The organism is Mesorhizobium sp. M1406 (genome assembly GCF_040317555.1).
GTDB lineage: Bacteria > Pseudomonadota > Alphaproteobacteria > Rhizobiales > Rhizobiaceae > Mesorhizobium.
This window is the reverse complement of record NZ_JAMYKW010000012.1, coordinates 1-57,671: the sequence shown is the minus strand read 5'-3', so window position 1 is coordinate 57,671 and position 57,671 is coordinate 1. Positions and strand designations below refer to the sequence as shown.

50 protein-coding genes (1 of these 50 running past the window's edge) are annotated in these 57,671 nt (G+C 62.8%); 24 read left to right on the top strand and 26 right to left on the bottom strand.

Features of this window, described 5'->3' with window-relative positions:
• The 6 genes in view from tssF to tssA are tightly spaced (at most 45 nt apart) and all read right to left on the bottom strand, a layout consistent with a single transcriptional unit that may run on beyond the window.
• On the bottom strand, nucleotides 1–1,165 hold the 5' portion of the coding sequence (gene tssF / locus NKH03_RS13105) for a type VI secretion system baseplate subunit TssF (protein WP_352968674.1). It extends 710 nt beyond the left edge of the window; 1,165 of the gene's 1,875 nt are visible here — the first part of the coding sequence; its start codon is at nucleotides 1,163–1,165; the stop codon falls past the left edge of the window.
• Nucleotide 1,166: 1 nt separating this feature from the next.
• The gene (tssE, locus tag NKH03_RS13100) at nucleotides 1,167–1,922 is read right to left on the bottom strand and encodes a type VI secretion system baseplate subunit TssE (RefSeq protein WP_352866899.1); all 756 of its coding nucleotides are present in this window, start codon (nucleotides 1,920–1,922) and stop codon (nucleotides 1,167–1,169) included.
• Nucleotides 1,909–2,370 carry an Hcp family type VI secretion system effector gene (locus NKH03_RS13095; protein ID WP_352866777.1) on the bottom strand — a complete coding sequence of 154 codons (462 nt, stop codon included), beginning with the start codon at nucleotides 2,368–2,370 and terminating at the stop codon, nucleotides 1,909–1,911. The genes tssE and NKH03_RS13095 overlap by 14 nt, the downstream gene beginning before the upstream one ends.
• 45 nt (nucleotides 2,371–2,415) lie before the next feature.
• A complete protein-coding gene (tssC, locus tag NKH03_RS13090) occupies nucleotides 2,416–3,921 on the bottom strand; it encodes a type VI secretion system contractile sheath large subunit (protein WP_027035515.1) in 1,506 nt (501 codons plus the stop codon).
• A 3-nt stretch (nucleotides 3,922–3,924) separates the two neighbouring features.
• Nucleotides 3,925–4,464, bottom strand: coding sequence for a type VI secretion system contractile sheath small subunit (tssB, locus tag NKH03_RS13085; protein WP_352968673.1), 540 nt, complete (start codon nucleotides 4,462–4,464; stop codon nucleotides 3,925–3,927).
• Nucleotides 4,465–4,470: 6 nt separating this feature from the next.
• On the bottom strand, nucleotides 4,471–5,643 hold the full coding sequence (tssA, locus tag NKH03_RS13080; protein WP_352968743.1) for a type VI secretion system protein TssA: 1,173 nt from the start codon (nucleotides 5,641–5,643) through the stop codon (nucleotides 4,471–4,473).
• Between the two features lie 333 nt (nucleotides 5,644–5,976).
• On the opposite strand from tssA, the gene tssH reads away from it, so the two are divergent.
• The 14 genes from tssH to derI all read left to right on the top strand — a co-directional run bounded on the left by tssH (nucleotide 5,977) and on the right by derI (nucleotide 24,603).
• Entirely contained in the window at nucleotides 5,977–8,757 is a 2,781-nt protein-coding gene (gene tssH / locus NKH03_RS13075; RefSeq protein WP_352968672.1) for a type VI secretion system ATPase TssH, read from the top strand.
• Between the two features lie 612 nt (nucleotides 8,758–9,369).
• Entirely contained in the window at nucleotides 9,370–10,905 is a 1,536-nt protein-coding gene (locus NKH03_RS13070; protein ID WP_352968671.1) for an FGGY-family carbohydrate kinase, read from the top strand.
• Nucleotides 10,902–11,678, top strand: coding sequence for a DeoR/GlpR family DNA-binding transcription regulator (locus NKH03_RS13065; RefSeq protein WP_352655930.1), 777 nt, complete (start codon nucleotides 10,902–10,904; stop codon nucleotides 11,676–11,678). Before NKH03_RS13070 ends, NKH03_RS13065 begins: the two co-directional genes overlap by 4 nt.
• Nucleotides 11,675–13,387 (top strand): glycerol-3-phosphate dehydrogenase/oxidase, encoded by a 1,713-nt coding sequence (locus NKH03_RS13060; RefSeq protein ID WP_502913512.1) that lies wholly within the window; start codon nucleotides 11,675–11,677, stop codon nucleotides 13,385–13,387. The genes NKH03_RS13065 and NKH03_RS13060 overlap by 4 nt, the downstream gene beginning before the upstream one ends.
• 437 nt (nucleotides 13,388–13,824) lie before the next feature.
• Nucleotides 13,825–14,835, top strand: coding sequence for a sugar-binding transcriptional regulator (locus NKH03_RS13055; RefSeq protein WP_352875701.1), 1,011 nt, complete (start codon nucleotides 13,825–13,827; stop codon nucleotides 14,833–14,835).
• A gap of 33 nt (nucleotides 14,836–14,868) precedes the next feature.
• Nucleotides 14,869–15,525, top strand: coding sequence for a DUF2291 family protein (locus tag NKH03_RS13050; RefSeq protein ID WP_352968670.1), 657 nt, complete (start codon nucleotides 14,869–14,871; stop codon nucleotides 15,523–15,525).
• Complete coding sequence (locus tag NKH03_RS13045; protein ID WP_352968669.1) at nucleotides 15,522–17,063, top strand: sugar ABC transporter ATP-binding protein; 1,542 nt, start codon at nucleotides 15,522–15,524, stop codon at nucleotides 17,061–17,063. The genes NKH03_RS13050 and NKH03_RS13045 overlap by 4 nt, the downstream gene beginning before the upstream one ends.
• Before the next feature lie 26 nt (nucleotides 17,064–17,089).
• On the top strand, nucleotides 17,090–18,223 hold the full coding sequence (locus NKH03_RS13040) for an ABC transporter permease (protein ID WP_352866796.1): 1,134 nt from the start codon (nucleotides 17,090–17,092) through the stop codon (nucleotides 18,221–18,223).
• Between the two features lie 38 nt (nucleotides 18,224–18,261).
• Complete coding sequence (locus NKH03_RS13035; protein ID WP_013533072.1) at nucleotides 18,262–19,203, top strand: D-ribose ABC transporter substrate-binding protein; 942 nt, start codon at nucleotides 18,262–18,264, stop codon at nucleotides 19,201–19,203.
• Between the two features lie 93 nt (nucleotides 19,204–19,296).
• Nucleotides 19,297–20,856, top strand: a complete 1,560-nt coding sequence (locus NKH03_RS13030) for an FGGY-family carbohydrate kinase (RefSeq protein ID WP_352968668.1) — start codon at nucleotides 19,297–19,299, stop codon at nucleotides 20,854–20,856.
• Nucleotides 20,853–22,370 carry a glycerol-3-phosphate dehydrogenase gene (locus NKH03_RS13025; protein WP_352968667.1) on the top strand — a complete coding sequence of 506 codons (1,518 nt, stop codon included), beginning with the start codon at nucleotides 20,853–20,855 and terminating at the stop codon, nucleotides 22,368–22,370. Before NKH03_RS13030 ends, NKH03_RS13025 begins: the two co-directional genes overlap by 4 nt.
• A complete protein-coding gene (locus NKH03_RS13020) occupies nucleotides 22,370–23,308 on the top strand; it encodes a sugar phosphate isomerase/epimerase family protein (RefSeq protein ID WP_352968666.1) in 939 nt (312 codons plus the stop codon). Before NKH03_RS13025 ends, NKH03_RS13020 begins: the two co-directional genes overlap by 1 nt.
• Before the next feature lie 62 nt (nucleotides 23,309–23,370).
• Nucleotides 23,371–24,138, top strand: coding sequence for a triose-phosphate isomerase (locus tag NKH03_RS13015; RefSeq protein WP_352968665.1), 768 nt, complete (start codon nucleotides 23,371–23,373; stop codon nucleotides 24,136–24,138).
• A 27-nt stretch (nucleotides 24,139–24,165) separates the two neighbouring features.
• On the top strand, nucleotides 24,166–24,603 hold the full coding sequence (gene derI, locus NKH03_RS13010) for a D-erythrulose-4-phosphate isomerase (RefSeq protein WP_352866808.1): 438 nt from the start codon (nucleotides 24,166–24,168) through the stop codon (nucleotides 24,601–24,603).
• Between the two features lie 21 nt (nucleotides 24,604–24,624).
• Here derI and dhaL read toward each other — a convergent pair whose 3' ends face one another.
• The 4 genes from dhaL to oiaX form a co-directional block, all read right to left on the bottom strand.
• Nucleotides 24,625–25,266, bottom strand: a complete 642-nt coding sequence (gene dhaL / locus NKH03_RS13005) for a dihydroxyacetone kinase subunit DhaL (RefSeq protein ID WP_352875691.1) — start codon at nucleotides 25,264–25,266, stop codon at nucleotides 24,625–24,627.
• Nucleotides 25,267–25,292: 26 nt separating this feature from the next.
• Nucleotides 25,293–26,300, bottom strand: a complete 1,008-nt coding sequence (locus NKH03_RS13000) for a dihydroxyacetone kinase subunit DhaK (protein WP_352968664.1) — start codon at nucleotides 26,298–26,300, stop codon at nucleotides 25,293–25,295.
• Nucleotides 26,301–26,426: 126 nt separating this feature from the next.
• Nucleotides 26,427–27,761 (bottom strand): four-carbon acid sugar kinase family protein, encoded by a 1,335-nt coding sequence (locus NKH03_RS12995; RefSeq protein WP_352968663.1) that lies wholly within the window; start codon nucleotides 27,759–27,761, stop codon nucleotides 26,427–26,429.
• A 4-nt stretch (nucleotides 27,762–27,765) separates the two neighbouring features.
• Nucleotides 27,766–29,016, bottom strand: coding sequence for a 3-oxo-isoapionate-4-phosphate decarboxylase OiaX (oiaX, locus tag NKH03_RS12990; RefSeq protein ID WP_352968741.1), 1,251 nt, complete (start codon nucleotides 29,014–29,016; stop codon nucleotides 27,766–27,768).
• 184 nt (nucleotides 29,017–29,200) lie between these two features.
• Here oiaX and NKH03_RS12985 point away from each other — a divergent pair, with 184 nt between their 5' ends.
• The gene (locus tag NKH03_RS12985; protein WP_352866819.1) at nucleotides 29,201–29,914 is read left to right on the top strand and encodes a transcriptional regulator NanR; all 714 of its coding nucleotides are present in this window, start codon (nucleotides 29,201–29,203) and stop codon (nucleotides 29,912–29,914) included.
• Nucleotides 29,915–29,916: 2 nt separating this feature from the next.
• Here the strand turns inward: NKH03_RS12985 and apnL are convergent, their stop codons facing one another.
• From apnL to nanR, 8 genes are all read right to left on the bottom strand, one after another.
• On the bottom strand, nucleotides 29,917–31,755 hold the full coding sequence (gene apnL / locus NKH03_RS12980) for a D-apionate lactonase (protein ID WP_352968662.1): 1,839 nt from the start codon (nucleotides 31,753–31,755) through the stop codon (nucleotides 29,917–29,919).
• Nucleotides 31,752–32,786, bottom strand: a complete 1,035-nt coding sequence (locus NKH03_RS12975) for a Gfo/Idh/MocA family protein (protein WP_352968661.1) — start codon at nucleotides 32,784–32,786, stop codon at nucleotides 31,752–31,754. Before NKH03_RS12975 ends, apnL begins: the two co-directional genes overlap by 4 nt.
• Before the next feature lie 2 nt (nucleotides 32,787–32,788).
• Nucleotides 32,789–33,853, bottom strand: a complete 1,065-nt coding sequence (locus NKH03_RS12970) for an ABC transporter permease (RefSeq protein ID WP_352968660.1) — start codon at nucleotides 33,851–33,853, stop codon at nucleotides 32,789–32,791.
• Complete coding sequence (locus NKH03_RS12965) at nucleotides 33,846–35,402, bottom strand: sugar ABC transporter ATP-binding protein (RefSeq protein WP_352968659.1); 1,557 nt, start codon at nucleotides 35,400–35,402, stop codon at nucleotides 33,846–33,848. The genes NKH03_RS12970 and NKH03_RS12965 overlap by 8 nt, the downstream gene beginning before the upstream one ends.
• Entirely contained in the window at nucleotides 35,399–36,043 is a 645-nt protein-coding gene (locus NKH03_RS12960; protein ID WP_352968658.1) for a DUF2291 family protein, read from the bottom strand. Before NKH03_RS12960 ends, NKH03_RS12965 begins: the two co-directional genes overlap by 4 nt.
• 96 nt (nucleotides 36,044–36,139) lie before the next feature.
• Entirely contained in the window at nucleotides 36,140–37,081 is a 942-nt protein-coding gene (locus tag NKH03_RS12955) for a D-ribose ABC transporter substrate-binding protein (RefSeq protein WP_352866833.1), read from the bottom strand.
• A 283-nt stretch (nucleotides 37,082–37,364) separates the two neighbouring features.
• Nucleotides 37,365–38,192 carry a phosphogluconate dehydrogenase C-terminal domain-containing protein gene (locus NKH03_RS12950; RefSeq protein ID WP_352866836.1) on the bottom strand — a complete coding sequence of 276 codons (828 nt, stop codon included), beginning with the start codon at nucleotides 38,190–38,192 and terminating at the stop codon, nucleotides 37,365–37,367.
• A gap of 345 nt (nucleotides 38,193–38,537) precedes the next feature.
• Complete coding sequence (gene nanR, locus NKH03_RS12945; RefSeq protein WP_352968740.1) at nucleotides 38,538–39,239, bottom strand: transcriptional regulator NanR; 702 nt, start codon at nucleotides 39,237–39,239, stop codon at nucleotides 38,538–38,540.
• A gap of 196 nt (nucleotides 39,240–39,435) precedes the next feature.
• Between nanR and NKH03_RS12940 the strand changes: the two genes are divergently transcribed.
• The 7 genes from NKH03_RS12940 to NKH03_RS12910 all read left to right on the top strand — a co-directional run bounded on the left by NKH03_RS12940 (nucleotide 39,436) and on the right by NKH03_RS12910 (nucleotide 48,266).
• Nucleotides 39,436–41,034 (top strand): ABC transporter substrate-binding protein, encoded by a 1,599-nt coding sequence (locus NKH03_RS12940; protein WP_352968657.1) that lies wholly within the window; start codon nucleotides 39,436–39,438, stop codon nucleotides 41,032–41,034.
• A 94-nt stretch (nucleotides 41,035–41,128) separates the two neighbouring features.
• Nucleotides 41,129–42,085 (top strand): ABC transporter permease, encoded by a 957-nt coding sequence (locus NKH03_RS12935; protein ID WP_352968656.1) that lies wholly within the window; start codon nucleotides 41,129–41,131, stop codon nucleotides 42,083–42,085.
• Nucleotides 42,078–42,986 (top strand): oligopeptide ABC transporter permease, encoded by a 909-nt coding sequence (gene opp4C, locus NKH03_RS12930; RefSeq protein WP_352866846.1) that lies wholly within the window; start codon nucleotides 42,078–42,080, stop codon nucleotides 42,984–42,986. The genes NKH03_RS12935 and opp4C overlap by 8 nt, the downstream gene beginning before the upstream one ends.
• Complete coding sequence (locus tag NKH03_RS12925; protein WP_352968655.1) at nucleotides 42,983–45,058, top strand: dipeptide ABC transporter ATP-binding protein; 2,076 nt, start codon at nucleotides 42,983–42,985, stop codon at nucleotides 45,056–45,058. The genes opp4C and NKH03_RS12925 overlap by 4 nt, the downstream gene beginning before the upstream one ends.
• A 29-nt stretch (nucleotides 45,059–45,087) precedes the next feature.
• A complete protein-coding gene (locus NKH03_RS12920) occupies nucleotides 45,088–45,984 on the top strand; it encodes a dihydrodipicolinate synthase family protein (RefSeq protein ID WP_352968654.1) in 897 nt (298 codons plus the stop codon).
• Nucleotides 45,985–46,188: 204 nt separating this feature from the next.
• Nucleotides 46,189–46,584: a DUF3024 domain-containing protein gene (locus NKH03_RS12915; protein WP_352875674.1), complete on the top strand. Its 396-nt coding sequence runs from the start codon at nucleotides 46,189–46,191 to the stop codon at nucleotides 46,582–46,584.
• Nucleotides 46,581–48,266 (top strand): SWIM zinc finger family protein, encoded by a 1,686-nt coding sequence (locus tag NKH03_RS12910; RefSeq protein WP_352968653.1) that lies wholly within the window; start codon nucleotides 46,581–46,583, stop codon nucleotides 48,264–48,266. Before NKH03_RS12915 ends, NKH03_RS12910 begins: the two co-directional genes overlap by 4 nt.
• 150 nt (nucleotides 48,267–48,416) lie before the next feature.
• On the opposite strand, the gene NKH03_RS12905 is transcribed toward NKH03_RS12910, so the two are convergent.
• From NKH03_RS12905 to NKH03_RS12870, 8 genes are all read right to left on the bottom strand, one after another.
• The gene (locus tag NKH03_RS12905; RefSeq protein ID WP_352866911.1) at nucleotides 48,417–48,872 is read right to left on the bottom strand and encodes a MaoC/PaaZ C-terminal domain-containing protein; all 456 of its coding nucleotides are present in this window, start codon (nucleotides 48,870–48,872) and stop codon (nucleotides 48,417–48,419) included.
• The gene (locus NKH03_RS12900) at nucleotides 48,869–49,942 is read right to left on the bottom strand and encodes a Gfo/Idh/MocA family protein (protein WP_352968652.1); all 1,074 of its coding nucleotides are present in this window, start codon (nucleotides 49,940–49,942) and stop codon (nucleotides 48,869–48,871) included. The genes NKH03_RS12905 and NKH03_RS12900 overlap by 4 nt, the downstream gene beginning before the upstream one ends.
• Complete coding sequence (locus NKH03_RS12895) at nucleotides 49,935–50,264, bottom strand: L-rhamnose mutarotase (RefSeq protein ID WP_352968651.1); 330 nt, start codon at nucleotides 50,262–50,264, stop codon at nucleotides 49,935–49,937. The genes NKH03_RS12900 and NKH03_RS12895 overlap by 8 nt, the downstream gene beginning before the upstream one ends.
• Nucleotides 50,265–50,273: 9 nt before the next feature.
• Nucleotides 50,274–51,386 carry a mandelate racemase/muconate lactonizing enzyme family protein gene (locus NKH03_RS12890; protein ID WP_352968650.1) on the bottom strand — a complete coding sequence of 371 codons (1,113 nt, stop codon included), beginning with the start codon at nucleotides 51,384–51,386 and terminating at the stop codon, nucleotides 50,274–50,276.
• A gap of 5 nt (nucleotides 51,387–51,391) precedes the next feature.
• Nucleotides 51,392–52,489 (bottom strand): ABC transporter ATP-binding protein, encoded by a 1,098-nt coding sequence (locus NKH03_RS12885; RefSeq protein WP_352968649.1) that lies wholly within the window; start codon nucleotides 52,487–52,489, stop codon nucleotides 51,392–51,394.
• Between the two features lie 4 nt (nucleotides 52,490–52,493).
• On the bottom strand, nucleotides 52,494–53,360 hold the full coding sequence (locus NKH03_RS12880) for a carbohydrate ABC transporter permease (RefSeq protein ID WP_352968648.1): 867 nt from the start codon (nucleotides 53,358–53,360) through the stop codon (nucleotides 52,494–52,496).
• Nucleotides 53,361–53,362: 2 nt separating this feature from the next.
• Nucleotides 53,363–54,259, bottom strand: coding sequence for a carbohydrate ABC transporter permease (locus NKH03_RS12875; protein ID WP_352968647.1), 897 nt, complete (start codon nucleotides 54,257–54,259; stop codon nucleotides 53,363–53,365).
• 150 nt (nucleotides 54,260–54,409) lie between these two features.
• A complete protein-coding gene (locus tag NKH03_RS12870) occupies nucleotides 54,410–55,729 on the bottom strand; it encodes an ABC transporter substrate-binding protein (RefSeq protein WP_352968646.1) in 1,320 nt (439 codons plus the stop codon).
• 169 nt (nucleotides 55,730–55,898) lie between these two features.
• Here NKH03_RS12870 and NKH03_RS12865 point away from each other — a divergent pair, with 169 nt between their 5' ends.
• Complete coding sequence (locus tag NKH03_RS12865) at nucleotides 55,899–56,684, top strand: IclR family transcriptional regulator (RefSeq protein ID WP_352875665.1); 786 nt, start codon at nucleotides 55,899–55,901, stop codon at nucleotides 56,682–56,684.
• A gap of 66 nt (nucleotides 56,685–56,750) precedes the next feature.
• Complete coding sequence (locus NKH03_RS12860; protein WP_352968645.1) at nucleotides 56,751–57,590, top strand: amidohydrolase family protein; 840 nt, start codon at nucleotides 56,751–56,753, stop codon at nucleotides 57,588–57,590.
• The last annotated feature ends 81 nt before the right edge of the window (nucleotides 57,591–57,671 follow it).

The window sequence follows — 57,671 nt, the reverse complement described above, 5'->3', positions numbered from 1 at the left end:
GGCGCCGCTCGGTGGAATAGACCCAGCCGCCGCCGCGATTCTGACCCAGGCTGAAGAGCTCTGGAATTTCGGCATCGCCGCCCCCGGTGTCGGCGTCCTCGACGCGGATGACCCGGTAGATTTCAAAGTCGCGCGCCCGTGTTCGGTCGGCATGCAGCACCTGGCGCGTCTTGCGCGGATCGAGCTCGATGACGTTGCACTCACGTTCGAAGAGATTGATGATCGGCGTCGCGAAAAGTTCAAAATCAGCCGGCGTCAGGTCGGCAAGTTCAGGTACTGGACGCCTGAACATGAAAATGATCTCCAGCCCCGTCGCGCATCGGCGCACGACGGGCCGCAGCCCGGAAACCCGCGCATAGTGAAAGCGCTCGGGCATCATGAAATATTCGCGCAGCAGACGGTACCCCTCGAATGTCGGACGGGTACGAGGCATCAGTGACTCGTCGTCGCTGATGCCGATCATTTCGGGTTCCGGCAAGGGCGATAGGGGATTGGTCTTGCCTTCCGCACGTGCGCCAACGGCAGAGCAGGCGCCGAAAATCGCGTCGAACAGCAGGGGTGCCTTGGCGCGCCCGGCAAAGTAGAGATCAAGCCGGTCGAGCGACAGCTCGTCGAGCCTGCCTTTTCCGGTCCGAGCCAGCACGATGCGGAGTGCCGCCTCGCCACCAACACCGCCGATCGGCGCTATGCCGGCCGCCGCCAGCGCGCTGCGATCTTGAAAATAGCTTACCGAATTGACCGCTATCGGCCACAGCGTGATGTCCTGGGCGGTGGTGAAGGTGCAGCGCGTCGACAGGCCGGGCTGCAGGCCGGAAACCAGCCGGGTATTGCGCTTGACGACATGGCCGGCAACCATCGTCTGGACCTGCTGGCCGGGTTTCAGTACCACCATCGCCGTTGCCGGCGCCGGCGTGACCAGATCGGGATAGAGGACGTCCAGCACGCTGCGTGAAAACCGCGAGCGTTCCGCATCAACCTTCAGCCGGGTGCGCGCGGCGAGGAAAGCGACGCCGTCAAGCAGCCGCTCGACATACGGATCCGGACACGGGACCGTGTCGAGCGACAGGTTGCGCGCCACCGCCGGATGCATGTCGGCGAATTCCGCAGCAAGCGCACGGATATGGGTCAGTTCCTCCTCGTAGTATTCCACGAAGACCCGATCCATCTCAGGCCTCCCTAAATTCGGTCCGCGCCAAGCCGTTATCGAGATTGATCGTGGTCCGCAGGCGCATGCGCTCCGGCGTCGGCGTCATGATCAGCACCGCGTCAATCTCGATCTTCAAACCCACGCTCTTGTCGCCAAGCGTCACCGTGACCTTCGTCGAGCTTTCCTTGAGGCGTGGCTCGAACGTTGCAAGCACCGAGCGGATCTCACGCGCCAGGGCTTCGCGATCAAAGTCGCGGGAGGAACGGCCGGAGAAGGAAGGCACGCCATAGTTCAGCACGCTTCGTCGCACCTCCGGAAAATCGGCCAGCGACGGCGGGTTGTCCCCTGCCTGCTCGCTTTCCAGATCGGAAAGAAGCGGGACAGCCTCGAAGCGCTCGGTGTTGAAGAGAGCCTCGATATCGCGCCGCACGGCCTCCCTGAGCACGCGGGCCGACACGACCACCCCGCGATTTTCCATCTCTACGCGGTGCTGGGTCTGAAAGGCCAGGCGGTGCAGACGCCGCTTCTGATCGGCCGTCAGCTCCGCATCGGCATCGATGAGCCGCGCGCTGCCCGCAACCAGTGTCTCCAGCCGGTCGAGGCCGAGTTCTTCCTGCAACGCCTGGCGCAGCCCGTCTATCTCGGAGGTCATGCCCGGCAGGTCGTTTACGAGGCGGTCCCAGAGTGAGGGCTGGACCGCTTCGCGTTTTGCTCGCGAACTACCGGCCACCTGCAGTTTGTCCGCGTCGGGCCGCCGGCCCTCACTTGCCGACATAGACATCCATTTCGATTTCGTCATTGTCGTCATAGACGAACTTGATCTTCTTGTAGGCGAAGCTGACCTCTTCCTCGATCAGGTCCTCCTCATCCTCGGCCTGCGACATGTCGTATTCCATGATCGAGGCGTCGGTGAGCGTAACGACTAGGTAATCCTTGGTCTCGCCATCGATGGTGCGGCGTGCCGAAAACACCACCTCGTCCAGCGCCTTGTTCTCGAACAGTGCTTTTTTCAGATAGGGTGAAGACTTGTCATAATGCTTGGTGAACTTGATCATTCCCAAGGAGACGCGGCCGCGGCGCGAGAGCGAATTTGGATCGTAAGGCGCGACTATTTTGTAGTCGACCCCATGGATTTCGATTTCGTCCTCATGTCCGTCTCGAATGCTTGGGCCTTTGATATCCGGAACTTTCAGAAAGCCATCAATTTTGGTACCTGTGGGCATTGTCTTTCTCCACCGCTTTCAAAACCAAGATGTTGTTGCTGCAGGTCAAGTCTTCACGGACGGTAGTTCCGACACCAGTCGGAGCGAGGCATTGATGCCCTCCAGCTGGTAATGCGGGCGCAGATAGAAGCGGGCGTTGTAATAGCCCGGCCGCCCCTCCACGCTGTCCACCTGGACCTCGGCCGCGGCAAGCGGGCGCTTGGCGCGCGCCTTGTCGTCGGCAAAGGCGGGGTTGGCCAGCACGTAGCGGTTGATCCACTCGGTCAACCAGATCTGCATGTCGGAGCGCTCCTTGAACGAGCCGACCTTGTCGCGCGCAATGGCCTTGAGGTAGTGCGCAAAGCGCGAGACCGGAAAGAGATAGGGTAGGTTGGCGCTCAGCCGCTCATTGGACTGCGCGTCGGGATCGACCAGCCGTCCCGCCCGTGTCTCGTCGTCCTGCAGTGAGTGTGCCCCAATGAAGGCCGCGAGATCGGTATTCTTTCGATGCAGGATCGGCATCAGGCCGAGCTTGGCCAGTTCCGCCTCACGGCGGTCGTCGATGGCGACTTCCGTCGGACATTTCATCGCGATCGACCCGTCATCGGTGGGGAAGCTGTGCACCGGCAGATTGAGAACCGTGCCGCCATTCTCGACGCCGCGGATCTGCGTGCCCCAGCCATAGAGCTTGTGGCTGCGGTTTATGTTCACGCCCATCGGGAAGGCGGCGTTCATCCAGACATACTTGTTGTGATCGCCCTGCACCTCTTCCTCGAAGGTGAAGCCCTTCACCGGAACGGTATCCGTGCCATATGGCAGCCGCGCCAGAACACGGGGCATGGTCAGGCCGATGTAGCGAGCGTCCTCACTCTCGCGCAGCGACTGCCACGAGGCATAGGCCGGGTTGGAGACGATCTGCTGCAGGTCTTGCGGATTCGGCAATTCCTGCCAGCTGTCCATGCGGAACAGGCGCGGCGAGGCGGCTGCGATAAACGGCGTGTGCGCGGAAGCACAGATGCCGGAGATATTGCGCAGCAGGCCGACGTCGCGCGGATGGTTCGAGAATTCGTAGGCGCCGATGACGCAGCCGATCGGCTCGCCGCCAAGCATGGAATACTCGTCCGTATAGACTTTCTTGAAGATCGGGCTCTGGTCCCACATCTGGCCTTCATAGTCTTCGAGCGTGTCGGCCAGTTGCTCCTTGGAGATATTCATCACCCGGATCTTCAGCTTCTGATCCGTCTCGGTGTTGTTGATGAGATACCAGAGACCCCGCCATGTGCCTTCCATTTCGCGCACTTCCGGCGCATGCAGGATTTCGTTGACCTGTGTCGTCAGCATCTTGTCGATGCCCGCGATCAGCGACTTGATCGACTTGATCGCATTGGACGAGATGGTCGTGGTATCGGAACGGGACTGTGCCGCGAGCGCGAGATTGCGGACGAGTTGCTGCAGCTTCTCGCTGTCGTCCTTCTTGACCTTGAAATCCTTCTCGAGGAGCCCGCTGAATTCTCCGAGGTCGATGGCTTCGGCCTCTGCGGCGACTGCGGCGGTCTTTTGCTGTTCGGCCATGATTTACTCCCCTGTCTTGTCGTCGTCGGCGAGTGCCTGGCTGGCGATCTTGCCAAGCAGCGGCTCGTTGTTCAGAAGCTGCGCAATGCGTTTTTCGGCGTCGACGCGGCCATCCATGAAGCCGAGCAACTCCTCGAGCTGACGACGCATCTTGAGGATTTCGGCCAGTTGCGGCACCTGCTCGGCGATCTTGTCCGGAGCGAAATCGCCCATTTTGGAAAATGTAAGATCGAGCGCCAGCTCCTCGTCGCGCTCCTGGCCTTCGGCCTGCGGCAGCATGTTCTTCACCCGGGCTTTGACGCGAGGCCCGAGCGCCTCCATGAACTTGGGGAAGCGGTTCGCGTCGGTCTCGACAAAGGAACGGTCCAGCACCGACTTTGACGCTTCCTTGGTTTGCGAAGCACCGGAAAGGTCGGCCATCACACCCATGACGAATGGCAGTTCGATCGTCGTCGGGCTACCGTAGGTTTCCACGTCGTAGGCGATCTGCACCCGCGGCGCGCGATTTCGTTCGATAACCTTCGCTTTGCTTTCGGCTGGCATGTGCTCTTACCTTTCATCCTTCTGAGCCGTCTTCTTGGCATCGGGAACGCCGGCAAGGAGCCGGAATTCCTTCAGCCCCGACGGCGCGAGATCTTCCATCAGTTCAACGAAATCCATGTGCACCATCCGGCGCACACGCCGCGCCAGATGCGGAATCGGGCTCGACGGTTCGGTGCGGTCATAGAAGGCGACGACGAGGTCGAGGCATTTCACCACGTCGTCGCGCGAGGAGATGCGGTCGGGAAGCCCCGTGCTCGAGTCCGCGTAGCTTGCCACACTTGCCATAGTATCGGCTCCATGACCGTTTCGAGCAGTCGCTGCCGGCTCCGCCGGCGCGGGCGGCCTGGCCGTGCCATTCGCCACGGCGCCGGCTGCCGAATTCCGCTCGAGGGTCGTCAGCAAACGCTGCAGAAACCGCTTTAATTCCGGAACAGGAGCGCCGCCGCCGTCGAGGCGAGCGTTGAGGGCGGTTTCGACCGCATCAAGAGCCGCGATCGCTGCCCGGGCGTCGGCGACGAGTGAGACCATCTCCGCGTTGGCTTGATCCATCTGTGCCACACATCCGGCACGCACCCTGTTCAAGAGTTGCCCGTGCGCACTGACCAGTGTGGCTTTTTCCGCCGCATTCAATCCCGAGGCGGCTTCCTGGAGCATGACACGGTCGTCGAGCGCGCCCTGTTCCAGATCGCGTCCGCTGATCGGCCCGATCGAGCGTGGCGCAAAGAACGTCATCTGCCGCAGGTTCGCCAACAACCCGTCCTGACCATTCTGGAGGTCGAGCAGCGCGTTGATACGGCGCAAGGCGGCATCGCGTGGCGAAGCGTTGGGCCGCAGTGCCGGATGCATGGTCGCCCAATGTTGGTCGAAGGTCCGCGCAATGAGGGTCAGGCCCTGCGCGAGCCCGGCCAGTCCTTCTTCATTGGCCAGCGCGCGCGTGACGATGACGAGCAGGCGCAGGTCCCGGCCATGCGGTCGCAGTTCCTCTGCCTTTGCGAGCACTGCAGGCCAGTCGACCGGAATGGTGCTTTGCGAGTTGGGCTTGTTATGGCCGTCGTGGACGACCTTGACCTGGGGTTCCGTCAGGCGCTCCAGCTCATGAAAAGTCGGGTCGTTGCGCAAATCCTCCCCTGACGGATTTTCACCGTCGAGTGAAGCAAGCCAGAGTGCGACATCAATCACACCAACCCCCAGCGCCCGGCCCTCAAACCGTATGTGACCCAACGTTATCACACCGTCGCACTTTACCACAATTGAACGACTGCTCAAAAATTAACAGAAGCTAAATGCAGCCGGCTCTTGAGGCTGAAATCCGTGGCGTGATTGCAAAACCCCGCTGCGAAATGCATCGCATAGAGCGCCCAATTCCGTGGTTGCTTGCAACCAGTGGCGCAGGATTTTCCACAAGCGGAAGAAGCCGGCTGAGCCGGGCATCGAGCCCCCTCCGTCACGCGCTTTGTCAAGTGACGGCTTATGTGGCAGTTTATCGGCTGGCAGATTGCAGGAGCACGTTCGATGGAACAGCGCCGGTCATCGCAGACCTTCAAACGCAAGGAACTGGTCGGCAAGCTCAATCCTGTGGGTGTCCGCGCCTTCAAGGCTGCTGCCGACACCGCCAAACTGCGCGGCAATCCTTACGTCGAACTCGTCCACTTCATCGAGCAACTGGTGCTTTCCGACCGCTCGGATGTGCAAATGATAATCGCCGATGCGGGACTGGATGCGAGCCGGCTGACCGCCGATATGACCCGCGCCGTCGATAAGCTGCCTTACGGCGCCACGTCGATCGAGGAATTTTCCGACCATATCTTCCATGCCATCCAGGAAGCCTGGAACCTGGCAACGCTTGAGTTCGGCGTCGAGGAAGTCCGCAGCGCCCATATTCTGCTTGCCTGCCTGAAGACGCCGGTGCTGGAAGGCCTGCTGTCGAAGATCAGCGGCGAGTTTGACAAGATCGACGCCGCCGCGGTCATCGCACGGTTCGCCGACGTAATGGAGGGCTCGCTCGAAGCCGGCGCAGGCATGGCGGTTCCCGCGGCCGAAACGCCGAAGCGGCCTCCGGGCGCCGATTCGGCGCTGGCGAAATACGCCACCGACCTGACCCAGCGTGCCCGCGACGGCAAGATCGATCCGGTCGTCGGCCGCGATCCGGAGATCAGGCAGATCGTCGATATCCTGATGCGACGCCGGCAAAACAATCCGATCCTGACCGGCGAGGCCGGGGTCGGCAAGACCGCCGTCGTCGAGGGCTTTGCATTGCGTATCGCCGAGGGCGACGTGCCGCCCAGCCTGCGGAACGTCAGTGTGCGCATGCTCGATGTCGGACTGATGCAGGCGGGAGCAAGCGTAAAGGGTGAGTTCGAAAAACGGCTCAAGGCCGTCATCGATGAGGTTCAATCGTCCGAAACGCCGGTCATCCTGTTCATCGATGAGGCCCACACCTTGATCGGCGCCGGCGGCGCGGCTGGAACCGGCGACGCGGCCAATCTCCTGAAGCCGGCGCTGGCGCGGGGCGAATTGCGCACCATCGCGGCAACGACCTGGGCGGAATACAAGCAGCACATCGAGAAGGACCCGGCCCTGACCCGCCGTTTCCAGGTGGTAAAAATCGACGAGCCTTCGGAGGTGGTGGCCGTTCTCATGTTGCGCGGTGTGGCCGGCGTTCTGGAGCAGCACCACAAGGTACAGATACTCGATGAGGCGATCGAGGCGGCGGTCGGCCTGTCGCATCGCTACATCCCGGCGCGGCAATTGCCGGATAAAGCGGTGAGCCTTCTCGACACCGCTTGCGCCCGTGTCGCCATATCGCAGCATGCCACGCCGGCGGAGGTCGAGGATATCATGCGCCGACGCCAGGCGCTGGAGGTCGAGCGCGGCATTATCGGCCGCGAGGCTGCGATCGGCATCGAGGTGACTGAGCGGCAGGCTCGGGTCGACACCGGGCTTGCCGAAAGCGAGGTCACGCTGGCGGCCGCGCAGCAACGTTGGGATCGGGAAAAGGCACTTGTTGCCGAGATACTCGAATTGCGCGCCAGGCTGCGCGGCGAAGGTGTGCCGCTCGATGCGGTGGAGACACCGGAGACCAATGGCGAAACAGCAGACGCGGACGCGGTTGAGCAACAGCCACCCAAGGCCGAAACGCCCAAAACCCAAACGGCCAAAACCGACGTGAAGACACCGGCGGCCGCCGATGCCCCTCCACCCGATCCGGCCGCCGATCTCGCCCGGTTGCGCGAACTGATGGCCGAACTGGCCGAGGCGCAAGGCGAGACGCCGTTGATCCTGCCCTCGGTCGACCGCAACGCCGTGGCGGCGGTGGTCCAGGACTGGACGGGAATCCCGACGGGGCGGATGCTGTCGAGCCAGACCGAGAAGGCGCTGCGGCTTGCCGTCACCCTGTCCGAACGCGTCGTCGGCCAGGACCACGCCATGGAGATGATCGCCAAGCGCGTACAGACCAGCCGCGCCGGGCTCGGCGCGCCGGAAAAGCCGGTGGGTGTGTTCCTGCTCTGCGGCCCCTCGGGCGTCGGCAAGACTGAAACCGCCTTGGCACTGGCCGAAACGCTTTATGGCGGCGAGCAGAACCTAATCTCGATCAACATGTCCGAGTTCCAGGAGGCGCATACGGTTTCCACCTTGAAGGGGGCGCCGCCCGGTTATGTCGGCTACGGGAAGGGCGGCATCCTGACGGAGGCGGTCCGCCGCAAGCCTTATTCGGTGATCCTGCTCGACGAGGTCGAGAAGGCGCATCCTGACGTGCACGAGATCTTCTTCCAGGTCTTCGACAAGGGGATGATGGACGACAGCGAGGGCCGGCGCATCGATTTCAAGAACACGCTGATTCTGCTCACCTCGAATGTCGGTTCCGAAGTCATCATGGATCGGACCAGGAATGGCACGCTGCGGGCAGGGCTCGACGATCTGGACACCGCGCTGCGCAGCCCGTTGCTGAAGGTCTTCCCCGCGGCCTTTCTGGGCCGGGTGGTGACCATTCCTTACTATCCGCTGTCGGATTCGATGATCGAAGCGATCACCCGCCACCAGTTCGCCAAAATCGCTCGTCGGCTGCGTGCGACCAACGACGCGGAATTGGTGATCGGCGACGGCGTCATGGACCTAGTCAAGGCTCGCTGCACCGAGATCGAATCCGGTGGGCGGATGATCGACGCCATTTTGACCAATACGCTTCTGCCTGAATTGAGCCGCGGCGTGCTGAACCGCTCGCTCGATGGCGAAAAGATGACAAAGGTGACCGTTGGTGCCTCCAAGGAGGGCTTCACCTATTCCTTCGAGTAGCTTCGGGCGAATGTTGATGACGCATCAGGAACCGAGGCTTGCCGGGGTGTGGTAGAAGGAATCATCGCGGCAATATTGCCGCCCTGAATTCAACGGGTTGGCGCAAACCAAGCGTGATTAAGGTGAGGTCGATCTCGTCACGAAGCACGACCAAAAGGGCGTTTGCACCGGCTTCGCCATTCACGGCGAGGCCCAACGAGGCCGACGCCCGGTCATGAGCGTGTTGGCGCCAAGGCCGATATATTTCGAATATGGCTTCCAATACGGGCCCGAAGGCCTGCCTGACGCCAAACATCGCGGTGCCTTTCGGCTCTATGATGTCGCGGGCTGAATGAACGGTCCGGTTGGGATATTTTCATGACAAAAAAATACAACAAAATCAGGGAGATTTTCAATCTTGCATCGTTTGAAATGTTAGGATTTCATGGATACATGGGGAATTATCTCAGCCATTGACGTTAAATTAACATCACGGTATGGTTCGTTCGATCCATTGGATGTCATCGCTTGTATCACCGTGCGCGTTGATCGTCGCTATGTCTGTCACCCTTGCCCCAGCCTGCAGGATTGCCTTGCAGTGCGCATCGCCAGTCGCTGAAAGAGGCGGTGACCATGCCCTGTCTGCTCGGAATCGATAACGGTCTCACGGTTACCAAGGCGGTGATCTTCGATGCCGATGGCACGCAATTGTCGGTGGCGCGTCGGCGGATTCCGCAATCGATGCCCCATGCACGCTGGGTGGAGCGCGACATGATCGGCCTCTGGCAAGCGACCGCCGACGCAATCAAGGAGGCGATCGCATTGTGCGGCCGGCCGGCAGACGACATCAAGGCGGTGGCGGCGACCGCGCATGGCGACGGTCTTTACCTGCTCGACAAGGATCGTCGGCCGCTGGGGCCCGGGATCCTGTCGCTCGACAGCCGTGCAGGCGAGATTGTCGAAAGATGGTCGGCGGATCGGGTCTTCGAAGACGCGTTGGCGCGCACCGGCCAGGCGCCGCACGTCTCGGCGCCATCGGCGCTGCTGGCCTGGATCAGGAAGAACGAACCCGACCGCTATGGGCGCATCGGGCATATACTGGCCTGCAAGGACTGGCTGCGCTTTTGCTTGTCGGGCACGATCGGTACCGACCGCACGGAGGCCAGCACCTCATTCACGGATTTCCGAACGCAAGCCTTCGCGCCTGAAGCATTGCGTATTTTCGGACTGGACGATCTTTTCGATGCGCTGCCGCCGATGGCGCATTCGGCCGACATCGTCGGCCACGTCACCGCCGATGCCGCCCAAATGACCGGCCTTACCAAGGGAACACCCGTCGCTTGCGGACTGCATGACGTGACTGCCTCGGCGCTCGGCATGGGCGGCCATGAGGAGGGCGTGCTTGCCATCGTCGCCGGGACTTATTCGATCAACGAAGTCGTCTCATTGGAACCGCGTGTCGACCCGCGCTGGTTCTGTCGTAACGCCATCGACGCGGGCCGTTGGAACAACATGGCGATCTCACCGGCCTCGACCGCAAACTACGACTGGTTTCTCGACACGTTCTGCCGCTCGGAGCAGGAAAAGGCATCGCTAGAGGGTGGCTCGATCCATGAGTTGCTGGCAGCAGAGATCGCCGCGGCGCTGAAGAACCGGTCGTCCATCCTGTTTCACCCCTATCTGTTCGGCTCCCCCTTTGGCGATGTCGCCAGCGGCAGCTTTGTCGGCCTTCACGGCTGGCACAATCGCGGCGATATGCTGAAGGCGGTTCTGGAAGGCATTGTCTTCAATCATCGCACCCATGTCGAAGCTCTGCGCGAAGGTTTTGTCGTTCGCGAAATCCGCCTGACCGGCGGCGGTTCGCGCAATCCAGCCTTCGTCCAGATGTTCGCCGATGTGCTGAATGCCCCGGTCACCATCACCTCGACCGACGAGGCCGCCGCCTTTGGCGCTGCCCTTTGCGCGGGTGCCGCGGTCGGCATCTTCGCGACGCCGCAACAAGGTGCCAGGCAGGTCGGCATGACGGCGCGCCAATACGAGCCAGTGCCTGCCTCCAGTGCTGTGTTCAACGAGCGCTTTTCCCTCTATGGCCGCATAGCAGGTGCGCTCGAACCGCACTGGCCGGAGATCGAGAAGCTGGCGCGGCAAGACACCGGGGGAACCACATGATCAAGGCCGACGAACGACGCGAAGAGATCGCCGACTATGTGATCAAGCTCGGCCAGGTTCGCATCGACGATCTGGTCGAGCATTTCGGCGTATCGCGCATGACCATCCACCGGCACATCGACCGGCTGGCGCAGCAGGGCGTGCTGCGCAAGCTGCACGGTGCGGTGACGGTTCAGCCGTCCGGCCTTTACGAAAGCGCCTTCCGCTACCGGGTGACGGTCAACCGGGCCGAGAAGGATGCGCTGGCGCGGGCAGCACTGGATTATGTCGAAGCCGGCCAGGTGGTCATGCTGGACGATTCCTCGACGGCAAACGCCGTCGCCACGCTGCTTCTCGACGTCAAGCCGCTGACCGTCATCACCAACTCCGTCGCGACGGCGTCGCTGCTGACCAATGTCGACGATATCGACTTCATCTGCCTCGGCGGCCAGTACCACGCCACCTACAATGCCTATATCGGCATCGTCTGCGAGAACGCCGTGGCGCAGCTGCGCGCCAATGTGCTGATCTGTTCGGCTTCGGCCATCACCGGAACCACCGCCTTCATTCAGGATCCCAATGTCGTGCGGGTCAAGCAGGCGATGATGGCCGCATCGGTCAAGCGTATCCTTTTGATCGACCATGCCAAGTTCGACAGGATCGCGCTGCATGTCTTCGACGATCTGACCAGCTTCGACGTCGTGCTGGTAACCGAAGGCCTGGGCGATGCGCGGGCGCAAGCCCTCGAACGGGCCGGCGTCAAGCTGCGCGTCGTCAAGACGAAAGCACCATGAGCCCAGCTGAAGGAACACGTACGGAAAAACCTGCCGGGCGTCTGGTCGCCATGGCGGGGATCGGCCAGGTCGACGTCGTCATTCTCGGCGCCGGCATCAACGGGGCAGGCCTGTTTCGCGACCTGTGCGCGCAGGGCGTCAGCTGCCTGATTGTCGACAAGGCGGACTTCGGTTCGGGCACCAGTGCTGCGCCATCGCGGCTCATTCACGGCGGCCTGAAATATCTCGAGACCGGCGAATTCGGTCTCGTGGCGCAGTCGACGCTCGAACGCAATTTGCTTTTGAAAAACGCGCCGCACTATGTCAGCCCGCTGCCGACCGTCATCCCGATCTTTTCCTGGAGCAAGGGCATGCTGGCGGCGCTGCGAACGCTGTTCGGCTCGACCAGCGCGCCGCGCAGCCGCGGCGCCATCCTGATCAAGATCGGCCTGATGATCTATGATTTCTATGGCTCGCGAAACCAGGTCATGCCGCGCCACCGCATGGTCGGGCGGCGCCAGGCGCTCAGCGGGATGCCGGCGCTCAATCCTTCGATCGTCGCCACCGGCACCTACTACGACGCCAAGATAAGCCACCCTGAAAGGCTGGTGCTCGAACTGATCCTCGATGGACTGCGGGCAAATGCGGCCTCGGCCAGCGCGAACTACACGGCGCTGGTGGCTTCGGCCGATGGCGTGCTCACCTTCCAGCCGGAAAACGGCGCGGCATTTTCGGTGCGGCCCAAGCTGGTGGTCAATGCCGCCGGTCCCTGGATCGATGACGTCAACGATTTGCTTGGTGCGCCGTCGAAGATGATCGGCGGCACCAAGGGCTCGCACATCCTGTTGAAGCATGACGAACTGGTCAAAAGCCTGGCCGGGCGCATGCTCTATTTCGAGGCCGACGACGGCCGTATCTGCCTTGTCTATGACTATCTCGGCCTGGCGCTGGTCGGGTCCACCGACATCAAGGCCGACAATCCCGACGCGGTGCGCTGCGAGCCTGACGAAGTCGAGTACCTGCTCGACAGCGTGCGGATGCTGCTGCCGGGAATGGCGTTCGAGCGCGACCAGATCGTCTATGCCTATAGCGGCATCAGGCCGCTGCCGGCCTCGGATGCATCGTTGCCCGGACTGATCAGCCGCGATCACTCGGCGCCGGTGGCCGAGCCGGATCGAAACAGACCTTTCGCGGTCATCTCGCTGGTCGGCGGCAAATGGACGACATTCCGTGGCTTCGCCCAGGAAGTCGCCGACACCGTGCTCGATCGTCTGCAGTGCAGCCGCAAGGTGACGACGCAAGCCATGCCGATTGGCGGTGGCAGGGATTTTCCGCCCGATGCTTTGGCACGTATAGACTGGCTGGCCCGGGCGCGATCGGAAACGGGCATCGAGGAACGGCGCCTCGATCAACTGCTGTCGCGATACGGCACCAGAGCCACGCAGATCGCCAAGCATGGGGCGGATGATGAGGGTCGACTGCCGGATTCAGAAAGCTACAGCCGGTCGGAAATTGACTACATCGTCCGCAACGAATTCGTCGAACATCTGGCTGATATCGTCATGCGCCGCAGCACCTTGGCGATTGCCGGTTCCCTGACAGGCCGGGACTTGCGGGAGATCGCGTCGATCGCCGCGCGGGCGCTTGACTGGAGTGCTGAGCGCATTGCGCAGGAAATCGAGGCCGCGGTTGTGGAACTCGAGGGCCGGAACCTGATGCGGTTGGACTGACCGCGTCATTGGACAATGCCGATACTCTTTCTTGAGGCAATCCTATCGGTTTGCCCATGGCTTCGCACGTACAAACGCCGCAACTCACAGCCGGGTTGGGATTTTTTTCCAATCGGATATACATGATTAAAAACAAGTGATTAACTGAAATCTCGGCAGCAATGACCTCTGCAACCCCGTTGTTCGTATCGGTAGGTAACATCAGTTGACGTTAAATTAACACAACAGTATGATCGCCTAATATGCCGACCTCCTAATAGGCCGACGCTGACCGCCGATACGCCGGCGAGCCGGCGAGCCGGCGTGTCGGCGAGGGGCAAGGCCTGTGAATTCCCACCGAGGATATGCGCCAAATCCGGCGAGGGATTGACAGCGATGCAAGGATGTGAAAATTTTTGCACACAAAGATAATAATATCATCTCAGGGAGGAGATGGCTTGAAATCCGGCGGGACCGCTAACCGCGACCATGAATCCAGCCTCGCCACGCGCGCGGCCTGGCTTCACTATGCCGGGGGTCTCACGCAGGCCCAGGTGGCCAAGCGGCTTGGCCTGACCAGCCTCAAGGCGCACCGGCTCATCACCAAGGCCAACCAGGAGGGCCTGGTCAGGGTCTTTATCGACGGCGACGTCGCCGAGTGTGTGGAGCTGGAGCAGCGCCTGACCGCCGCATACGGGCTCGACTATTGCGAGGTGGTTCCCGATCTCGACCAGGAAGACCTGCCGCTGAAGGGGCTGGGCATCGCCGGCGCCCAGTTTCTCAAGCGCGAGATCGATCGTGGCGAAGACATGCTGATCGGCGTCGGCCATGGCCGCACCCTTGCCGCAAGCGTCGAGTATCTGACACGCACCGCCGCCGCCCATATCCGCTTCGTCTCGCTGCTTGGCGGCGTGACGCGCAAATTTGCCGCCAACCCGCACGATGTCATGCATCGCCTGGCCGAGCGGACCGGCGCGCAGGCCTATGTGATGCCGGTGCCTTTCGTCGCCAACACCGCCGAGGACCGTGAGGTGCTGCTTGGCCAGCGCGGCATCAGCGATGTCTTCGCTCTCGCAAGCCGGTCCGACCTGATGTTCGTCGGAATAGGGACCGCCGAGCGGGAAGCCTCGCTCGTCGCTACCGGCATGATCGAACATTCCGAAATCGATGAGGTCAAACGCGATGGCGGCGTCGGCGAGTTGCTCGCCCATTTCTTCGACGACAAGGGGCGCCCGGTGGAAACGGCGCTGTCGGAAAGAATCCTGGCGCTGCCGCGTGACCAGTTGAAAGGCCGCAGGATCGTCGCCGTCGCCGGCGGCAAGGTGAAGGTGCGGGCGATCAAGGCGGTGCTCGAAAGCCGTTATCTGAGCGGCTTGATCACCGACGAATCCACCGCCCGTGCCCTTGTCGAACAGAACCAATCCAATGGTGCCAAGCGCCATGTGAACGGAGGATCGTCAAATGCGTGACAAGCGCGGATCTGCTTTGCTGGCGGTTGCGTCATGAGCGCGAAGGCTGCCACCGCATCGACCCGGCAGACCTCGCCCGGCCTGCGTCGGGCACTTGCCGGCGCCGCGGTTCTCGTCCTGCTCGGCGCCATGGCGCTCGACACCAAGGTGGTCAGGATCGGTTCCGCGGGCGACGTTCGCAGCGTCGTCTTTTCCGCGATCGACTACGGCAAGTCGGAATTTCCCAAGGTGCAGGCCGATGTCGAGGCTCGTGCCGCCGACGCGGTGACGGTGGCGACGGCGATCGCCAAGGACAGGGCAACGGCCGAAAAGGAATACGGCGTGCCCGCGGGTGTCGGGCCGGTCATCTCGGTCAAGTTCAGCGGCGTCGTCGGCGAAGGAAAATCGGGCATCTACAAGGTCGCAGTCGACGGTTTGCCCGACACGTTGATGGTCCGCGTGCAGACGGGACCGGCGATCAACGGCACCGAGCTGCGCGATGCCACCGGCAAGATCACATTCGGCCAATTCACCAACCAGATCGAATACCAGGACGCCGGCTCGGCGCTGAACAACGAGATGAAGAAGGAAGTCCTGGCAAAAATCGACACCAGCGCCTTGACCGGCAAGACCATATCGGTGGTTGGCGCCTTCAAGCTGGTCAATCCGAAGAGCTGGCTGGTCACTCCCGTGAGGCTGGAGGTCAAATGAACTTGGCTGCCGGCACCGGATCCGCGAATGGCGACGCCGTGCTTTCGGCGCGCAACATTGTCATGTCGTATGGCGGCGTCCATGCGCTCAAAGGCGTCAATTTTGACATCCATCGCGGCAAGGTCACGACGCTGTTTGGGGAAAATGGCGCCGGCAAGTCGACGCTGATGAAGATCCTGTCTGGAGTGGTCACGCCGACATCCGGCGACATCGTGCTCGACGGCAATCTCGTCAGTTTTTCCTCGTCCTCGGACGCGCGCGATCGCGGCATCTCGATCATCCACCAGGAACTCAGCCTGGCGCCGAACCTCAGCGTTCGCGACAACATCTTCATGGGCCGCGAACTGCGCACCAGGACTGGCCTCGACTTCGCCGAGGAATCGCGTCAGGCGCGCGCGCTGATGGCCGATCTCGAGGAGGACATCGATCCGATGACCTTGGTCGAGGATCTGCGCCTCGGGCAGCAGCAGATCGTCGAGATCGCACGGGCGCTGTCGGTCGATTCCCGCATCCTGATCATGGACGAGCCGACCTCGGCGCTCAGCGCCACAGAGGTGGAGGTGCTGTTCAAGGTGATCCGCGATTTGACCAGCCGCGGCGTTTCCATCGTCTACATATCGCATCATCTCGAAGAGGCGCTGCAGATCACCGACTACGCCGTCGTCCTGCGCGACGGCGCGATCACGGCGACAGCCGAAGCCAGGGATATCGATCTTGAGTGGATCGTGCGCAACATGGTCGGCGAGAATTTCGATCTCGGCTCGCCACCGACCGGTCATGAGTTCGGCGAGGTCGCCCTGTCGATCGAGGATGTCAGCGTCATCGACACTTCGGGCTCAGGCTATTCCGTCGTCGACCACCTGTCGCTGGACGTCAAAGCGGGCGAGATCGTCTGCATCTATGGGCTGATGGGCGCCGGGCGCACCGAATTGCTGGAAGCTGTCGCCGGACGGGTGCCGATGGCGGGCGGCCGCGCGCTTCTGGAGGGCGAGGACGTCTCGGGGCTGAGCATTGCCCAGCGCATCGCCAAGGGTCTCGTGTTGGTCCCCGAGGATCGCCAGCGCGACGGACTGGTGCAGACCATGACCGTCGGTCGTAATCTTTCGCTTGCCAGCATCGAGGCGTTCGCCAAGGGGCTGTTTCTATCCCGCTCCAGGGAGCGCGGGCTGGTCGAGGATTCGATCCGCAAGGTGACCATCAAGACCGCGGGCGGCAGCGCCATGATCGGATCGCTTTCGGGCGGCAATCAGCAGAAGGTGGTCATCGGCAAGATGCTGACGACCAACCCCAAGGTCATCCTTCTCGACGAGCCGAGCCGCGGCATCGATGTCGGCGCCAAGGCCGAGGTCTTCCGCTTGCTCAGCGAACGCGCCGCGCAGGGCCTTGCGGTGATCTTCTCGACCTCGGAGGTCAACGAGTGCCTCAGCATCGCGCACCGGATCGTCGTTATGCGCCGGGGCAGGATTTCAGCCGAGTTCGGCGCCAACGCCACCAAAGAGCAGATCATGGCCGCCTCCGGCGAAGCCGTGATCGCCTGATCACCAGGAATTTCGGAGCCCAGACCATGACCGACGTCAGCCAGGCCAGAAAACAGTCCAGTCCGAGCGCGGGCGGCGAAGGCTTCGATCTCGCCAAGCTGCTGCTCGAAGGCCGCGCTTTCTTTGCCCTGATCGTCATCATCGTCGTCTTCTCGTTCCTGTCGCCCTACTACCTCTCGGTGGCGAATTTCCTGACCATGGCTTCGCATGTCGCCATCTTCGGAATCCTCGCCGTCGGCATGCTGCTCGTCATCCTCAATGGCGGCATCGACCTGTCGGTGGGATCGACGCTCGGGCTCGCCGGCGTCGTTGCCGGATTCCTGATGCAGGGCGTGACGCTGACCTGGCTGGGCATCGTTCTCTATCCGCCGGTCTGGGTGGTCGCCGTGCTTGCCTGCATGCTGGGCGCCGTTGTCGGGCTGATCAACGGCGTGCTTATCGCGCGCTTCAAGGTTCCGGCCTTCGTCGCGACGCTCGGCGTCATGTACATGGCGCGAGGCCTGGCGCTGCTGATGACCAGCGGCCTGACCTACAACAATCTCGGCGGCAAGCCGGAGTTGGGAAACACCGGCTTCGATGCGCTTGGCTTCAACCGCCTGTTCGGCGTGCCGACCGGCGTGGTGGTTCTCGTGGTGATCGCGCTCATCGGCAGCATCGTCCTGAACCGCACCGCCTTCGGGCGCTGGCTCTATGCCTCGGGCGGCAATGAGCGCGCGGCCGAACTGTCCGGCGTTCCGGTCAAGACCGTGCAGATTTCCGTCTATGTGCTGTCAGGCATCTGTGCCGCCATTGCCGGCCTGATCCTGTCCTCGCAGCTGACGTCGGCGGGACCGACCGCGGGCACCACCTACGAACTGACGGCCATCGCGGCCGTCGTCATCGGCGGCGCGGCACTGACCGGCGGGCGCGGCAATATCCGCGGAACCCTGCTCGGGGCTTTCGTCATCGGCTTCCTGTCCGATGGTCTGGTGATCATCGGCATCTCATCCTACTGGCAGACAGTGTTCACGGGCGCCGTCATCGTACTCGCCGTGCTGCTCAATGCCGTTCAGTATCGCCGCCGTAGCAAGCTCCCGGCTTCGACAGGTGGCCAACCGACTTCTCAGAAACGGGGGAAGGCCGAAGCGGCCAATCCTGCCCAAGGGAAGACTGCCAGATGAACTGGCAGCAACACCGCGTAGTCATTGGAGGAATGTACATGAAAACCATGCTTAAGAGCTTGCTCGCCGCCGCGATGGTCGTCGGGTTTACGGCGGCCGCGTCGGCCGCGGGCCTGATCTCGATCATCGTCAACGATCCGGCCAACCCCTATTGGCTGACGGAAGGTAACGTCGCCAAGGCCGAAGCCGAGAAGCTCGGCTATACGGCCAATGTCGGCGCCCACAAGGGCGACACCAACACGGAAAGCAACTTGATCGACACCGCCATCACCAACAAGTCGGTGGCCATCATCCTCGATCCGGCCAATGCCGACGGCTCTGTCGGCGCGGTGAAGAAGGCGATTGCCGCCAACATCCCGGTTTTCCTCGTCAATGCCGAGATCAACCAGGAAGGCCTCGCCAAGGGGCAGCTCGTTTCCAACAACGCGCAGGGCGCTGCTCTGGGTGCCCAGCAATGGGTGCAGGCCGTCGGTGAAAAGGGCAAATATGTCGAACTGCTCGGCGCCCCGTCGGACAACAATGCCGCCACGCGCTCGAATGGCTACGCAACTGTGCTGAGCCAGTATCCGGATCTCGAAAAGGCTGCTTCGCAGGTCGCCAACTGGGATCGCACCCAGGGCCACGACAAGATGCAGAGCATGCTGCAGGCCAATCCCGACATCATCGCCGTGATCAGCGGCAATGACGAAATGGCGCTCGGTGCGGTTGCGGCGCTGAAGGAGGCCGGCAAGCTGGCTGGCATCAAGGTCGGCGGCTTCGACGGCTCCCCGGATGCGGTTGCGGCCATCAAGTCCGGTGAACTGCAGTACACCGTGCTTCAGCCGGTCGCCATCTTCTCGGCCAAGGCCGTGCAGCAGGCGGACTCGTTCATCAAGACGGGCGCCACCGGTGCGGCGACCGAGAAGCAGCTGTTCGATTGCCTTCTCATCACCAAGGACAATGTCGACAAGTACACGGCACCCTTCGTGCTGTCTGAGTAAAACCTGCACAGGGGGTGTCCTTGCGGACACTCCCTGCCTCTTCTACGAGATTGCCCTCGTGAACTGCCTTCATCACCAACCGGAATTTGCGTCATGAAAGACCTGCTGATCGGCATCGACGCGGGAACGTCGGTGATCAAATCGGTCGCTTTCGATCTGTCCGGGCGGCAGCTCGCCATGACGTCGGTGCCCAACAGCTTCGTGATGCTGGAAGGCGGCGGCGCCGAGCAGGACCTCGATCAGACCTGGCGCGACATGGCGCGGACCGTTCGCGATCTCGCGGCCAAAATCCCCGACCTCGCGCAACGAACCGCGGCGGTTGCGATTACCGGGCAGGGCGACGGAACCTGGCTGATCGATGGCGAAGGCTTGCCGGTCTCGCGCGCATGGTTGTGGCTCGACGCGCGCGCCGGACATTTGGTGGATGAGATGCGCGCCGATCCCCGGGATCGCAGGCGGTTCGAGCTGACCGGCACGGGGCTCAATTCCTGCCAGCAGGGTGCCCAGTTGGCCTTCATGAAAAAGAACAATCCGGAGATGCTGGAGCGGGCGGCGACCGCACTGCATTGCAAGGATTGGCTCTACTTCAAGATGACGGGCGAACGCGCCACCGACCCGTCCGAAGGAACCTTCACCTTCGGCGATTTTCGGTCGCGCACCTATTCCGACGAAGCCCTCGACATACTGGATCTGACGACGCATCGCCGCCTGTTGCCTCCCATGCTCGAAGGCACGACCGACCATCATCCGCTGTCACGGCCGGCGGCAGCCGAGACCGGCCTGCTCGAGGGCACGCCGGTTGTGCTGGGGTACGTGGATATGGTCATGACGGCTCTCGGAGCCGGCCTCTATGATCCCTCAGGCAATGTCGGCTGCACGGTCATCGGCTCGACCGGCATACACACGCGCTTCGCGGCCACTCCCGACGATGTCATTCTGAACGACGATGGGTCCGGCTACACGATCGCCATGCCTGTCCCGGGCGGCTATGCGCAACTGCAGTCCAACATGGCGGCGACGCTCAACATCGACTGGCTGCTTGGCCTTGCGCGCGACGTGCTCGCCACGGCTGGCGGGAAGCCTTCTCATGACGAGTTGCTGAAGGCACTCGATGTGTGGGTGGAAGCATCGGAGGCGGGATCGCTGATTTACCAGCCTTACATCTCGTTGGCCGGCGAAAGAGGGCCGTTCGTCGACCCCGACGCCCGCGCCGGCTTCATCGGCCTTTCGGTCAAGCACGGCTTCGGCGACCTGGCGCGCGCCGTGCTTGAAGGGTTGGCCTTCGCCGCACGCGATTGCTACCAGGCGATGGGCACCGTGCCGGGCGAGATACGGCTGTCGGGCGGCGCCGCGCGCAGCCCGTCCCTACGCCGCATCATCGCGGCGGCGACAAGGGCGCAAGTACGCACCAGCAGCCGCCAGGAAGCCGGCGCGGCAGGCGCCGCGATGATGGCCGCGGTCGGCCTCGGCGTCTATGGCTCGATGGAAGACTGCGCCGCCGAGTGGGTGACGCCGCTTCTCGGCGACTGCGATGCCTATGACGAGGCGCTTTCGCAAACTTACGATGCGCTCTTCCCTTCCTTCGTTGCGGCGCACCGGGCGCTTCGGCCGGTGTGGAAGGGCATGGCGCACCGCACAGGAGCAAGATCTTGAGCAATACAACAAATGTCGTCGATCTCTTCGTGATCGGCGGCGGCGTCAATGGGGCCGGCATAGCGCGTGACGCGGCAGGTCGCGGGCTGTCCGTCATCCTGTGCGAGAAGGACGATCTCGCTCAAGGCACCAGCTCGCGCTCCGGCAAGCTGGTGCATGGCGGCCTGCGCTACCTGGAGTATTATGAATTCAGGCTGGTTCGCGAAGCGTTGATCGAACGCGAGGTGCTGCTCGAGGCGGCGCCGCACATCATCTGGCCCATGCGCTTCGTTCTTCCGCACAGCCCGCAAGACAGGCCGGCCTGGCTGGTCCGGCTCGGGCTTTTTCTTTACGACCACCTCGGCGGCCGCAAGCGGCTGCCGGGAACCAGGACGCTTGATCTGAGAACGTCGCCGGAAGGCGCGCCGATCAAGGACGAATTCAAGCGCGGCTTCGAATATTCAGACTGCTGGGTCGACGATGCGCGCCTGGTGCTGCTCAACGCCCTGGACGCCAGGCAGCGCGGCGCAAGGGTGCTCACGCGCACAGCCTGTATCGCGGCGCGCCGTGAAGACGGATTGTGGTCGATCGACATGCAGGATGGCCGTACGGGTGCGGTCACGAAAGTCCGGGCGCGGGCACTGATCAACGCGGCGGGGCCATGGGTCAACGACATTGTCAGCCGCGTCGCCGGCCAGAATTCCACGCGCAATGTTCGCCTGGTGAAAGGCAGCCATATCGTCGTGCCCAAGTTCTGGGAGGGACGGCAGGCCTATCTCATTCAAAACAGCGACAAGCGGGTGATCTTCGTCAACCCCTATGAGAACGATCTGGCGCTGATCGGCACGACCGACATTCCCTACGAAGGCAGGCCCGAGGAAGTGGCGGCCGAGGCCAGCGAAGTCGATTACCTGATCAAGGTGGTCAATCGCTATTTCAAGCGGCAGCTCACACCCCACGACGTGGTCCATAGTTTCTCCGGCGTGCGTCCGCTCTATGACGACAATGCCGACAACCCAAGCGCGGTGACGCGCGACTATATTTTCGAACTCGACGCCTCCAATGGTAACGCGCCGCTGCTTTCGGTATTCGGCGGCAAGATCACCACCTTCCGCAAGCTGTCCGAACATGCGCTGGAAAAGATCCGGCCGTTCTTTCCGGCGATGAAGCAAGCCTGGACGGCCAATAGTCCCTTGCCGGGCGGCGACCTGCCGAACGCGGACTTCGAACAGTTCCTGAGCGACTTGCATTCCGAGTTTTTGTGGCTCAGTCCATCGCTGGTGAAGCACTACGCTCGAAGCTATGGAACCCGTGCCAGGCAATTGCTCGCCGGCGCACGAAGCGCGACGGATCTCGGCCGCCGCTTCGGCCCCGATTTTTATGAACGGGAGGCGAAGTTCCTGGTCGAGACCGAATGGGCCGGCACATCAGCCGATATACTGGAACGCCGCACCAAACACGGCCTGCATATCAATGCAGCCGAGCGGAAGGCGTTCGAAGACTGGTTTGGTAACATCATGGCAACGGCAGACTGATGGCCTTCACGCTTTCCCTCAACACCAATCCCTTGGTCAACCGCTTCGCCGATCCAGACGATTTGATCGACGCGATTGCATACGGCATCGGCATCCGCGACGTGCAACTGACGCACGAATTCGTCAATCCGGGCTGGCCGGCGCCAACGATTGCCAAATTCCTGCGCATGTTCAACAGCGCCTTGGCGCGGACCGGTGTCAGGATCACCTCCGGCATGACCGGGCCTTATGGCCGGCTCAACCATTTCGGCCACCCGGACGCGGATGTCCGGCGCTACTATGTCGATTGGTTCAAGACGTTCGCCGACATTTCCGCCGAACTCGGCGCATCAGGCATGGGCACGCAGTTCGCCATCTTCACCTATAAGGATTTTGACGATCCGCAACGGCGGGCGGCGCTATTCGACATCGCGCTCGAATGCTGGCGCGAGGTGGCCGAACACGCCAGGGCGGCGGGTCTGACATACCTGTTCTGGGAGCCGATGTCGGTGGGCCGCGAGTTCGGCCACACGATCGAAAGCTGCGCCACGCTGCAAAGCGCCATCGACGCGGCGAACCTGCCTATACCGATGAAGATGATGGTGGATATCGACCATGGCGACGTGACCTCGCCCGATCCTGCCGACACCGATCCCTACGCCTGGGCGAAGGCGTTTCCATTGCGGTCACCGATCATCCATATCAAGCAGTCTTCCATGAACAAGGGCGGGCACTGGCCGTTCACTGCCGCCTACAACAAGGACGGCCGCATAGTTCCGCAAAAGCTGCTGGATGCGGTTCGGCAGGGCGGCGGAACCGACAACGAAATTTGCCTTGAACTTTCCTTCAGGGAGAGGGAACCAGTCGACCATCAGGTTATCGATATGATCCGCGAGTCGGTGGATTTCTGGGCGCCCTACATCGATAGTGGCCGCGACAGTCTAAAGCCTCGGGCTTGAGTGAAATGCCGGCTCGACGCCGGCACTGGTGGCCAGGAAAACACGCGTTGAAGGAGAAAGGAATGACCCCATATTGGGTCGGCACGAGCTGGAAGATGAAAAAGACGCTGTCGGAGGCGCTGCAGTTCGCCGATACGCTTGCGGCCTTCGTGCCGGGTTTCGATCAGGCGATACAGCCCTTTGTCATTCCGCCGTTCACCGCCGCGCGGCAAGTCAAGGCAGCGCTTGCCAACACCCGCGTGAAGGTCGGCGCCCAGAACATGCATTGGGCCGACGCCGGCGCCTGGACGGGGGAGATCTCGCCGGTGATGTTGAAAGATTGCGGGCTGGATCTGATCGAACTCGGCCATAGCGAACGCCGCGAGCATTTCGGCGAAACGGATGCGACCGTGGGATTGAAAACGGCGGCTGCGGTCAGGCACGGTTTCGTGCCGCTGATTTGCGTCGGCGAGACGCTGGGCGAGCGTGAATCCGGCCGCGCCGAGGCGGTGTTGACGGCACAGGTTCTCGGCGCGCTGCAGGAGCTGAGCGGCGATCAGCTGAAGGCAGAAATCCTCTTTGCCTACGAGCCGGTCTGGGCGATCGGCGAGAAGGGCATTCCCGCCAGCGCCGACTATGCCGACAAGCAGCAGGCGCTGATCAAGAAGGTTGCCGCCGACCGGTTGCCGATTGCCCCGCCTGTGCTTTACGGCGGCAGCGTCAATCCCGGCAACGCGGCCGACCTGATCGGCCAGCCGCATATCGACGGCCTGTTCATCGGCCGCTCGGCGTGGCAAGCGGAAGGCTATATCGACATTCTGAAAAAGGCGTCGGCCGCAATAGCGCGCTGACCTCGAAGCAAGAAGGAGTTCATCACCATGAAGATCGCACTTGGAGCCGACAGCGCCGGCAAGCCACTGCTCGATGTCATCGCCAAGCATCTCGCCACCAAGCCGGAGTTGCAGGTCGTTGATCTCAGCCAAACCGGATTCTACGCCGATATCGCCGCCGCGGTCGGCCACGAAATTGTGGACGGCAACTACGACCGGGCCATCCTGTTTTGCGGCACCGGCATTGGCGTCAGCATCTCCGCCAACAAAGTGCCGGGCATTCGCGCCGCGTTGACCCACGACACCTATTCCGCCGAGCGCGCCGCCAAGTCCAACAATGCCCAGATCATCACCATGGGCGCCCGCGTCATCGGCCCGGAACTGGCGAAATCGATCGCCGACGCGTGGCTGGCCTCGGAGTTCGATCCGAACGGCCCCTCCGCCGCAAACGTGGAGGCCGTCGACAAGCTCGACGCCAAGCGCTGACGCGAGGGACCTGCTGCTGAGTTATCTGGTCAAGGCGACCCGCATCGCCTCGATCACGGTCACGGCGGACGCGGCGCCTGGGTCCATATGGCCAATGGAGCGCTCGCCTAGGCGGGAAGCCCGGCCCTTGGTGGCGACCATCCCCTTGGTCGCTTCCGCGCCTGTCTTTGCCGCCTGCGCGGCGGCCTCGAGACTGCCCGCCAGATCCTTGCCGGAAGTCAGCGCTTCGCCCGCCGCTTGCGCTGCCGGCTCCCATGCATCGATCATCGTCTTTTCACCTGATACGGCCTTGCCGCGATCCTGAATGCCCTTGGCCATGGCCTGGAACAGGGCGATCACGTCCGCGTCGTCAAGCGTCGTCTTGCCCTTGACGGCTGCCGCACCGCGCATGAACGCGGTGGCATAGAGTGGACCGGAGGAGGCACCGACGGCGTTCAGGAACGACTTTGCCGCCGTGTTGAGCAAGGTGGTCGGATCGGTCGCCCCGATATCAAGTATGGCTACAGCATCGCGTGCCGCGGAAAATCCAAGCTCCATCGCGATGCCGTGGTCGGCGTCGCCGATAACCCCGTCAAGCGCGCACAGCCTGTCCTTATCCGCTGACATGGCGGTTGCGATCGTTGCGAACATGCCTGCAAGGCGGGCGGTGTCGATTGTCGTCATGTCTTTGTCCTTGCCGCAGAGCAGGTTTAGCCGGCGCGAAACATGGCGCAGTCGCATGGGTGGTCCAGCATCGTCTGCAACTCGCCGTCCAGCCGATGCAAGGTGATAGAGGCACCCGCCATTTCAAGCGAGGTGCAGTAATTGCCGACCCAGCTTGCGTGGATGGACACACCGACATCATCGAGCCTCTGCTTCACGCGCCGGTTCATGATGTAGAGTTCCATCAGCGGTGTCGAACCGAGCGAGTTGACGAGTACCGCGACCTTGTCGCCGCGCGCCGGCGCCATCTCGTCGAGGATCCTGTCCAGCATCTCGTCGGTGATCTCGTCGGCTGTCTTCAGCTTTCCGCGCGCGATGCCGGGCTCGCCATGGATGCCCATGCCGATTTCCATCTCGTCCGGCCCGATCTCGAAATTCGGCCGGCGGGTCTGCGGCAGAGAGCAGGGCGACAGCGCCACGCCCATGGTGAAAGTGTGGTCGTTGGCCTTCCCGGCGATACGCTCGCATTCGTCGAACGACAGCATCCGGTCGCAGGCGGCGCCGGCCGCCTTGAAGATAAAGAAATTGCCGGCGACTCCGCGCCTCTTGTGCCGCTGGTCGCGCGGTGCGGAGGCAACGTCGTCGGTGCTCAGCACCGTGCGCACCTCGATGTCGTCCATGGCAGCCATCTCGGCGGCCATGTCGAAATTCATCACGTCGCCGGCATAGTTGCCGTACATGAAGAGCACTCCGGCGCCGCCGCTGACTGCCTTGGCGCATTCGAGGATCGGGTCGGGGGGCGGCGAGGCGAAGACGTTGCCGATGGCCGCCGCGTCAGCCAGCCCCTTGCCGACGAAGCCGAGAAAGCTCGGCTCATGGCCCGAACCGCCGCCGATCACGAGGCCGACCTTGCCTTGGCGCGGTCCGTCGCGGGCGATGATGGAGCGTGGACTGCGGTCCACGCTTTTGAGATGGCGAGGATGCGCGGCGAGAATGCCTTCCAGCATCTCGTCGACGGCGCGGTTGCCGTCATTGATGATCTTCTTGGTCTGCACGGCATCCTCCCGATTTCGGCATTTTCGCAGATGATACCGGGTGTTACCGGGATTTCCACCCGGCAAGGAGTATTTCACGCGTAGAGGTGTTCCCGCCGGCCACACCTGGACGCAGTATTGGCTGTTTCAATCGCCGAGGCCATCGCGGATGGCTGAGAAATAGCGATCGGTTCCGACCTGGCCGCCCTTGAGCGCAACCTCCAGCCCGTCGATCACCTTGATGCGCGAATGGGCAACGCAAAGCGGGGAACCCGGCGAAGCGGGCAGCGGCATGCGAATTGTCAGGGCATCGATGCCCATCTCGCCGAGGGCGTGGCTCGACGTGTCACCGCCCGCAATGACCACGCGCCGCAGGCTCTGTTCGATCGTCAGATTGCGAAGGATTTCTCCGAGGCCGCGGCCAAGTCCGTGGCGGGCGCCTTCCTGCCGGTCGATTTCGGCGCCCCTGTCGGCAGTAGGGCCAAGCGCGGTGTAGAGAATGACGCTGCGCCCGGCTTGCAGACTGGCACGGCCGCTTGCCGTAGCGCGCGCGATCGCCTGCTCCGAAGCCAGCGAAACCAGTTCGACCGGATCGACTTCGATGCCGTCGAAACCATCGGTCAGGGCATGCCGGATCTGCCGTTCGGTGGTCGGCGAGCAGCTTCCCGACACGACGGCGATCCGGTCGGCGGCGCCCGGGGGCGCGAAGCCTTGTCCAGCGGTGACGATACCATTCGACGCCCATTCGGCCAGCAAAGCATACTCGACCCCGGACGAGCCGACGACAAAGGAACCACCGGGCTTGCGAACGCGCCACAGCTCGTCGCCGGCCAGGGCTTGCGTTTCCAGATTGTCGACATCGACAAGCACGATGGCGGTGCCGTTTCCGGTCAGGCGATCGAATGCCGCCGACCGCGACGCGGACTGCAGCGTCGCAAGGTCGACCAGCCCGGAGCTCAGCGCCGTCTGCCGCGATAGATGGATCAGCAGATCGGACTCATCCATCGGCGTCGTCGGGTGACGGCTCATCACCGGGTGGCGGTCGATGCGGAAATATTCGTCGCGATAGGCCGCGAACAGATGGCCGAAGGCGGTGTAACGCCTGAGCTGCGGCGCGCCGACCAGCAGCGGCACGCTGTCTTGCGTGAACACCGAGCGGCCGATTTCGATGGCCCGGCCGATGCTGCCGATCGTCGGGCTGGAATCGAAAGTCGAGCATACCTTGTAATGGCAGATCTCGGCTTTCAACGTCTTCAGCCAGGCGAAGGCTTCGCGCAGATGCGTGTCCATCCAATGCGGCGTCTCGCTGCGGCTGGTGCCGGCCAGCCCGATCGCCCGGCAATGCGCGAAGCGCGACAGCAAGGCCTCGTCCGGCTGGCGCATGAACAGCACGGTCGGCACACCACCAAGCTCAAGCGCTTCCATGACATCGGTCGAGCCGGTCAGGTCATCGCCATAATAGCTGAGAAGCAGGTCTTGCATGGCTTCAGACCGCCTTGCCGTCGCCGAATTTCTCGATCGACCGCGCCAGTTCGGGATGGCTCAAGGCGAAGTCCGCCAGCGGAATGCCGTCCACCGCCGCTTGCCAGGCTTGCTGCACGGCGCGCACGCCGGCGCCCGGCCCGTCCGGATGGCTGACGATACCGCCGCCGCAGAGATAGAGGAGGTCGACCGTCCGGCCGGTTCGTTCGTACGTTTCGGGGGCCTGGCCGCCCCACTGGCCGGAGCCCGCCACCGGCAATGCGCAGTCCTCGGGCGAGAAGATCGGCGTGGTCACCGCCTTGAAGGATTCGACGAAAGAGTCATCCGGTTCCCAGTATTTCGAGGCGATGCCGTTGATCTGGAACTGGTCGACGCCGAGCAGCCGCCAGAATTGCTGCCAGACCTTGAAGTCCATGCCGAGGCCGGGGTGGCGGGTGAGGATGTCCCAGCCGTTGCGATGGGCGTGCAGCACCAGGCTGGACCGTTTTCTCAGGAAGGCAATGCCACCGAAGCCGATTGAATTGATGTTGACAACAGCGCAATTTCCGCCGGCCTTCACAACCAGATCATGATTGCGCATCAACTCGTCGGGGTCGGCATGCGAGATGCCGAATGCATACATCACCTTCTTGCCGGCCTTCTGCTCATGGTCGAGGATGAGCGGCATGATCGCCTTCACCCGTTCCGACAGCGGCGAATAGGCCGGGCTCATCAGCTTCTCATCGTCCTTGATGAAATCGACGCCGGCGGCGATCAGGTCCGCCACCATTGCAGCCGTCTCGTGCGGCCGCAGGCCAAGCGCCGGCTTGACGATGGTACCGATGATCGGGCGGTCTGCGACGCCGGTCAGCCGGCGGCTGCCGGCGACACCGAACTGTGGGCCAGGATGCGCGCCCCGAAAATCCTCCGGCAGCTTCATGTCGACGACGCGAATTCCGGTCAGGCCCTTGATCGAATAGGTGCCGCCGATGGCAATTGTCATCAGTGCCGAAAGGTCGGTGCCGATGGCACCGAACGGAAAGGCGATATCGATATCCGCACGCTTGAACGGCCCGTTGCCGTCATCGGGAAGCGACGGCCGCTCGGCATCGGGTAGAGGCCGTATCGCCAGCACGCGCGCCGCCACCCGGGCCTTCAACTCCTCGGTCTCGCCAGGCAGCGCGACGAAGGTTCCGGTCGACTGGTCGCTGGCGATCTTGGCGGCCAGCGCTTCGATGCTGCCAGGCGTTTCGATGCGATAGGTGAGGGTGATCATGGTCTGCTGTCTCAGGCCGAGCGTTCGAAAAAGGTTCACCGGTGTTCGAAATCTGGTATAATGAGTACATAAGTATTGCAAGACATATCCGCCTGGAAGCCTTGGGCGGATCGACAGACGGCAATTTCCGGGAATTGTGGCGGCAGTGTTAGATAGGGCCGGGTCAAGGGAGTGATTCGCGACGATGAACCGTTCGGAACCGATTGTCCGGCGCAAGCTTTCCGACGAGGTCTTCTTGCGGCTGAAGCGCCTGATCACCAGCGGCGAATTGATGCCGGGCGATGACATGCCGTCGGAGCGAGAGCTGATGGAGCGCTTCGAGGTCGGCAGGCCGGCGATCCGCGAGGCGATGCAGGCGCTGAGCAATATGGGGCTCGTCGCGATCTCGCATGGCGAGCGCGCCAAAGTGCTGCAACTGACCGCCAAGTCGATCATCAAGCAGGTCGATGGCGCCGCCAAGATCATCCTGTCGTCATCGAAGGACACGCTCGAGCACCTGAAGACCGCACGCATCTTCTTCGAGCGCGGCATGGTCAGGGAAGCCGCCGAAAAGGCCACCGCCGAGGATGTGCAGCGGCTGCGGGCCACCATTGCCGAACAGCGCGGCTTTCGCGGTGATTCCGAAGCCTTCATCTCCGCCGACATGAAATTCCATACCCAGATCGCCGCGATTTCCGGCAACCCGATCTATGTCGCCGTCAGCGAAGCGATGCTCGGCTGGTTGAAGGAATACCACACCGAAATGCTGATCTGGACCGGCAAGGAAAACTTCACGCTCACCGAGCACGAAGAGATCATCGGCCGCATCGAAAAGAAGGATGCCGACGGCGCCGAGAAGGCGATGATCAAGCACCTTGAGCGCTCGCGCGCGCTCTATGTGATGAACTCCGAAAAGTAACTTCAGCCGATCCGGGTGATCGCGTAAGGCGTCATCACGAGGTGACCTCGGCCAAAAGCCGAAATGTCGATTCTCACGTCATCCGCCGTCAGGTTTGCCAGCCACACGACAGTCTCGCCCGAGGCGGAGCGACCGGCCAGCGCCAGCACCCTGGTCTCATCGCTCGTCCTTGCCACCACATGCGCAAGGCCAGCCATCTCGCAAAGCCCCTTGATAGCCGTGAAGATCGGACGGGGTGAGCCTTCCGCGACGGGTTCTCCGGATGACGCCAGCACGCCGAACGGCCCGGTGAAGCTGGATAGCGTCAGCATCTCCAGTCCGGCCGGTGCGACGCGCGCGGCATAGCCGATCGTCCACGCGGCTCCGAAAAGGCCGGCATGGCGAGGATCGCTGTCGGCCATGGCGATGCGCTGTCCCCAGGGATTGGGTTTGGTCGCTCCGCCATAGGGGTTCTGGCGCATGGCAATCGTCGACGGTCCGATCCGGTAGGGTTTTGCCCCGAAGATCGCCCGTGCCGTTTGGGTGATGAAAGGCAGCGCCTCCAGCGACTGCATGATACTGAGATCATCGGCGGCGTGCACGATCGGGCAGGTGCAATGGGTGACGAAATCGAGCCGGTCCGCCGGCACGCGCTTGCGGTTGAGTTCGGTGAAATAGCTGAACATGCCGCCGCCGAGGCGGATGTCCGGGAAGGCGCGCCGCGCCGCGGCATAGACCTCTTCGAGCGGCGGGCAGTCCGGCCAAGCGCTGCCCGGCGGCGTCGACTGCCGGTCGACCGAAGGCGAAACGGCAATGGCCGAGAGTTTTAGTCCGGCCTGGCGCACCAGATCGGCGACGCCCGACAGCTCGGCGTCAAGATCGCCTGTGCGGGCAGCGACGCATTCGAGGGTCGTTTCAGCTGGGTAAGCAATTGCGAGCCTGGCGAAAGCGCGCAAAGCGTCGAGCCCGTGGCCGCGCGTCGGGTCGTAGTGAAACAGCAGCTGTTGTGGACCCAGTGTCGACAGCGTGGAGAGGTTCGCCAGTGCCGTCTCGACATCCTCGGGATAGATGACCACGCCGACATCGGGCAGCCTTGGTCCGGTATCGCCGAGTTCAACGCGGACCGGTTCGCTGGCCACGGCGGCAGACGGCGCTTTGCCTTCGCCGGTGACGCGCAGGCTGATCGTCTGGCTTACTGGCTGGCCGGCGGGCAGCACATAGGGCCATGGCAGTGCCAGCGGCCGCACATAGGTCTTGTAGGAGGCGTCCGACCAATTGCGCTGGTCTTCCATCTCGAAAGTATCGCCTTCCATCCGGCATTCGGCGGTGACACCAGGCCGAACCTGATGGGTGATGGCGCGGATATCCATGAAAGGCTGCCAGGGGTCGATCGGTTCGGGAAGCTTTGTCGCCACCACGTGGCCGTCCGTATGCTCTACCGTGACCGGGCTGCCGGCGAGGCCGGCGATCGGGTGCAGGATGCAGAAACCGCAGCGATTGGTCTCGAAATCGCTCTCGGGGAGGGCGCTGACGTCGAAGATCAGACCGCCATCGGCGGAGCCTTTGATGGTGGCGCGGAAGCCGAGGCGGCTTCCGTCGGGTCCAATGCAGCTTGCGGAGTAGCTGACGGAGAACGCCTCTTCGTTCTGGTCGACGACAAGGTCCGTCAGCGCGGGCTCATAGGTGCCCCAGTCGCGATCCCTCACGATATAGGCGATGGCGCGCAGCACTTCGGTCCCACCATGGCGGATGGTGCGCAGATTACCGTTGACGAAGTCCGCGCTGAGCGCGCCGGCGCAGAGCCTGACCGGCTCGGCTTCGACCTCGCGCGTGCCATAGAGCATGAAGGCGTCGGCGGTCATTTCAGCAAGGCGTCGAGCTGCACCGGTTGCCGGCTCGCGGCACCGGCATAGGCGGCCTCGACCAGCGCAAACGTCTTGAGATTGTCGGCGCCAGAGGTCGCCGGCACGGTTCCCTTTGCCAGGCAGTCTACCCAATGCTGCTGGATGGCGACGACGCTTTCCTGGATGTTGTGCCAAGGCCGCGACGCCCACGGCAGCAGCGGCGGCGAAACATCGGTGACGGCCGTGCCGCTCTTGCCGGTGACGGTGAGCCGGTATCCCTGCGCCAGCCGGATCGTACCGTCGCTACCGTCGATCTCGACCAGCGTTTCGGGAAACGGCTCGGTGGCAAGCTTCGTGGCGTAACTGCAATCGACCACGGACGTCGCCCCGCTCTTATGGTCCATCAGCATGGTCGCGACATCCTCGCCTGATATGGCGGGGTTGATGCGCACTGTTCGCGTGGTGATGACAGACACGTCGCCCAGCAGGAAGCGGGCGATATCGAGGATGTGGATGCCGAGGTCCTCAATGATGAAGCGCTTTCCCGTCGCTAGATAAGGCTGGCCGGAAAACACATCATAGGCCGAGCGGAAGGAGATGCGCCCGAAAAAGGGCGTGCCGATCTCGCCACTGTCGAGCACGGAGCGTACCGCCTGGATCGGCGACTGCCAGCGAAAATTCTCATGCACCATCAGCGGAACGCCGGCTTCCGCGCAGGCCCTGACCATCGCCTTGGCGTCGGCAAGCGTCGGCGCGAACGGCTTTTGGCAGATCACCGGAACGCGATGGGCGGCCGCCATCTCGACAAGCGGACGATGGCTGGGCGCGGTGGTGGCGATATCGACGAAGTCGAGGCTTTCGACGGCAAACATCTCCGCCGCGTCGGTATAGCGCCGGGCGATACCGAACTGGTCGCCGACGATCCGCAACCGTTCCGGATCACGGTCGCAGATGGCGACGATCGAGGCGCCGGCTATATCGCGCCAGGCATGCATCTGGTTGACGGCAAAGAAGCCGCAGCCGATCAGCGCTCCACGCAACTCCGCCATGCTCAGCCCGCCTTTGCCATCTGCATCAGCGTTACCCGGCTCTGCAGCCGTCGCTGCGCCTGGTCGACGACGACGGCGATGATGATGACGAGACCCTTGATCACCATCTGCCAGAACGAACTCACACCCATCATCACCAATCCGTCCGAAAGAATGCCGATGACGAAGGCGCCGACGATGGTGCCGCCGATCGTGCCGCGGCCGCCCGACATCGAGGTGCCGCCGAGCACCGCCGCCGCGATGGCGTTGAGCTCGAAGCTTTCGCCTGTCGCCGGATGCGAGGCCATCAGCTCGGACGAGATGATGAGGCCGACGATCGCCGCGCAGAAACCCGAGAACATGTAGACGAACATCTTCACCATGTTGACACGGACGCCCGAAATCCGCGACGCCCGCTCGTTGCCGCCGACGGCGAAGATATGGCGGCCGAGCGGCGTGTACTTGGCGAGATAAGCGGCTCCCAGTGCAACGACGATCAGGATCCAGATCGCCACCGGCAGGCCAAGCAACCGGCCGGCACCGAGGAAACCGAAGCCGGTGGTGCCCAGTTCCGGCTTGCCGATGAGGTTTGGGAAGGTGCGGCCGTCGGACGACAAGAGCGCCAGGCCGCGCGCGACATAGAGAACGCCCAGCGTGGCGATGAATGGCGCGACGTTCAGCCTGGTGATCAGCAGCCCGTTGACGGCGCCGATCAATATGCCGACGGCAAGCGTGATCAGCGCGATCTCGAAGACGTTGAAATAGATGGTGTAGCCGATCTGCAAGTCGATGCCGTTGAGCACGAGATAGCCGGCCACCATACCGCACAGGCCGACGATCGAGCCGACCGAAAGGTCGATGCCGCCGGTGATGATGACGAAGGTCATGCCCATCGCCAGGAACGCGTTCAGCGCCACGTGTTTCGACATCAGGATCAAATTGGCGGTCGACAGGAAATTCGGCGCCGCGATCGAGAAGAAGATCAGGACGGCGATGAGCGCGATGAAGGTCCTGAGCTTCATCAACGTCAACAGCACGGAGCCGCTGGAAGCGGAGGGAGCGGCCACCTTGGCTGGTATGTCAGTCATGGGCGGTGCTCTCCGTGTGTGGGGCCGGTCCATGGCCAAGCGCCGACGCGGCGACGAGTACCGCCTCCGTCGCCTCGGCGCGATCGAACATGCCGGTCAGTTTTCCGTTGCTCATCACCGCGATGCGGTCGGACAGCGCCATCACCTCATCGAGATCCGAAGTGGCGAACAAAATCCCCAATCCGTCGCGGGACAGTTTGCGCATGGTGCGGAAGACGTCTGCCTTGGCGCCGACATCGATGCCTCGGCTGGGCTCGTCCATCAAGAGCACCTTGGGTCCGGTGAGCAGCGCCTTGCCGATCACCACTTTCTGCTGGTTGCCGCCAGACAGCGACGAAACTTCCTGCGCCGGGTCGGCGACCTTGATCGCCAGTTCCCGCACCATCTGTGTCACCGCCTGCCTTTCGTCGGCGCCACGGATATGGAACAGGCGGGCAAATCGCGACAGGCTGGCCAGCGTCAGGTTGCTTGCGACCGAGAGGATCGACACCAGCCCTTCGCGCTGGCGATCCTCGGGGATCAGCGCAAGCCCGCGCCGGATGCGCCGCGTCGTGTCGCGCTCCCTGACCTGTTTGCCGCCAATGAAGATCTCGCCCGTCGAATGGCCGTGGCGGCCCATGATGCAGTCGAACAGTTCGCTGCGGCCGGCGCCCATCAGCCCGTAGATGCCGAGGATCTCGCCGGCACGCAGTGATAGCGAGACATGGTCGACGGCAAGCCCGCCCGTCGCGCGCGGCAGGCAGATCTCCTCGGCGCGGAAGATCTCCTCGCCCGGAAGATGGCCGTCGGCCTTGGCGAAGTCCTTGGCGTCGGAGCCGATCATCTGGCGAACGATCCACTGTGTGTCGACGTTCTTCATCTCTTCCTGGCCGGTGATGCGGCCGTCGCGCAGCACGGTGATGTAGTCGCCGATGTGGATCAGCTCCTCGAGCCGGTGCGAGATGTAGACGATGGCGACACCGCGCGCCTTGAGGTCGGCGATCACCTTGAACAGGATCTCGACCTCCGCAGCACTCAGCGCCGAGGTCGGTTCGTCCATGATCAGGATGCGTGCATCGAGAGAAACCGCCTTGGCGATCTCGACCAACTGCTGCTGGCCGATGCGCAGATCCTCGACCAGCATGTCGGGCCGTATACCGGCTTGCAGGCGTTCTAGAAATTCCGCCGCGCGGTTTTCTTGTTCCTTGCGGTCGATCTTGCCGAACCGGTTGGTGATTTCGCGGGTGGCGAAAATGTTCTCGGCGACGCTCATATTGCCGAACAAGTTGAGTTCCTGGAACACCATGCCGATGCCGCGGTTCACCGCATCGCCGGACGACGAGAAGGACACCTCTTCGCCCTCCAGCAGAATACGGCCGACTGTCGGTCGTTCGACACCGGCGATGATCTTCATCAACGTCGATTTGCCGGCACCGTTTTCGCCGACCAGCACGTTGACCGCTCCCCTGCGCACCTCGAAATTGGCGCGCTTGACCGCAACGGTGCCGGAATAGACCTTGGAGACGTCCTCCAGCTTCAGGATGATGTCGCGCTCCGAGGCCGCGCTCATGGCTTCGGCCCGATCTCTGCCTCCGCCGGCGTCACCAGCGGCAGGTCCTGGCCACTGCCCGGCGTATAGGCGCCCAGCACCTTGGCGCCGCGGCCCTCCAGCGCTTCGCGCGGCAGCTTGGATAGCACCGTCTTGTCGGCGTAGCTGTTGAACGCCTTGCCGAACTGGGCGAAGTCGATCTGGTTGGTGAAGTCGTTGAACTGGATGAAGTCCAGGCTGTCGCGTAACGCGGTACCGCGCACCGCCGGTCCGATCTGCATCCGCGCGTCGGCTTTGCCGTCGCCGTCGACATCGATGTCGACCGTCGCCGCACGCGACTGCGTGTTCGCCGCGACGATCTTGCCTTCCAGGCGAACCGCGAACGTCCACGGCGCGTTCGCCTGTTTGTTCGGATTGCCGTATTTGGCGCCGGCCGCCGCGGCATCGGTAGTCGCCAGGGTGTGAACCTCTGGAAATGGTCCGGCTTTCTGCCGGAGGTAGGGCACGACCTTTGCCGCCCATATCTCTTCGACCGTCTTGTCCGGATTGAAGCCGGGGGCATTGCCGCCGTCTGCCGATTTCGTCGGCAGGATCTTGCAGGCGGTCAGGCTGATGCCGACCATCACGGCAAGGGTCGGCCAGTTCGGCTTGGTGTTCAGCATGGTGGCCTGTTGTTCAGCATGGTGGTGGTTGGCCCACGGAAAATGGCGGCGAGGGGCGAACCGAAATTCGCCCCTCGCTATTCAAATCACGCTGGCTCAGTTGGTCAGCGCGAAGGTTTCCAGCTTGGCGGCATTGTCGCCATTGACCAGAACGCAGTCCATCAGCTGCTTTTCCTTTGCCGGCGACTTCTTGTTCTTGATGAAGTCGTTGGCCTGCTCGACCGCCATCTGCGCCTGCGCGAAGGCCGGCTGCAGCACGGTTGCCTTGATGCCGCCGGAGGTGATGGAGTCACGCACGTCGTTCGATCCGTCGAAGCCGACGACGATGACATCCTTGCGGTTCGCCGCGGCAAGTGCCGCATAGGCGCCCATCGCCATCGTATCGTTGCCGGAGATGACGCCCTTGATGTCGGGGTTGGCCTGAAGGATCGATTCCATCTTGGAATAGGCTTCCGTCTGGCTCCAGTTGGCCGACTGCTGGGCGACCATCTTCAGGTCCGGATAGTCGTCGATGACGTCGTGATAACCTTTGGAGCGAATGCCGGCATTGGTGTCCGATTCCTTGCCGACCAGTTCGACGAAATTGCCCTTCTCGCCCATCAGCTTGACGAACTCCTGCGCGCCGAGTTGGGCGCCCTGGTAGTTGTTGGAGACGATCTGCGCCACGGCGACGCCGGTGGCGTTGATCTCGCGGTCGATCAGGAAGGACGGGATCCCGGCGTCCTTGGCCTTCTGCACGGCGGCGACCGTGGCGTCGGCGCCGGCATTGTCGAGGATGATCGCCTTGGCGCCGCGGCCGATCGCGGTGTCGATCAGCTGGGACTGCTTGTTGGCGTCATCGTCATGGACCAGCACGAGGGCCTCGTAGCCGAGTTCCTTGGCCTTGGCTTCGGCACCGACGGCTTCCGCCTTGAAGAACGGATTGTCGTGCGAGGGCGTGATGATGGCGATGAGATCCGCCGCGTAGGCGGGAACTGCCGTGCCAAGCGCCAGCATGCCGGCGAAAGCCGCAAGCGTCATTCTGCGTGTGAGTTTCATGAAGTCCTCCCGTTTGAAAAATTATCTTGGTCAACCAAGGCCTCTGTCGGCATCCGAATTCGTCAGGCAGCGCGGGCGGCGGATCGCTTTCGGGCTAAAGAGCCGTTTGCCGGCTTCCCCTCCACGGATCGTTGCTCCCTAGCCATCCTCCACTCGCCAGGCTTCGTACTCCCTGCGAAACCTTGTCGATCTAAGCCATTAACAGCTAAGCTAACTGGTATGATGAGTCAATCACTAATTCAGGTGATATGTACCTGATGAGCGGCAAAAACTGAACGCTCTTTCAGGTGATGCGCTGAATGCTGGCGGCGATCTCTTCCGGCTCGAACACGCGTTTCCAGTCGTCACGCATCAGCACCGGCTTGCCGAATTCGATCGCCTTGTTGCAGGCGTCCGAGAAAACGCCCTTGGTCTCGCCGAAGATGACGGCACCGAGCACGTTCATATGGCCGAGCAGGAAGTCGAGCGCCGCCTGCTTGTCGACGCCGCGTGCCACGACCTCGTCGACGGCCTCCTTCATGACCACCAGCAGCGAGGCGCACACGGTCTCCGAGAGGCCGGGCTCCAGCAGCGCCATCTGTTCGACGGTGACGCGATGCGAGCGCATGACCGGCGCCCAGATGATTTTCGCGATCGCCTCGCCCTTGGCGTAATCCTCTTCCGGTCCCTGCATCAAGGCGCTGACCATATGCTGCTTGGCCTTGACGCCGCCGAAATAATCCTTCTTGGCCGCCATGTCGGTCTCGTCATTGAAGATCGGCGGATGGCAGGGGTGGGTGACGAAATAGGTGAGGTCCGGCCGGTTCGGCAGGTGACCGGCGAAAGGTGCCGCCGCGTCGAGCACCACCACCATCGTGCCCGGCGCCAGCTTGCTCTCGATGCTGGCCGCCACTTTGCCGATATGCGTGTCCGGAACGGCCAGGATCACGACATCGGCGCCCTTGAGCGCCTCGTCGGTGCTGACCGTATCGAAACCCAGTCCGGTTTTCAGCCGTTCGCGGCCGGCATCGCTGACCTCGACATGGCGTATCGTGTAGGGCGATCCGCGAAAATTGGTCGAAAGGCGGTAGCCCATTTTTCCGCCGGCACCGAACAGCGCAATCGTTGTCATCTGGTCACTACTCCTGATCTCGGCCGACGGTATCGCCCGTCGTCAACTTATCAACTGGTATAATCACACTACCATGTCTTGGCAATCCGATAACGGTGAATGGCGCAGGTATGACTGCCGATCTCTCGTGACTGCCGCATCCGCGGCGCGCTTGTGGCTCGGTCGGCTCTCACCTGTGCGGATCGTGTACCCACGGCGAGCAATCGCTGGGTCTCTTGCGCGCAGCCCTGACGCGGTTACGGGAGGAAGGATTGAGCCAGCGGCCGAAGTTGGTCGATCAGGGCAACGGGCTCGTTGGCCCAGCGGTCAAGTACGGACGCTAGCCGAGGGTGAAGGCGGCCGAGCCTAATCCAGTTTCGCCTGGCCCGAGTTGAACTTGCGGCGGGCGTTTTCCAGATGTTCGCGCATCGCTCGGCCGGCCGCTTCCGGATCGTGCCGCTCGATGGCTTCAAACACGTTTTTGTGACCGGCAAAGCTCCGGCGGTTTTCCACCTCGGTGTTGGCCATGTGGATGCGCTGGTTGATCAGCCATTCCACCAGCGCTTCATGCGCGGCCAGGAAGATCGGGTTGCCGGGAATTGCGGTCAGCACCCGGTGAAACGCCACATCGGTGACGGCGAAGGCGCGGGCGCGCGGGATGGCGCGCTCGTTCTCGGCAAGTGCCGCCGCAAGCGCATCGACCTGTTCGCGCGTCGCCACCTCGGCGGCATGGCGCGCGGTCGAGACTTCGAGGAACAGTCGCAATTGCTCGAAATGGCCGATGCCGTCGGGCTGGTCCATCAACAGATGCGCCGTCCCGGTCAACTGCTCCAGCATGTTCTTCGGCGTCGGCCGCGTCACCTTTGGCCGCTCGCCGCTGTTGATGCGCACTAGCCCCATCTTCTCCAGCGCAAACAGCGCTTCGCGCACCGAGGGACGGCCGACATCGAACATCGACATCAGGTCGCGCTCGGACGGCAGCGAGGCGCCGACCGGATAGACCTCGTCGCGGATCATCTCCTCCAGGCGGAAGCGGACTTCATCGGATAATTTTTTTCGAATCGGCATATTGTGCATGGTCTACCTTTTAAGCTATTAGACCAGTCGCCGCAAGCGAGGACTTGCGGAACCGAAGGGTTGGAGGGTGCCGCCGCCGGCCGATGGCGCGGCGGTCGGCGCGACAGGCGAGGCTTGGCGCGCAAATTGGCCTGGAGCAGGGTATGGCCCGATTTCGGCCGGCGAAAAACAACGGGAGGAAAATTCCATGAGACGACTGCTGATGAGCCTTGTGCCGGCGCTGGCGCTGATGTTTGCCGCGGTGATCGCCAAGGCCGAGGGCGGCACGTTCCGTTCCGCCATGCGCACCGGCTGCATCGAGATGGGAACGCTGCATACCACGTGCGGCCACCGGCTCGACGAGACCGTGCTGCAGGGACTGGTCCACATCAAATGGACGGGCGATGGCGTGCAGCCGATGCTGGCCGAAAGCTGGAAGACGCCCGATGGCGGCAAGACCTATATCCTCAGCCTGCGCCACGGCGTCAAATGGCATGACGGAACGCCCTTCACCGCCAAGGACGTGGTGTTCAGCCTCAACCTCTATGCCAATCCCAAGGTTGGCTCGCCTTGGGCGCAGAAGCTCGGCGCGGTGGCCGGGTACAAGGCTTTCCAGGATAGCTCGGCCTCCTCGCTTGCCGGGGTCAAGGCGCTTGACGACACGACCGTCCAGATCGAACTCGACAGCGCCAAGCCGCTCTGGGTCGAGTTGCAGCTTATCGCCATCAGCATCTTTCCCGAACACATCCTCGGCAAGGTCGCGCCCGGCGACATCAAGGGCAACGCTTTCTGGGTCAACCGCGTCGGCACCGGCCCGTTCGTCTGGAAGAAATACGAGAGCGACCAGTATGTCGAGGTCGACCGCAATCCCGACTATTTCCTCGGCGCGCCGAAACTCGAGCGCATCATCTACCAGATATACAAGGACGTGCCGCCAATCATCGCCGCGCTCGAGACGCAGGAGGTTGACGCCATGTCCTTTGAGGGCGGTGGCGTGCCGATCTCCGAGCTCGCCCGGCTGCAGAAGCTCGACTATCTGACGGTACTGCCGAAATTCTCCGCCGGCCTGCCGACCTACCTGCAGTTCAACCTGGAGAACAAGCGCCTCGCCGATGTCAGGGTGCGCCAGGCAATGCTTTATGCCATCGACCGCAAGGCCATCATCGAGACGGTCAAGCAGGGCGCCGGCGAACTTTCGAACACGCTCTTTCCGCAAGACTGGGCGCGCGCCAAGGACCTTGAGCCCTACGACTACAATCCCGACAAGGCCAAGCAATTGCTCACCGAAGCGGGCTGGGACGGCAGCCAGCCGGTCGATTTCATCTACTACTATTCCGACCAGATGAACGTCGACACCGTCACCGCCATCCAGAGCTATCTGGCCGCGGTCGGCGTCAGCATCCAGCCGCGCCTGCTCGATCCGGCGGCGATCAACCAGACCTATGCCGACGGCAGCTTCCAGATGGGCTTTTTCGCCAATGGCATGGGGCTTGACCCCTCGCTCGGTTCGCCGGTGGTCGTCTGCGGCGCCAAGCCACTCAGCTTGGGTTACTGCAATCCCAAGGTCGACGAACTGTTCAACAAGGGGCTGGAATCGGCCGACCGAGCCGTGCGTGCCGAAAGTTACCAGGAAGCCTCACGCATCCTCAACAAGGAACTGCCCAAGGCCTGGCTGTGGAACGAGGTGCGGCCGCTGGCTTTCAACAACCGCATCGTCGGCCTTGCCCGGCATTTCAAGGAGCAGCCGCTCGTGATCTTCAACCACCCGGTCTACAACGAAGTCGAGAAGTGGGAAATGGCCAAATAGGCTGCTGCGTAGACGCCCTCATCAGTTGGTCATCAGGCACTGGAACCTCATGACCAACCGCCTCAACAGCCGCCTTCAGCAATAGGAGAGGCCGGTGCTCAGCTATCTCCTGCGCAAATTGCTGCTCAGCATCCCGGTGCTGTTCGGCGTCACGGTGATCGTCTTCGCTATCGCGCACGCAATGCCGGGCGATGCCGTGCTGGCGATGATCACGGCGGAGGCGCCATCGAGCGAGGCGCTGATCGCGATGCGACGCGGCGAGCTCGGCCTTGACCAGCCGCTTTACGTCCAATACCTCAACTGGATTGGACAGATCCTGCACGGCAATCTCGGCCGCTCCTTCGTCAACGGTCGCGGCGTCGGCGAGATCATCGGCGAGCGCCTGCCGATGACGCTGGAACTGATGGCTGTGGCACTGCTCGTCGCCTTCCTCATCGGCACCACGCTGGGTGTGATCTCGGCGCTCAGGCAATACAAACTGACCGACTATTCGCTGACGCTGGGCGGCTTTGTCGGCGTCTCGATTCCGGATTTCTTCATGGGGCTGCTGCTCGTCTACGTCTTTGCGCTTGAATTGCGCTGGCTGCCGTCGTCGGGCATTTCGACGGCGGGCGACAGCTTCTCGCTCCTCGACAATCTCAGGCACCTGGTCCTGCCGGCGGCAGCACTCGCCTTGTTCCGCGCCGCAATCTTCATGCGCTACGCCCGCGCCGGCATGCTCGAAGTGCTGAACCGGGACTATATGCGCACCGCCAAGGCCAAGGGCCTGCGGCCAAGCACGATCACGCTGCGCCACGGTCTGCGCAACGCGTTGATCCCGCTGGTCACTGTCTTCGGCCTCACTTTGCCGACGCTGTTCGGCGGCTCGGTGGTGATCGAGACCATCTTCCAATGGCCGGGCATCGGCCTGATGTTTATCGATGCGGTGGTCAACAGGGATAGCCCGGTCATCATGGGCTATGTGCTTATCACCGCCGTCATCGTCATGCTCGCCAACCTTGCGACCGACCTTGCCTACAGCGTGCTCGACCCCAGGGTGAGCTATGACTGAAGTCACCGCCGCCGACATGACGATTGCCTCCGGCACCTCGCGCGGGCTGTGGGCCGAGGCGGCGCGCCGTTTCCTCAACCACCGTCTGGCGACGCTCGGACTGATCATGCTTGCCGTCATCGTGCTCGCCTGCGTGCTGGCACCGCTGATCGCGCACTACGGCCCCAACGACATCGACCTGCGCGGCCGCAACCAGCCGCCGGGCGGCATCCATTGGATGGGCACCGACGGTACCGGCCGCGATATCTTTGCTCGCATCCTCTATGGCGGCCGCATCTCGCTGACGGTCGGCTTCGTCGCCGTCGCGATCTCAGCGGCAATAGGCATCTTCATCGGCTGCGTTGCCGGCTATTTCGGCGGCAAGGTCGACCTGTTGCTGATGGGCCTGATCGACATGGTGCTGACCTTCCCCCGCCTCGTCATCATCATCGCCTTCGTCGCAGTGGTCGGCCCCAGTATCTTCAATACGATGGTGGTGATCGGCCTGCTCAGCTGGCCGTCCATCGCCCGGCTGACGCGCGGCGAAATCCTGGCGCTGCGCAACCAGGAATTCGTCCTCGCCGCGCGCTCGCTCGGCACCTCGCCGTCGGTCATCATCCTCGAACACATCCTGCCCAATGTGCTCGGCCCCATCCTGGTGGCGATCACGCTCGACGTCGCCACCGTCATCCTGCTCGAAGCCTCGCTGTCCTTCCTCGGCCTCGGTGCGCAAGCGCCGGCGGCCAGCTGGGGCAACATGCTGCGCGATGCCCGCACACTGTCGATCCTGGAGAGCCAGCCCTGGATGTGGATCCCGCCCGGCGCGATGATCGCGATGGCCGTGCTCAGCATCAACTTCGTCGGCGACGGTCTGCGTGACGCGCTCGACCCGCAGCACATCATGGGCGGGGGCGCCAAATGACGGGCACCGACACACTTGACGTTGGCAGGGCAGCAAAGGGGATCGGACAGCAAGCCGTGCTTTCCGTGCAAGGGCTTAGCGTCGAGTTCGGTCCCAAAGGCAATTCCGTCTATGCCGTCAACGACGTCTCCTTCGAGCTTGCCGAAGGCGAGTCGCTGGCGATCGTCGGCGAGAGCGGCTCCGGCAAGTCGGTCACCGTGCAGACCCTGATGGGGCTGATCCGCAAGCCGCCCGGCCGCGTCACCCAAGGTCGCGCGCTGTTTCGTGGCCGCGATCTTCTGGCCATGCCCGACAGCGAGCTGCGCCAGATCCGCGGCCGCGACATCGCGATGATCTTCCAGGACCCGATGTCGTCTCTGAACCCGGTGCTGACCATCGGCCTGCAACTGACCGAGGCGTTGCGCGAACATCAGGGGTTGAATGAGGCCGAGGCGGAGCGCCAGGCGCTCGACATGCTGGCGCTGGTCGGCATCGCCAACGGGCCGCAACGCATGCGCGCCTTTCCGCACCAGTTCTCCGGCGGGCAATTGCAGCGCATCGGCATCGCCATGGCGCTGGTCTGCAAGCCGTCGATCCTGATCGCCGACGAGCCGACCACGGCCCTCGATGTCACCATCCAGGCACAGATCGTCGAGCTGGTCGTGCGCCTGCAAAAACAGCTCGGCATGGCGATCATCTGGATCAGCCATGACCTCAGCCTGGTCGCCGGTTTCGTCGACCGCGTCGCGGTGATGTATGCGGGCTCGATCGTCGAATGCGCGCCGGTCGATGAGCTGTTTTCGGCGACGACGCATCCCTACACGATCGGCCTGTTGAATTCGATTCCGTCGCTGACGGCGGCAAACACCAGGCTGGTGCCGATCAAGGGCGCGCCACCCAACGTCACGCTGCCGCCGACCTTCTGTGCCTTCGCGCCGCGCTGCGATCATGCCGAGGCGCGCTGCCGTGAACAGAAGCCGCCGCTGGAAGCGGTTAGCGCCGGCCATGCCACGGCTTGCTGGCGCTGGCGGCAGGTGGCGCGATTGCAGCGTGCGCCGGCAGCCGCACCAGGCGCGGCTCCGGCAGCGGCGCCCAGGCAAGAACCGCTGCTTGTCGTTTCCGATCTCAAGGTGCATTTCCCCATCCGGCGCGGTTTTCTCAGGCGGCAGGTCGGCGCGGTGCATGCGGTCGATGGCGTCAGCTTCGAGGTGCTGCGCGGCGAAACGCTGGCGCTGGTCGGTGAAAGCGGCTGCGGCAAGTCGACGACCGGCCGCGCCGTGCTGGGTCTCGAGCGTCCGAGCGCCGGCAGCATCGTCTTCGAGGGCAGGGACTATGCCGGCGCGACAGGCGAACAGCTCAAGCAGCGCCGCTGCGATATGCAGATGATTTTCCAGAACCCTTTCGGCTCGCTCAATCCACGCATGACCGTCGGGCGCATCATCGGCGAGGGGCTGCGCGCGCAGAAGATCGGCACCCGGGTGACGCGCGACGCCCGCGTCAGTGAATTGCTGGCGCTGGTTGGCTTGCGGGAAATACTGCGCAACCGCTACCCGTTCGAGCTCTCCGGCGGCCAGCGCCAGCGCGTCGGCATTGCCCGCGCGCTGGCGGCTAATCCGAAGTTCATCATCGCCGACGAGCCGATCTCGGCCCTCGACGTCTCCATCCAGGCGCAGATCGTCAATCTGCTCGATGACCTCAAGGCGCGCCTCGGCCTGACCTATCTGTTCATCGGCCATGACCTGTCGATGATCCGCTATCTCAGCGACCGCGTCGCGGTGATGTATCTGGGCCGGATCGTCGAGATCGGCACCACGGCAGTGGTGTTCGGCAGCCCGCTGCATCCCTATACAAGAGCGCTGCTGTCCGCGATCCCGGTGCCGGACCCCAAAGCCGGCGGCACACGCCGGCGTATCGTGCTGGGCGGCGGCGTGCCCGATCCGTCAAAGCCGCCGGCCGGCTGCCATTTCCATCCGCGCTGTCCCCTGGCGAGCGACATCTGCACCAAGATGGAGCCGCAGGTGCGCGATTTCGGCTCGCCCATCTCCGGGCAGCATCTCGTCGCCTGCCATCATGCAGGCGAGGCCACCCAATGACTCTCCTGGAAAGACCGAGGATCCCCCAAATGACCAAGGAATTGGCGGGCATGTATGCCGCCTTGATGACCGGACTGAGCGATGCCGGCGAGTTCGATCCGCAGCGCCAGCGCAACATCACCGACTATGTCCTGCGCCAAGGCCTGACCGGGCTTTATGTCGGCGGCAGCAGCGGCGAATCCGGCCTGCTGACCGTGGATGAATTGCTGGCCCAGCAAGAAGTGGTCTTCGCCGGTGCCGCAAGCGCCGGCACCAGGCTGATCGCCCATGTAGGCATGCCGAACCTGCGCGATTCCATCCGCCTGGCGCGGCGGGCGCAAAAGCTTGGCTATCACGCACTGTCGGCGCTGCCGCCGCATTCCTATCCATTCTCCGACGAGGAGATCTTTGGCTACTACCAGGCGCTGGCGGCGGCGACGGACCTGCCGCTGATCGTCTACGAAATTCCTTTGCGCACCGGCCGGCCGCTGCCGCTCAACCTGCTGGTCCGGCTGCTCGATCTACGCAATGTCATCGGCATCAAATACACCTCCACCGACCTGTTCAAATATTCGCTGCTGCGCAAGCGGCAGCCGCAAAAGCTGTTCTACTACGGCTTCGACGAGATCTATGCCGCCGCCGGCATGCTCGGCACCGATGGCGGCATCGGCACCACCTACAATCTGCTCGGCCGGCTGTACGTAGCAGTAGATCAGGCGATCCGCGTCGGCGATTTGGCACGGGCGAAAGTGCTGCAGATGGTGTCGCAGGACTTCGTCGAGGTGCTGCTGGAAACCGGCGTCCTGCCGGGCATGAAAGCGGCCTTCCGCGTCATTGGCGTCGATTGCGGAGCGACCCGCGCGCCGATGGCACTGGCCGTCGCCGATGCCGAGGACCGGATGCGCGCGGTTCTCGCCCGCCCGGCGGTGAAAGAGTGGCTGGCGTGAGCGGTCGCGGCTGAAAGACCCGCGGCCGCCGAATGGCAGAAGCCATATTGCGCTTGCCATCGGGCGGTTCCCGCAAATCCGGAGGCGTTTTGCGTTCGAAAGGATTGCCTCACCGCATCGGTCGATTATCATGAACGGCGATAGCCAAATGGCTAAGGGCTGCTCCGCAGCGCTCTTGGCGTCAGAGGGCGCGGAAAGATTGCGATGGCGAAGCTGGATACGCGACGGGTGTGGGTCAAAGAGCTTTCATCTGGCGAGAAGCTGGCCATCGCCGCCGACTGCGAGCGTTTCATCGCCGATGTTCTGAAGCCACGGTTCATCCACGGCCGGCCGAATCGGCTCGACCATCCGCTAGACATTTTCGGCAAGTGGCGAGGAAGCAAATACGGTTTCTCCGCGCGCTATCGTTCGGATGACGGTGAAGAATTCAACGCTCCCTTCGCCCGGCTCGACCATGTGGAGGAGCATCTCGCCGAGACCCGGTTCGACCTCATGTGGCACAGGCACACCGGAGCATGGTGGCGGCTGCATGCGACCGTTGCGTTGGACGAGGCCCTGCGTCTCATCTCGGCTGACTCGAGGCTCCAGCCGCCACTATGAACCGCAAGAACAGTCGACCCCGTTTTGATGTCGACGCCCTGCGCGACCTTGTCGGCAGCAAGGTATTCTCGCGCGGCGAGGCCTACTGGCGTGACGGGCTGGTGCAACTGCTGACCGTCGAGCCGAAGCGCGTGCTGGCGCAGGTTGCCGGCACGGAGGACTATCGCGTTGAGCTGATGGGGCGTGCAGAGTCGGTCGACGGCACGTGTTCCTGCCGCGCCTTCGGGGATTGGGGCTATTGCAAGCATTTGGTGGCAACAGCGCTGGCGGCAAATGCGATGGGCGGCGACACGGAAGCGCAAAGCATCGATGTGTTCGCGCGTATACGCGAACATCTGGAAGGCAAGGACAAGGTGGAGCTTGTCGATATGATCATGGATGTCGTCGAGCGCGATCCTATCCTGTTGCGTAGGCTGGAAATGACCACGCTGGCTACACAAGATGGCGACGAGGCGACCATCGAGGCGCGCCTCGGCAAAATGATCGACGAAGCAACCGCCACGAAGGGTTTCATAGGTTACCGCGAGGCGCCCGACTGGGCCCAAGGCGTGGACGAGGCGCTCGATGTGATCGCCTCGGTCTCGAGCAAGCATGCGGGCGTCGTTATGCGGCTCGCTATGCGAGCTATCGATCGGATCGAGGGCGCCATTGAGGACATGGACGATTCCGACGGCCGTTGCGCCCCACTTCTCGACCGGGCATGCGAAATTCACTGCAACGCTGCCTTGGAGGCGACTTGCGAACCCTTGTCCCTGGCGCGTGACCTGTTCGCACGCGAGATGAACGGTGACTACGACACCTTTGCTGGCGCGGCTGGGCGCTATGGCGATATCCTCGGCGAGGAAGGATTGGCCGAATACCGCCGCCTTGCCACCGAGGCCTGGAATGAACTGCCCGCGACCGCCGGCAAGAATCGGATAAGTCACGTACTGTCCGGCGACCATTTCAGGCTGCGGGAAATCCTCGACTTCTTTGCTGAACGCGACGGTGACGTCGAGTCGCGCATCGCGCTTCGCGCCAAACACCTGTCCTCTCAGCAAGCCTATCTGCAAATCGCCAAATTCTGCCTCTCGCAAGGTCGCGTGGAGGAGGCTCTGCGCTGGGCCGAGGATGGCCTGTGGATGTTCGAGGACGATCGGCCCGACGAGCGGCTCGTTTTCTTTGCAGTCGACCTGCTGACCGCAGCCGGTCGCGATGCGGACGCTGAAGCGCATCTGTGGCGCGCATTCGAGAAGGCGCCGGGCCTGGACCTGTATCAACGGCTGTGCAAGTCGGGTGGCAAGGAGGCGCGCGATCTCGCAATCGAGCGCCTCCAATCCAGACTGGCGAGCGAGAAGCCATCCGCTTGGCATTATCCGGCCGATCTGCTCATCAGCATCCTGATTGAGGAGAAGCAGTTTGATTTGGCGTTGGCGAACGCGCGCGCGCATGGCGCTTCCGAGGGGCTGAAGGAAAAGCTCGCCAAGGCCAGTGAAGCCACGCATCCGCGCGAGGCGCTGGAGATCTATGCGGAACGCGTCAACCAACTGGCCCAGTTTGGCGGTAACGGCGCCTATGCCGAAGCGGCGGCCCTGATCGGCCGTATGGCCGGTCTGCGCGGCGCGTCCGAACATGCCGCGTATCTGGCGGATGTGAAGGCCCGCTTCGGCCGCAAGCGCAATTTCATGAAACTGTTGGCCTGACATGCGGCGCGCGGTGGCCGTTATCGGCTCCGTTGCGAAGCCGCTTTGGAACGAGGTGCCGCGCGCTTCAGCGAGTTCCGGCGCGCTCGGATCGAGGTCTGGCACGAATGCAGCGATCTGGATCTGGCGCTCTGGCTTGATTCGAGAGTCTCAGTCCCGCGCGGGCCTGCGTTCGACGATGTAGATGTGGTCGGCGGCGAGCACCACTTCGCCGCGCTGGTTGATCACCTCGCAGCGCTCGATCACCCGTCCTGAATCTGGCCGCTTCGGATCATCTTCCTTGGCCGCGATGGTGGTGCGCGTGCGGATCGTGTCGCCGATGAACACCGGCTTGATGAAGCGCAGCCGGTCATAGCCGTATGAAAAGGCGACAGGGTTGACGATGGTTGCCGTCAGCCCGATGCCGACCGAGAACACGAGCGTGCCGTGGGCGATGCGCTGGCCGAACGGCGTCGTCTTCATGAACTCCGCGTCCATGTGGTGCGGGAAGAAATCGCCGGTGTGGCCGGCATGCACGACAAAGTCAGTCTCGGTGATGGTGCGGCCGCTGGTAAGGCGGGACGAGCCGATCTCATAGTCCTCGAAATACTGGATCTGTTCCATCAGGGCCTTTCCGCGATCGGCGTCGCCGGTGCCGCATTCGACTGATACGCGGCCTCGACCAGCGCCATCGTGCTCCAGGCATCCTCGACCGGGCTGATCAGCGTTGCGTCCTCGCCCGCTGCATAGCGCTGGACGTTGGCCATGCGGCCGACGAAGGCGTCGGGGAACCATGCTCCGGCCAATGGCACCGCGACCCAATCCGTTCCGCCTTTCGGGTAGATCTCCAGCACTTCCGGTTCGCCGCGCGGATAGTCGAGGTTGAGGCCAAGCTTGAGATAGGCCGCGCCCTCGGTGCCGCAGATGCGGAACTCGGAGGCTTGGTGCCGGCGACCGAACTTGTGATCGTGGTTGATCGACAGCGCGCAGCGCACGGTGTCGCCATAGTCGAGAATGGCGCTGGTGCGCGTCTGCGCCACCGCATGGTTGGGGTGGCCGAGCGTCTTGGCGTGCACGCCGCGCGGGTCGCCGAGCAGTTGCCGGATCAGGTCGAGATAGTGGATCGAGTGCATGGCGATCTCGACGCGCGGTGCCTTGAGCAGGAACTCCCACAGCTCCCACGGTGTCGCCAGCGCCAGCCAGGCATCGAAGTCGACGATCTCGCCGAGCCAGCCCTTGGCGATGGCATCCTTCAGCGCCAGCATCATCGGTGCGAAGCGCCCCTGGAAATTCACTGCGGCCTGCAGCTTCTTGGAGCGGCAGATCTCGAGGATTGCGGTTGCCTCGGCAAGGTTGCCGCCCATCGGTTTCTGGATCAGCGCGACAGTGCCGTCAGGTAATGCTTTCAGCACATCGGCATGGCGGGTGGGCGGCGTCGCGAGGTCGAAGATCGCACCCTCGACGGCGGCCGCTTCCTCAAGTGTGAAGGCCGTCACGCCCCATTGGCTGGCAAGCTTTTCCGCCTTGGCGTGATCGGGATCGTAAAGCCCGGCGACCGGGAAGCCGGCTTTACGGTAGGCGGGGAAATGCGCGTCACCGACGATCGACCCGGCGCCGAAAGTGACGATCGGCCGGGGCTTCGAGGGCTTGGGCCAGGATTGGACGAGCGAGGCAGGGTCGAAACCGCTTTCAGTCATGATGGAAGACCTCGTCCATCTCAGCCCACCATTCGCCTTCCTTGCGCGTCGCCAGCGGTTCCTGGCAAGGCATGCAGACCGCCCACCATTCTTGTGTCCTGGGGTCGGCAGCCATCTTGGCCATGTCGGCGGCGTAGTCGGTGCCATGATACTCGAAGGTGCTGAACAACAGGTTCTCCGGCCGCTTCAGGTAGATCGAATAGTTCTTGATATTGCAGGCCGAGATCATGGTCAGCACGTCGGGCCAGACGGCGGCGTGCAGGCGGACATACTCCTCGACTTTTTCCGGCTTCAGCCCCAGAACCATCCCCATCCGCTGCATGCCCGTCTCCTATTTCGTGATCGCCGTGGTGAATTCGGCGATGCTCATGGCCTTGACCGCGTCCCAGTCCCAGTCGATGCCGATGCCCGGCTCGTCGGGCGCCAGTGCCTGGCCATCTTCGATGCGCATGTGCTTGCCGGTCAACTGGTCGAGCTGCGGAATGTACTCGACATATCTGCCGTTCTGAACAGCGCAGGTCAGGCTGACATGCAGTTCCATCAGGAAATGCGGGCAGACCGGAATGTCGAAGGCCTCCGCCGCGTGCGCAATCTTGAGCCAGGGCGTGATGCCGCCGATGCGGCCGACATCGACCTGCACGATCGAACAGGCGCCTTTCTGCATATATTCGCGGAAATGGCGGATGGAATAGAGCGACTCTCCGATGGCGATCGGCGTCGGCGTCGAGTTCGACAGCCGCACATGCCCATCAATGTCGTCGGCCGGCAGCGGCTCCTCGATCCAGGCGAGGTCGAGTTCGCGCAGCCTCGCCGCTCGCCGGATCGCCTCGTCGATCGAGAAACCCTGATTGGCGTCGGTCATGAGCTCGTAGCCATCGCCGACCGCCTTGCGCACCGCCGAAAGGCGGGCAAGATCCTCCGAACCGTGCGGCCTGCCGATCTTCACCTTCGAACCGCGAAATCCCTTGGCCTTGGCGGCCAACGCGTCGTCGACCAACGCCTGTGTCTCGATGTGCAGCCAGCCGCCTTCGGTCGTGTAGAGCGGGCAGCGGTCCTTGGCGCCGCCAGCAAGTTTCCATAGCGGCAGGTTCTGCTTCTTGGCCCGCAGATCCCAAAGCGCGGTATCGATCGCGGCGATGGCGATGGCCGTGATCGCCCCGATGGTGGTGGCATGCGTGGCGAATTCGAGATCGTGCCAGATCGCCTCGATCATGTCAGGGTCGCGGCCGATCAGGCGTGGCACCAGATGGTCGGAGAGGAGCCGCATCACCGACGAGCCGCCGGTGCCGATCGTGTAGCTGTAGCCGGTACCGACCGCGCCGTCGGAATCGGTGATGGTGACGATCGGCGTTTCCTGGCTGACGAAGCTCTGGATCGCGTCGGTGCGCTTGACCTTGGGCACAAGGTCCACCATCCGCAGTTCGACTCTCTCGATTCTGGCCATGCCGATCAGCTCCGCAATGTCTTTCCGGTCTCGGTGGCAAACAGATGCGCCTGCGACATGTCGAGGCTCATGGCGACCCGCTCGCCCGGCCTCAATGGCCTCGGGTTCAGCATGCGCGAAACCCAGTCGGTGCCGTTGAATTCGACGAACACCAGCGTCTCGTTGCCGAGCGGTTCGGTGACCGTGATCGGCAGTTCGATCTGGTGGACGTCGGCCGCACCCCCGGAGCTGATGCCGTGTCCGGTCGGATAGATGTCATCCGGCCGCAATCCGAACACGACCTTGTCGCCGGTCGCGACATTGGCCTTGAACTGACCGGGCAATGGCAATTTTTCGCCGCTGGCGAAAACCATCTGGCCGTCATCGATCGTCGCCTCGTGCAGGTTCATCGGCGGTGAGCCGATGAAGCCGGCGACGAAGCGCGTCGCCGGACGCCGGAACACTTCGTCGGGCGTGCCGACCTGTTCGATATGGCCGTCTCGCATGATGACGATGCGGTCGGCGAGCGTCATCGCCTCGACCTGATCATGGGTGACGTAGATCACCGTCGACTGCACCTTGGCATGCAGTTTCTTGATCTCGGTGCGCATCTGCGTCCGAAGCTTGGCATCAAGATTGGAAAGTGGCTCATCGAACAGGAACACATCGGGGTCGCGCACGATGGCGCGGCCCATGGCGACGCGCTGGCGCTGGCCACCCGACAATTGCGATGGGCGTCGGTCGAGCAGCGTGTCGAGGCCGAGGATGGCAGAGGCCTCGGCGACGCGGCGCTCCATGTCTTCCTTGGCCGCATTCGCGATCTTCAGGGAGAAGCCGAGATTCTCGCGCACCGTCATGTGCGGATAGAGCGCGTAGGACTGGAACACCATCGAGATGTTGCGCGAGCGCGGCGGCAGATCGTTGACGACGCGCCCGCCGATCTCGATCGAGCCGGCGCTGATCTCTTCCAGTCCGGCGATCATGCGCAGCGTCGTCGATTTGCCGCAGCCGGATGGGCCGACCAGCGCGATGAATTCGCGGTCGGCGATATCGAGATCGATGCCGTGCACGATCCCGATATTGCCGTAGCGCTTGGTCAGCTTGGTGAGGGTAACGGTTGCCATTGGATCAGCCTTTCACCGCGCCGGAGGTCAGGCCGCCGACAAGGTGTTTCTGGACGATGTAGGTGAGGGTGAGCGCCGGAATGATCATCACCACGGCCAGCGCGCACATGCCGCGCCAGTCGATGGTGAACTCGGCGGTGTAATCGAGCAAGCCGACCGGCAGCGTCTTGGCGCTTACCGAGCGGGTCAGCTGCGAGGCCAGCGCGAACTCGTTCCAGCAGGTCAGGAAGGCGAAGATCGCGGCCGAAGCGATGCCCGGTCCGGCGAGCGGGAATTCGACCTGCCAGAAGGCTTGCCAGCGCGTACAGCCATCGATCTGCGCCGCCTCCGCGAGGTCTTTTGGCACCTGGCGGAAGAAGCCGTCGATCAGCCAGATGGTGAACGGCACGTTGAGCGCAACATAGGCTAGGATCAGCCCGAAATGCGTGTCGATGATGCCAAGCCGCACATAGAGGAAGAACAGCGGCAGCGACAGCGCGATGCCGGGAACCGTCCGGGTCAGCATCAGGCCGAGGAAGACGCTGGACTTGCCGCGGAAGCGGTAGCGCGCAAACGCATAGCCGCCGGCCATGCCGATGGCCACCGCAATCGCCGTTGAGGTCACCGAGATGGTCAGCGAGTTGCGGAAATATTCGATAACAGGGATGCCGCCCTTGCCGATGCCTGAGAACATCGCGACATAGGCATCGAATGAAATCTCCCGCGGGATCCACACTGGTGGCTTGGCCATGATCTCGACCGCCGGCCGCAGCGACGAGAGGACGATCCACATGCCAGGCAGACAGATGGTCAGCATCGCCAGGAACAGGCCGATGCGATAGATGATGCCCAACAGCCGGCGCTTGAGGCGGGCGGAAGAATTCTCGTCCATTCTCACCACTCAGCACCGATCTGCGTGCGCGCCGCGGCGAGCTTGTTGAAGAAATAGACGGTGAAGGCGATCGACAGCAGGATCGAGAAATAGGCCATGGCGTTGGCCATGCCCATGCGCCCGTCGCTGTAGGCGGTGCGCGCGACCAGCGTCCAAAGCAGTTCGGTGCGGCCCGCCGGTCCGCCATCGGTCATGATCTTGACGATGTCATAGGCACGCGCGACGTCGAGCGAACGGATGGTCATGGCGATGTAGGCGAAGGGCATGACGAACGGCCACGTCACATAGCGGAAAGTTTGCCACGGCGTGCAGCCGTCGACCCGCGCCGCCTCGATCGGCTCTTTGGGCATGGCGAGCAGCCCGGCGAGGATCAGGATGGCGAAGATCGCCGTCGACGACCAGATTTCGGCGATCGAAATGGCGATGAAGGCGAGATGGCCTTCGATCAGCCACGGTATGGCATCCCTGGTAATGCCGAGCGACTGCAGGGCATTGTTCACCAGACCGATATTGTCGTTGAACATGAATTTGAACTGGAAGCCGACGAGGATCGGCGAGAACATCATTGGGAACATCATCAGCGTGCGCAGGATACGCTGGCCGCGCGTTGCCTTTTCGACCAGCATCGCAAGGCCGAGGCCAAGCATCATTTCGAGATTGAGCGCGATGGTCAGCAGCAGCACCGTGCGGCCGAACGCCCACCAGAAATCGGTGTTGGACAGGATCGAGAGATAGTTCCTGAAGCCGATGAAGACGTAGAATGTTTCGGGCTTGATCAAGCGAAAAGGCGTGAAGCTGGAGTAGAGCGACAGAAGCAGCGGCACGACGACGACCGCCGCCAGTACGATGCCAGCCGGAAGCAGCAGCAGGAATGGCGCGGATGGCTTGAAGCCCTTCATCGGAATCCTTGAGGTGAACTGAAGTATCAACGGAGCCAAGAGCAACTAAGGATCACCATAGGTCGGCCAGCGCTCTTGCCCGGTAAAGGCGCGATCGCCTCCCCCATGCTGATGTCATGCTGATGGGGGAGGCAGCCTTGGGAGCCGTTACTAGAGCTTGCCTGCGTCCTGGAGGATTTGCGTCGCCTTGGCGGCGGCTTCATCCAGTGCCTGCTTGGACGTCTTGTCACCGAGAATCGCCGCCTGCAGCTCGGGATAGACGGCGTTGGAAATCTCGATCCACTCAGGCGTCTGCGGCACGGCAAAGGCGTGCTTGGCCTCTTCCTGGAAGGCGGTAAGAACCTCCTTCTTGTAGGGATCGCTTTCCGCCTGCTTCAGGTCCCAGTCCCAGACCGCGGTGCGGGTCGGCAGCGGGCCGGCGGCGGCCTCCAGCTTCTGGCTGTCCTCGTTGGTCAGCCACCACACCAGCGAAGCCGCAGCCTCCTTGTTGGGGCAGTTCTCGGTCACCGAGAAGCCATGGAAACCGGACCAGCCGGTGCGCTTGCCCGAGGAACCTTTCGGCGCGACCTTGACGCCGACATTGCCGGCGACCTTCGACGATTTCGGATCGTTGAAGAAGCCAGCCCAGCCCGGCCAGTCGAGGTTGATGGCGACGGTGCCCGAGGCAAAGCCCTGGCCGAGATCGTCCCAGAGGTAGTTGGTGGTTCCGGCAGGCACGGCCTTCGCCTTGTAGAGGTTGACGAACCAGTCGAGCGCCCGGATGCCGGCCTCGGAATTGAAGACCGGCTTGCCGTCCTTGTCGAGATATTCGCCACCTTCGGCGATAACCATCTCGTAGAAGCGGCCGTTGATGGCCTCTTCCTTGCCCGCGAACTGGGTGCCGTAGAAATTGGGCGGGTTGGCGAAGAACTCGGCCTGGTCGGTGACTTCCTTCCAGGTGTCCGGCGGCACCAGGTCATAGCCGTATTTCGCCTTGAACTTGGTCTTGTTGTCGGCGTTCTCGTAGAGGCTCTTCTGGTAGTAGAGCGCCGAAACGTCGAATTGCGCGCGCGGCAGCATCTCCAGCTTGCCGTCGATGGTTGCCGACGTGATCGTCGAGGGCACGAAGGCGTCGATCTCTTCCTTGGGCAGCAATTTGCCGAGGTCGGTGTAGAGGCTCGTGTATTGCGGCGCGAAGGACGAATGGTTCCAGCCGACGCACCAATTGGTGCTGCCCGAAGCGATGTCGGACTTGAGCTCCTTGTCGATGTCGAAGCCGTTCTTCTTGGTCAGGATGTTGACCTTGGCGCCGGTCGCCTTCTCCCATTCGGGAATGCGCTCGTAGAGTTTTTCATATTGCTGGCCGCCGATCAGCTTCACGTCGACAGTCACACCTTCGAATTTGCCGGGCAGATCGCCGGCAAGGGCAGCGCCTGCACTTAATGCAAGCATCAATGCGCCGGCGGACACGCCGGAAAGCAGTCTGTTCATTGGTATCCTCCCTTGGTGCCGCCTCGGCGGCGACCGCAACTCGTCTGATGACAAGAAGTGCTACATTCATATACAAACAAAACATTCACGGATACGTCAAGACGAAATTTGTTTCCGCCAGTCGTGTTCCTGCGTATATGAAGGGTGAAATTCACTGGAGGGACGAGCCATGGACGACGGCGAAGACGAGCGCTACCGCGCGCCGGCGCTCGACAAGGGGCTCGATATCCTCGAACTGCTGGCTGGCGTCGACGGTGGCCTGACGCAGGCCGAAATCGCCAAGAAGCTCGACCGCAGCCCCAACGAATTCTACCGCATGCTCGATCGGCTGGTGAGGCGCGGCTACGTCACCAGGCTCGACGGCGACCGCTATTCGCTGACGCTGAAGCTGTTCGGCCTAGCGCAATTGCACGCTCCGGTACGGCGGCTGGTTTCCTACGCTACGCCGCTGATGCGCGAGCTGGCCGAGACTTCGCAGCAGGCCAACCAACTCGTTGTTTTTGATCGCGGTTCCGCCGTGGTCATCGCCCAGCAGGAGGCACCGAACTACTGGGGGATTTCGATCCGGGTCGGCTCGCATATCAGCCTGTTCGACACCGGTTCGGGACATGTGCTGCTCGCCTTTCGTTCACCGGAAGAGCGTCGGATGATGATCTCGGAACACGTCCGCAGCACCGACAAGACGGCGCAGTCGGCCGAGTTCTTCACCCGGCTCGACCAGATCCGCGACCGCGGTTACGAGATGATGGCCTCGATGCAGACCGCCGGGGTCTTCAACCTGTCCGCTCCGGTGCGCAGTTCCGATGGCAAGGCGATCGCCGCGTTATCGATACCCTACATCACCGTGGTCAACGCGCCGTCGGCACCCGACATCACCCGGACGATCGAGCTGTTGCTGGCAACTTGTGAAAAGCTGTCGCACCTCGCCGGCTCTGCCGTCGGCTCATCGGTGTGAATTCTTATTTGAATGAAGAATTCCTCCGTGAGATGATCTGAAACAGCCACGAGGAGGAGCCCCGCCATGATCATCGACACCCATCTGCACCTCATCGATCGCTCAGCCTTGCGTTATCCCTGGCTGTCAGGCGTGCCGGCGCTCAACCGCGATTTCTCCTATCAGGAATATGCCGTGGAAGCGCGGCGCGTCGGCGTCGAGCGGGTGCTGCACATGGAGGTCGATGTCGATCCGGCCGACATCGAGGCCGAGACCGCTCGTGTCGAAGTTCTGTCACGACAACCTGGCAGCATGCTGGCCGGAGTGATCGCATCCTGCCGGCCCGAAGAGGCGGATTTTCCGGCCTATCTCGAACGGCAGCGAGCAAACTCGTTCGTGAAAGGCTTCCGCCGTGTTCTCCACGTCATGCCCGACGATCTCTCGGAAGGCGCGCTGTTTCGCGACAACATCAAGCGGCTTGGCGGCACCGGCCTGACCTTCGATCTCGTGGTGCTGCCGCACCAGATCCCGAAGGCGATCGCGCTGGCCGACCTGGCGCCCGATGTGACGTTTGTCCTCGACCATTGTGGCGTGCCCGACATCAAGGGCAATGGCGAGCATCCGTGGCGCGAGCACATGAGCGAGATCGCGCGGCGCCCGAATATCATGGCCAAGATTTCCGGTGTTGTTGCCTATGCCGACGCGGGCAGCTGGACGGCGGCAACGCTGCGTCCCTATGTCGAGCACACCATCAATTCATTCGGCTGGGATCGTGTCGTCTGGGGCAGCGACTGGCCGGTCTGCACGCTCGGCGGCGGCTTGTCGACCTGGGTGGCGGCGACCCATGCGCTGCTTGCCGGCTGCAGCATTGCGGAACGCGACGGGCTGTTGTCCGCGAATGCCCGCAAACTCTGGCGGCTCGACTAGTACCTGTGCACAGAGGATTCGACGGGTTGGATGGGTTGTAGCCGGGGCAGGCTATCGGGTTTGACGAGCAGTTCGATGCTG

Coding starts and splice junctions, on each gene's coding strand:
- NKH03_RS13060 (WP_502913512.1), top strand. CDS start 11,675: ATGAGCCCAGCTGAAGGAACACGTACGGAAAAACCTGCCGGGCGTCTG.
- NKH03_RS12965 (WP_352968659.1), bottom strand. CDS start 35,402: ATGAGCGCGGCCTCGGAGCGCGACATCATCCTGAAGCTGGAGGACGTC.
- NKH03_RS13065 (WP_352655930.1), top strand. CDS start 10,902: ATGATCAAGGCCGACGAACGACGCGAAGAGATCGCCGACTATGTGATC.
- NKH03_RS13015 (WP_352968665.1), top strand. CDS start 23,371: ATGACCCCATATTGGGTCGGCACGAGCTGGAAGATGAAAAAGACGCTG.
- NKH03_RS12975 (WP_352968661.1), bottom strand. CDS start 32,786: ATGGCGGAGTTGCGTGGAGCGCTGATCGGCTGCGGCTTCTTTGCCGTC.
- tssC (WP_027035515.1), bottom strand. CDS start 3,921: ATGGCCGAACAGCAAAAGACCGCCGCAGTCGCCGCAGAGGCCGAAGCC.
- tssB (WP_352968673.1), bottom strand. CDS start 4,464: ATGCCAGCCGAAAGCAAAGCGAAGGTTATCGAACGAAATCGCGCGCCG.
- tssH (WP_352968672.1), top strand. CDS start 5,977: ATGGAACAGCGCCGGTCATCGCAGACCTTCAAACGCAAGGAACTGGTC.
- NKH03_RS12900 (WP_352968652.1), bottom strand. CDS start 49,942: ATGACTGAAAGCGGTTTCGACCCTGCCTCGCTCGTCCAATCCTGGCCC.
- NKH03_RS12985 (WP_352866819.1), top strand. CDS start 29,201: ATGAACCGTTCGGAACCGATTGTCCGGCGCAAGCTTTCCGACGAGGTC.
- NKH03_RS13020 (WP_352968666.1), top strand. CDS start 22,370: ATGGCCTTCACGCTTTCCCTCAACACCAATCCCTTGGTCAACCGCTTC.
- NKH03_RS12870 (WP_352968646.1), bottom strand. CDS start 55,729: ATGAACAGACTGCTTTCCGGCGTGTCCGCCGGCGCATTGATGCTTGCA.
- NKH03_RS12950 (WP_352866836.1), bottom strand. CDS start 38,192: ATGACAACGATTGCGCTGTTCGGTGCCGGCGGAAAAATGGGCTACCGC.
- NKH03_RS13070 (WP_352968671.1), top strand. CDS start 9,370: ATGCCCTGTCTGCTCGGAATCGATAACGGTCTCACGGTTACCAAGGCG.
- NKH03_RS12895 (WP_352968651.1), bottom strand. CDS start 50,264: ATGCAGCGGATGGGGATGGTTCTGGGGCTGAAGCCGGAAAAAGTCGAG.
- apnL (WP_352968662.1), bottom strand. CDS start 31,755: ATGACCGCCGACGCCTTCATGCTCTATGGCACGCGCGAGGTCGAAGCC.
- opp4C (WP_352866846.1), top strand. CDS start 42,078: ATGACTGAAGTCACCGCCGCCGACATGACGATTGCCTCCGGCACCTCG.
- nanR (WP_352968740.1), bottom strand. CDS start 39,239: ATGCCGATTCGAAAAAAATTATCCGATGAAGTCCGCTTCCGCCTGGAG.
- NKH03_RS12860 (WP_352968645.1), top strand. CDS start 56,751: ATGATCATCGACACCCATCTGCACCTCATCGATCGCTCAGCCTTGCGT.
- NKH03_RS12940 (WP_352968657.1), top strand. CDS start 39,436: ATGAGACGACTGCTGATGAGCCTTGTGCCGGCGCTGGCGCTGATGTTT.
- NKH03_RS12890 (WP_352968650.1), bottom strand. CDS start 51,386: ATGGCCAGAATCGAGAGAGTCGAACTGCGGATGGTGGACCTTGTGCCC.
- oiaX (WP_352968741.1), bottom strand. CDS start 29,016: ATGATCACCCTCACCTATCGCATCGAAACGCCTGGCAGCATCGAAGCG.
- NKH03_RS12885 (WP_352968649.1), bottom strand. CDS start 52,489: ATGGCAACCGTTACCCTCACCAAGCTGACCAAGCGCTACGGCAATATC.
- dhaL (WP_352875691.1), bottom strand. CDS start 25,266: ATGACGACAATCGACACCGCCCGCCTTGCAGGCATGTTCGCAACGATC.
- NKH03_RS13045 (WP_352968669.1), top strand. CDS start 15,522: ATGAACTTGGCTGCCGGCACCGGATCCGCGAATGGCGACGCCGTGCTT.
- NKH03_RS12875 (WP_352968647.1), bottom strand. CDS start 54,259: ATGAAGGGCTTCAAGCCATCCGCGCCATTCCTGCTGCTGCTTCCGGCT.
- NKH03_RS12910 (WP_352968653.1), top strand. CDS start 46,581: ATGAACCGCAAGAACAGTCGACCCCGTTTTGATGTCGACGCCCTGCGC.
- NKH03_RS12915 (WP_352875674.1), top strand. CDS start 46,189: ATGGCGAAGCTGGATACGCGACGGGTGTGGGTCAAAGAGCTTTCATCT.
- NKH03_RS13030 (WP_352968668.1), top strand. CDS start 19,297: ATGAAAGACCTGCTGATCGGCATCGACGCGGGAACGTCGGTGATCAAA.
- NKH03_RS12970 (WP_352968660.1), bottom strand. CDS start 33,853: ATGACTGACATACCAGCCAAGGTGGCCGCTCCCTCCGCTTCCAGCGGC.
- derI (WP_352866808.1), top strand. CDS start 24,166: ATGAAGATCGCACTTGGAGCCGACAGCGCCGGCAAGCCACTGCTCGAT.
- NKH03_RS12925 (WP_352968655.1), top strand. CDS start 42,983: ATGACGGGCACCGACACACTTGACGTTGGCAGGGCAGCAAAGGGGATC.
- NKH03_RS13050 (WP_352968670.1), top strand. CDS start 14,869: ATGAGCGCGAAGGCTGCCACCGCATCGACCCGGCAGACCTCGCCCGGC.
- NKH03_RS12865 (WP_352875665.1), top strand. CDS start 55,899: ATGGACGACGGCGAAGACGAGCGCTACCGCGCGCCGGCGCTCGACAAG.
- NKH03_RS12995 (WP_352968663.1), bottom strand. CDS start 27,761: ATGCAAGACCTGCTTCTCAGCTATTATGGCGATGACCTGACCGGCTCG.
- NKH03_RS13040 (WP_352866796.1), top strand. CDS start 17,090: ATGACCGACGTCAGCCAGGCCAGAAAACAGTCCAGTCCGAGCGCGGGC.
- NKH03_RS13095 (WP_352866777.1), bottom strand. CDS start 2,370: ATGCCCACAGGTACCAAAATTGATGGCTTTCTGAAAGTTCCGGATATC.
- NKH03_RS12955 (WP_352866833.1), bottom strand. CDS start 37,081: ATGAAACTCACACGCAGAATGACGCTTGCGGCTTTCGCCGGCATGCTG.
- NKH03_RS13035 (WP_013533072.1), top strand. CDS start 18,262: ATGAAAACCATGCTTAAGAGCTTGCTCGCCGCCGCGATGGTCGTCGGG.
- NKH03_RS12880 (WP_352968648.1), bottom strand. CDS start 53,360: ATGGACGAGAATTCTTCCGCCCGCCTCAAGCGCCGGCTGTTGGGCATC.
- tssE (WP_352866899.1), bottom strand. CDS start 1,922: ATGTCGGCAAGTGAGGGCCGGCGGCCCGACGCGGACAAACTGCAGGTG.
- NKH03_RS12960 (WP_352968658.1), bottom strand. CDS start 36,043: ATGCTGAACACCAAGCCGAACTGGCCGACCCTTGCCGTGATGGTCGGC.
- NKH03_RS12920 (WP_352968654.1), top strand. CDS start 45,088: ATGACCAAGGAATTGGCGGGCATGTATGCCGCCTTGATGACCGGACTG.